The sequence below is a fragment of the Brucella sp. NBRC 14130 genome (genome assembly GCF_040371715.1).
Taxonomy (GTDB): Bacteria; Pseudomonadota; Alphaproteobacteria; order Rhizobiales; family Rhizobiaceae; genus Brucella; species Brucella intermedia.
This window is the reverse complement of sequence record NZ_BAABTE010000011.1, coordinates 1-57,671: the sequence shown is the minus strand read 5'-3', so window position 1 is coordinate 57,671 and position 57,671 is coordinate 1. Positions and strand designations below refer to the sequence as shown.

The window sequence follows — 57,671 nt, the reverse complement described above, 5'->3', positions numbered from 1 at the left end:
TATATGCCCGGCAAGAGCTACACCATTTTAAGTGCTGAAGGCGGCATTCTGGGTACGTTCGGCGAGTTGAGCCAGAACATGCCTTTCGTCGATCTTGGCCTGGCCTATGATCCCAACGCAGTCTACCTAAACATCGCACGCAACGACGTCGACTTCGCTGCTACGGCAAAGACAGGCAATCAGAAATCGGTGGCCGTGGCCGTCGAGCGTCTTGGTGCTGGTAATGCCGTCTACGATACGGTTGTCATGCAGGACAGTGAAGAGGATGCGCGTCGCGCATTCGACGCGCTTTCGGGGGAAATCCATGCTTCGACGCGAACTGCGATCATCAATGACAGCTCGATCATTCGCAATGCCGTCATGGAACGCGTAGACGCGGCGTTTGGCGGTAGTGGGCAGAGTGCTGCCTCATCATCCGTCGCAACAGACATGGCTGCATCGCAGGTTTCGGCACCGCGCGCCGCGATCTGGGGGCAGGCACTTGGCCAATGGAGTGAAACCGGGGCGGATGGAAATGCTGGCAAGCTGAAGCAATCAACCGGCGGCTTTGTTGCAGGCTATGACGCGGAAATCGTCGAGAATTGGAGGCTGGGCGCTCTGGCGGGCTATAGCCGCACCAGTTTCGATGTGAATGATCGCAACTCGTCTGGCCACAGCGACAACTATCATCTGGGAATCTATGGCGGCACCCAGTGGAGCGCGACCACGCTCAAGGCAGGTCTTGCCTATAGCTGGCACAAGATCGAAACCGATCGGCTTGTCGCTTTCCCCGGCTTTTCAGAAAGTCTTGATGCCGATTACAGCGCAGACACCTTTCAGGCATTCGGCGAACTCTCGCATCGTTTTGATGTGAACGGAACGGCGATTGAGCCATTTGCAAATGTTGCGGTGGTGCGCCTGCAAACCGGGCGGTTCGATGAACATGGCGGGAATTCCGCGCTCCGGATTGGAAAAGAAACGACGACAACCACGTTTACCACAATTGGTCTTCGTGCTTCTGCCCCAGTCGTATTCGGCAGCATGAATGCCCGGCTTAGCGGTACGGCTGGCTGGCAGCACGCCTATGGCGATACCATTCCGACGACAGCAGCCTCATTCGATGCCGGAACGGTATTTGACGTGGCCGGTGCGCCAATTGCGAAGGACACCGCGATTATCAAGGCTGGCTTTGATATTGATCTCGGCAATCAAACGACGCTGGGTCTTGAATATACAGGTCAGTATGGTTCGAGCTTCAATCAAAACGCGGGCAAGGCCCGGCTTAGCGTAAAGTTCTAAGTTTATTCAGCACTGCTTCTACCGCCAAGGACATTAACTTGGCGGTAGATGGAGTTCGGCTTCATGCAACGAGCGCATGATCGGATAGAGGAAATGCAGCATAGATTGCGGCGATCGATCTGACCTGACAGAAATTCACAAGTCCCAAGTCCAAACCGTAGCCGGTCGGGTTCAAAGCTCTGTCACATTGCTGAGAGGGGAGCCTATGCTGCCGTTGAAACCGCGATAGCGCTGGTGGCTGCGGGCGAGGTGCGCCTGCATCGCCTCCCGCGCGGCCCCCGCATTCCCGGCACTGATCGCTTCGCAGATCGCACGATGTTCAGTCACGCTATTGCGGATATAGTCGGGTGTAATCAACGAAGGATTGAGATCGCTCGAAAATGCGGGCTGCGGGAGTATCTTCAGGCTCATGACGCTGAAAAACTCGATAAAGGCCTGATTGTTCGTCGCCTCGGCAATCGAACGGTGAAAGATGTAATCCAACTCATCGAGCGCGGCCTCGTCGTCCACGGATGCCTCGAATTTTTTGAGCGCTTCCCACATATTGGCCTCCTGCGCCCAGGAGCGCCGCTGCGCGGCCAATCCCGCAGCATGAACCTCAAAGGCCATGCGCAATTCCAGCAGATCCATGAAGGGCAGCGACAACCGTGCCAAAGGTTCAAGCGGCGAAACATCGTCGCCTGAAAAACGCAGCCTTTCGAAATCGCGGATGAAAACCCCGACGCCGTGCTTCACTTCCAGCAGGCCATCAGAGCGAAGTTCTGCAATGGCTTCACGGATGACAGTACGGCTCACGCCAAGCGTCTCGCCAAGCTCCACCAGCGTAGGCAGCTTGTCCCCGGTTTTAAAATCCCCATCGCGAATGAAGGCCCTAAGATTATCAATCGTCCGTGCGGTAAGCGTCTTCAATGTCCGTCAGTTCCAGTTGGCCGATCAGGTTGTTCGTCATTGATACGATGGCCTGAACACAATTACAAGATAATATCACTCATATAGAGATATTATCTTATCGGGTTAAGACACTGAATTGTGCCCCTGGATGTAACCTCTCTCTCGCAGAATGGTATTACTAATTTTCGGCGATGAGGGTCATCGGGCGCAAATTTTCACCATGATTTTTTTGACGGATAATATGCGTATAGCACGGTCGAGTGCTGTTAAACTATTGTAAGTCCTATGTTAAATGGCAATTTCGCCGCTAGCTTCGCATCATGCCGTTCCCAAAAATATCCATCTTGACAAGTGATAATATTTTAGCAAACCTATCATCATAACAAAGGGCCAAGTCATAATATCACTTGACGAAACTCTGAGGTTGTCGGTCGGAACCGCGCGTTGGCACCAAGTGCGAGGGCCCAATCCTCCAGCCTCATGGACCGGGTGATGGGGACACGTGCTCTCAAAATGGTTTTGAACGGACGTATGCGCCCTCCGGTCATATGTGCGTTCCGGCGAGAATAAGGGGAAACAGAATGGGACTGGTTTCAGCCAGACTGAAGGAACTGGGTCTTATCCTGCCTGAAGTGGGGGCGCCGAGTGGCGCCTATGTACCATACAGGCTGAGTGGTCATACGTTGTATATCTCTGGTCAGGTGCCGCGTGTCGATGGTGTTGACTGCTATCTGGGATTGGTTGGCAGCACCATGAATGTCGAGGAAGCTTACCAGGCAGCGCGCGTCTGTGCGCTCAATCTGCTGGCGCGGGCGGCGGCCGCCCTCGATGGCGATCTCGATCGCATTTCCGCCTGTCTGCAACTGCGGGGCTTTGTGAACGCCGTGCCTGATTTCAAGGATCATCCGGCAGTGATCGATGGTGCTTCCGATCTTCTGATCGCGGTGCTTGGGGAGAAGGGGCATCATGCCCGCACAGCCCTTGGCGCAGGTTCCCTGCCGCGCGGTTTTGCCGTCGAGGTCGACGCCATCTTTGAAGTCCAGCCTTAAGCGCCAACTTCCTTTTGCAAATATAGACGAAGCGAGAATGAGATGTCTGACAAAGCCATCACGATGAATGGGGTCAACAAATGGTATGGCCAGCTCCATGTTCTCAAGGATATCAATCTGGAGGTCGACCGCGGTGAGCATATCGTGCTGTGCGGTCCATCCGGATCGGGCAAGTCGACACTGATCCGCTGCATCAATTATCTGGAAGAAATTCAGGACGGTATCATCGATGTAAATGGCACCCGTCTGGGTCATACCGGCGCCAATGTCGATCATATTCGCCGCGATGTCGGCATGGTATTCCAGCAGTTCAACTTGTTTCCGCACATGACAGTGCTGGAAAACTGCATGCTGGCGCCGCGCCGCGTGCACAAGAACTCGCTTCCCGAAGCCCGGGAAAAGGCGATGCATTTCCTGAAGCGCGTTCATATCGCCGAGCAGGCCGAAAAATACCCGGCACAACTCTCCGGCGGTCAGCAGCAACGCGTCGCCATTGCGCGGGCACTCTGCATGGGCCCGAAGATCATGCTTTTCGATGAGCCGACTTCCGCGCTCGATCCTGAAATGGTCAAGGAAGTGCTGGACACAATGATCAGTCTCGCTGACGACGGTATCACCATGATCTGTGTGACCCATGAAATGGGCTTTGCCCGCGCGGTCGCTCATCGCGTCATCTTCATGGATCGCGGCGAAATCATCGAAAGCGCGCCGCCAGCCGAATTCTTCGGCAATCCGAGACATGAGCGCGCCAAGGCGTTTCTAGGCCAGATTCTGAACCACTAAAAAACAAAGGGGAAACGGCCGCGAGCGGGAGAATAATTTGATGCAATACACATTCGACATGGGACCGGTCCTGGCAGCCTGGCCCGCGCTCCTCAACGGTGCGATCCAGACGCTGAAGATTTCATCCATTTCCATGGTCCTCGGCCTCGCGCTGGGCATCGTCTTCATGCTGATGCGGATGAGTTCGGTGCGGGTGATTTCGCTCACGGCCTTCGGCTATATCGAACTGATCCGCAACACACCGTTTCTGGTGCAATTGTTCTTCATCTTTTTCGGCATGCCTTCGCTGGGCGTGACACTTTCCGCTGAACAGGCGGCCATTCTCGCCATGACGCTCAATTGCGCGGCATATGCGGCAGAAATCGTGCGCGGCGGCGTGGAATCGATCAAGGCGGGTCAAATCGAAGCTGGCAAGGCGCTCGGGCTTCATACCTTCGACATCTACCGTTTCATCATCTTCCGCCCGGCCATACGCGCTGTATATCCCGCGCTTTGCAGCCAGTTCATCCTGATGATGCTCAATTCAAGCCTTGTCGCGTCGATCTCCGCGGAAGAACTGACCTATGTCGGACAGATGATAGATTCGGAAACCTTCCGCAGCTTTGAAATCTATTTCGTGCTCGGCGTCATCTACCTGGCCTTGTCGCAATTCTTCTCGATCGTTCTGCAAATCATCGGCAGGACCTATTTTTCCTACCCGTCGAAGTGAGGTCCCAAGATGATCCGCAGTTTTGGTTTCTCCGAATTTCTCTTCATTCTCGACGGTGCCAAATGGACCGTCATTCTCTCCCTCCTTGCCTTCACTTTCGGGGGGCTGGGCGGGCTGGTCGTAGCACTGGGTCGCACATCCGCGAAAAGATGGCTGCGCTATCTGATGGCGACCTATATCCAGATTTTTCAGGGTACACCGCTGCTGATCCAGCTGTTCTTCGTTTATTTCGGCCTGCCCATTCTGGGTATCCGGGTCGACATCTGGGTGGCCCTGATCATCGGCCTGTCGCTGCATGCCAGTGCTTTTCTGGGAGAAATCTGGCGCGGCAGCATCCAGGCTGTTTCCACCGGACAGGATGAGGCTGCCCGTGCGCTCGGTATCGGTTATTTCCATCGCATGAAGGATGTCGTGCTGCCGCAAGCCTTTCGCATTGGCCTTCCGGCGACGATCGGCTTTCTGGTCAATCTAATCAAGGGAACGGCGCTGGCAGCACTGCTCGGACTGACTGAACTCACCCGTTCAGGACAGTTGATGGCCAACATCACTTTCGAGCCGATGAAGGTCTACGGCACCGTGGGGCTCATCTATTTCATCATCTGTGTGCCACTCACTTACTACAGCGCCCGGATCGAAAAGCGGCTGAACACCACACGCTAGTCAACGATAAAACAAGCCAGAGGTAAGAACATGATCAATGCAGTTTTCAAGAGTTCCGCGATCGCACTCAGCCTTGCAACCAGCCTCGTCGCATCGGCCTTGTCCATTGGTGCGGCTGAAGCGGCAAGCCCGGAGGAAATCAAGGCTAAGGGCGTGGCCGTCATCGGCGTGCAGATGGATCAGTTTCCATGGGGCTTCATCGATGAGAATGGCAAGAATGGCGGCTTTGACATCGATGTGGCCAATCTTATTGCCGAGGAACTGGGAGTGGAGGTCAAGTTCGAGCGTGTGACAGGGCAGAACCGCATTCCGCTGCTGACCAACGGCATGGTCGATTTTCTTGTGCCCTCGATGACGATCACGCCCGAACGCGCAAAGGTTATCCAGTTCGTGCTTCCCTATTCGGCCAATGACATCACGGTCTGGGGTAAAAAGGATGCCGAAATCAATAGCAACGAGGATCTCGCCAAATACACGATCGGTGTCAATCGCGGCAGCGCTTTCGAGCCGATCCTCAAGAAGGCAGCCCCCGCGGGCACCAAAATCAAGGGCTTTGACGACGACGCCGCCACCGTGCAGGCGCTTCTGTCGGGCCAGGTTGATGCGATCCTCGGAAGTCTCACCTACGGCCTTGTGATCGAGAGCACAGGTAATGGTGACAATTATGTTCGCAAATACAAGGCAGCGGACAATATCCAGGCCATGGCAGTGCGCAAGGGCGATCAGGCCATGCTCGATTTTCTCAATGATTTCGTGACGCGCCACAATGCAGATGGTTCGCTGGATACGCTCTACAAGAAGTGGATCGGCGTCGACCGTCCAAAGCTGCCAACCACGCTTGAAGGGGTGGATTTCACCGGCAAGCAATAACGCCAGCACATAAGGTTCCCCGGTGCGGGTGAAACGCACCGGAACATCCAAAGTCTCCAGTATCCAATGACATGAACCCGCAAGGCCTTTTGCGGGAACCGGTAAACACGTGCCTGAACCAAGCCGTGACAGCACACAACGTACTCGTCCCTTTCCGGGATATCTTTCTGGGAGTTAAGCAGAAAATGACGATAGATGGCAAACTGATCAGGGTGGGTGTCGATATCGGCGGAACCTTCACCGACGTGGCAATGGAAGTGGGTTCCACCCTCCATTCAACCAAGGTGCTGACGGATTATGCATTTCCCGAAAATGCCATCATCAAAGGCATTCGGGAAGTGGCTGAAAAAGCTGGAGTGAAGCTTGATCAGATCGACACTGTCATTCACGGAACGACGCTTGCCACCAATGCACTGATTGAGCGACGCGGTGCGAAAACCGCACTGGTGACAACCAGGGGCTTTCGCGATGTGATTGAAATGCGCACGGAAAGCCGTTTCGAGCAATATGATCTCGATATCGTGCTGCCGGCGCCGCTTGTTGCGCGTAACGACCGGCTGGTTGTTAACGAACGCATCGGCGCCCGTGGCGAGGTTTTGAAGCCGCTCGATGAAAAGGAAGTCGATGCGCTTTGCGACCGCATCATCGCGGAAGGCTACGAAAGTGTGGCCGTCGGTTTCATCCATTCCTATCTCAATGGTGAGCATGAGCGCCGTTTCCGCGAACGTCTTCTCGCCAGAAAGCCCGGTCTTTCCGTATCGATTTCCTCCGAAGTCTCGCCGCAGATGCGCGAATTCCAGCGTTTCAACACTGTCTGCGCCAATGCCTACGTCAAGCCGCTGATGGCATCTTATCTCAACCGTCTTGTCGGTCGTCTTCGCGAAGAGGGCCTTGTTGCGCCTGTCTTCATGATTCATTCGGGCGGCGGTATCATCAGCATTGAAAGCGCCATCGAATTTCCTGTTCGCCTGCTTGAATCCGGCCCTGCCGGTGGCGCGATCTTCGCGGCCCACATTGCCGCCAATCACAAGCTCGATCAGGTCGTCTCCTATGATATGGGCGGCACGACCGCAAAAATCTGCCTCATTGAGCAGCAGATGCCCAAAACCTCCAAAACCTTTGAAGTGGCGCGTACCTATCGCTTCAAGAAGGGAAGCGGCATGCCGATCTCCATTCCGGTGATCGAAATGGTGGAGATCGGTGCGGGCGGGGGCTCGATTGCAACGGTCGATTCCATGCGTCAGATCCGCGTCGGACCGCATAGTGCGGGATCGGAACCCGGCCCTGCCTGCTATGATCGCGGCGGCACCCATCCAACCGTTACGGACGCCGATGTCATTCTGGGCCGCCTCGACCCCGATACATTTGCGGGCGGCACGATGCAACTCTCACGCTCCGCATCGGAAAAAGCCATGGATGCCGATATCGGCTCCAAGCTTGGTTCCGACATTGCCACTTCCGCCTATGGTCTGAGCGAAGTGGTAGATGAGAACATGAGCAACGCCGCACGCATGCATGCGGTTGAAAACGGCAAGGAACTGTCGGAATTCACCATGATCGCCTTCGGCGGTGCCGCTCCAGTTCACGCAGCGCGCCTGTGTGAAAAACTCGGCGTGACCGATCTTCTCATTCCCCCCGGAGCCGGTGTTGGTTCGGCCATCGGTTTCCTGCGTGCGCCCTTCGGCTTTGAATCGGTACGAAGTGCATACAGCCGCCTTAGCCGCTTTGAAGGCAAGGCCATCAATGCGGTCATCAAGGAACTGGTGGAGGAAGCAACCTCCTTCGTTCGATCAGGCGCGCCTGACGCCGACCCGACGCTCGAATGCACCGCTTACATGCGCTATGCCGGACAAGGCTGGGAAGTGCCGGTTACGATTGAAGTCCGCGATTACAGCGATGCGGATGCGGTACTGTTCCGCACGCTTTTTGACGAATGCTACGAGCGGTTCTTCGGTCGCGTGATCGATGATCTCGATGTCGAGATCGTCAGCTGGTCCTTGCGCGCAAGCGCAGACGCTGCTGCCTCGACCCCCGCAAAGCCGGTCCAGAAACAGGAGCAAGCCGCCATATCCGCCACGCGTCAGGTGTTCGACGTTCTCGAAGAACGCTTCCTGGAAGCCTCGATCGTCGAGCGCGAAACCATGAAGCCGGGCGAGTGGATTGCCGGCCCCGCCATCATCACGGAACGCGAAACCTCGACCGTTGTAACCTCCAGCCGCGAAGCGATCATGCAGGCCGATGGATGCCTGCTGCTACGCGCCAAGGCTGCCTAGAGCGGTTCCTGTTCTGACAGAATCCCCGGAACCGCTCTAACTATTTGTTTTATCGCATTATCCAACGCAAAACCGTTTCACGCTTTTGCTGGAAATGCTCCAAGGAGCCGTCTCACATGACAAAGAAACCCATTTCCGATGTTCATATGCAGATCATGTGGAACCGCCTGATTTCCGTTGTCGAGGAACAGGCCGTCACTCTGATCCGTACCGCCTTCAGCACCAGCGTGCGTGAATCCGGCGACCTTTCTGCAGGTGTCTTCAACCGCGCAGGCCTCATGATCGCGCAGGCTGTGACCGGTACGCCCGGCCACGTCAATGCCATGGCGGAAGCTGTCGGCCACTTCATCAACGATATAGGTCGCGAAAACATCTACGAGGGCGATGTCTATATCACCAACGACCCATGGAAAGGCACGGGCCATCTGCATGACTTCACGGTCGTGTCGCCGAGCTTCCGCAAGGGTGAGTTGACTGGCTTCTTTGCCTGTACGGCCCATGTGGTCGATGTTGGCGGACGCGGCTTCGGCCCGGATGCGAACGAAGTTTATGAAGAAGGCATTTTCGTGCCGATCATGAAGTTTGCCGAGCGCGGTGTGGTCAACAAGGACCTCGTCAATATACTGCGAAACAATGTGCGCGAAAGCCATCAGGTCGTCGGCGACGTCTACTCGCTCGCAGCCTGCAATGAAATCGGTCATCGCCGCCTGATGGACATGATGGATGAATTCCAGCTCGATGATCTGGAAGGACTGGCCGATTTCATCTTCAAGCGCAGCTATGATGCAACGCTGGAACGCCTGGCCAGCCTGCCGCACGGCACCTATTCCAACGTGATGCGCGTGGATGGTTACGGCGATCCAATCGACATTGCCGTGCGGATAGACGTGCATGCCGATCATATCCTTGCCGATTTCGCCGGTACATCGGCACCGAGCCCCAAGGGCATCAACTGTCCGTTGATCTATTCTGCCGCCTATGCCTGCTATGGCCTGAAATGCTCGCTCGCACCGGAAATTCCCAACAACCATGCCTCATTGCTGCCGTTCAAGGTGACAGCGCCGAAAGACTGCATCCTGAATGCGCAGCGTCCGGCTCCCGTTTCAGTGCGCCACGTGTTGGGCCATCTGGTACCCGATGCGGTGCTCGGTGCCGTCCACAAGATGCTGCCGGGAAAAGTGCCCGCCGAAGGTTCCGGCGCGCTTTGGAACCTGCATGTCAGCGCACGTCCGCTCACCGGCAAGGATGCGCCGAGGGACGGCGGCCACCGTGCGGAAGTGCTGTTGTTCAACAGCGGGGGCACCGGCGCGCGGTCGCATCTGGACGGGTTGAACGCCACGGCCTTTCCAAGCGGCGTGCATTCGATGTCGATTGAAGCAACCGAGCATGTCGGGCCGGTCATTTTCTGGCGCAAGGAACTGCGCGATGGTTCGGGTGGTGCCGGTCAGTTCCGCGGTGGCCTCGGTCAGGTGGTGGAAATCGCTCCAACCGAAGGACACGAGATTTACTTCAACGCAATGTTCGACCGCATCAAGCACCCACCGCGCGGCCGCGAAGGGGGAGAGAACGGAGCCGCTGGGGCGGTCCTTCTCGACGATGGCACGGTGTTGAACGCCAAGGGACGCCAGCATGTTCCTGCCGGTCGCAGGCTCATCCTTCAGCTGCCCGGAGGTGGCGGATATGGCCCCCACGACAAGCGTGATGCGGAAGCCGTCAAACGCGACCGGGATTTTGATTATGTGGTGAATGGATAGTCCTGAACGTCATCGGAAGCCGCCCCAAGAGGGCGGCTTCTTTCATCTGACCAATAAAAGAGTATTCCCATGCAGTATGAAAATCGCCGATCATCGGGCATCAAGGCGTCCCCCAGCATGGCCATCTCCATGGCCGCCCGGAAACTGCGCGCCGAGGGCCGGGACATTGTTGATCTTTCTCTGGGTGAACCTGATTTTGAACCGCCCACCCATGTTCTGGATGCCGTCCATGCGGCGGTGAAAGCCGGCGGCGTGCGTTATGGTGCTGCTGCTGGCACGGAATCGCTTCGCAAGGCCATCATTGCCAAGTTCAGCCGCGACAACCAGCTTGAATTCAGCATCGATGAACTGACCGTGGCCAACGGCGCCAAGCAGATATTGTTCGACACGTTTCTGGCAACGCTGGAAGAAGGGGATGAAGTGATCATCCCCACGCCATGCTGGGTATCCTATGCTGATATTGTCGCGTTGCATGGCGGCAAGCCGGTCTTCGTGCCTTGCGGACCGGACACTGGTTTCAAACTGACCGCGAGCCGGCTTGCAGCGGTAATCACGCCTAAATCCCGCTGGCTGATGCTCAATTCCCCATCCAATCCGACAGGCGCCATTTATAGCGAAGATGAATATGCGCAACTGGCCAATATTCTCGAAAAGCACGAGCGCATTCTCATTCTCTCCGATGAAATCTATGAGCATGTCCTGTTGAGTGAGGTGCCTTTCATCTCTTTCGGGACCGCATGTCCGCAGCTTCGCGAACGCACGCTCATTGTCAACGGTGTCTCCAAAACCTATGCCATGACGGGCTGGCGCGTCGGCTATGCCGCAGGTCCCAAAGCACTTGTTGCCGCGATCAACAAGATGCAATCGCAAAGCGTGACCTCCGTATGCTCTATCGCGCAGGCGGCGGCACAGGCAGCCCTCGACGGTGATCAGGCCTTTGTTGCGCAGGCTGCAGAAATCTTCAGCCGCCGCGCCGATCTGGTGACCGGCCATCTGGCGCAGATTGCGGATATTGATTTCCTCAAGCCCGACGGCGCCTTTTACGCTTTCATCGGCGTTGAAAGGCTTTTTGGTCGCAAAACCGGTGCGGGCAATGTTCTTCAAACCGATACGGACGTAGCGAAATATCTCCTTGAGGAATTTGGCGTTTCCAGTGTGCCCGGTATTGCCTTTGGAGCCCCCGGCTTCATCCGCCTGTCGATTGCGGCTTCGGAAGCAGAACTGGTCAAAGCCTGCACGCGTCTCAGGGAAATGGTCGCTTCCCTGATGTGAGGCATCAAAAAGCCGCAGCCAAGAGCTGCGGCTTCTGTCTTCAAGTCAAGGTTTCAGGCGGCCTGCTTGCGGGCATGATTGCCGATCAGAGCTTCAAGCATGCCTTCTTCTTCCCTGGTCAGGTCGGAAAGGGGAGCACGAACCGGACCGGCAGCAAAGCCCTGCAACCGAACACCGGCCTTGACTGCGGCAACAGCATAGCCCTTACGGCGGCTGCGGATTGCCATAAACGGGTAGAAGAACTCATTGAGGATGCGCTCGCAGCTTGCGCGTTCGCCTGCTCGCAACGCCTTGTAGAATTCCACCGCCAGGCCCGGAACAAAGTTGAAAACCGCCGAGGAATACGTGGTGAAGCCCGCGCCGAGATAAGCTTCGGCGAAGAGTTCCGCCGTTGGCATACCGCCGAGATAGGTCAGCCGGTCGCCCATCTTTGCCGTAATCTGGCGAACCAGACCGATGTCGCCGACGCCATCCTTGAAACCGACGAGGTTAGGGCAGGCATCGCAAAGGCGGGCCAGCGTGTCAGCCTGAAGAACCGAATTGTCACGGTTATAGACCATGACGCCGATACCGATTGACTGACAGACGCGCCTGACATGCTCATAGAGCCCTTCCTGCGGGGCATCGATCAGATAATGGGGCAGAAGCAGGATTCCGTCAGCCCCGGCTTTTTCTGCTGATTTCGCAATCTCGATGGCTAGCTCGGTGCCATAGCCGCAACCAGAAACGATGGCCGTATTGCTGCCGCCCGCAGCCTCTTTGGCGGCTGAGACGATTGCTGGAATTTCGTCGGGTCTCAAGGAGAAAAACTCACCCGTACCTCCTGCTGCAAACAGCACGGGCGCGTCGAAACCCGAAAGCCATTCGACATGCGCCTTATAGCTTTCAGGCGCAAAATTCCCCTCCACATCAAAATGCGTGACCGGAAACGAGAGCAGGCCAGCGCCCAGTTTCTGTTTGATTAGTTGCGGTTCCATGTGTCGATCCCTTCTGGAAAACTACACATAGGACCTACCCGACTCAGATGATAAGTGTCAACAACTTATATTATAAGTTATGGCGCTCTCTGCAGAATGGCCCGATAGCGGGTCTGGCTGCCCTTCAAATGCCGGCGCATGGCATCGCGCGCACCGTTCTCATCACCGTTGAATATGGCCTCTATGATCTGCGCGTGTTCCCTATGCAAATGGGCGATATAATCACCGGGACTGGTGTCTGCGCCCGACTGAAGTGCTGCACGGGGAATGACGCCACTGCCGATCATTGCCAGAAACTCGCGGAAGCGGGGATTGTTGGCGGCATCTGCAATGGCAAGATGCAGGGCAAAATCTGCCTCGCTCGTGGATTGCCCGGATTCGAGGCAGGCCAGAACCTGCCTGTGACAATTGATGATGGCTTCTTCCTGTTGGGGCGAACGACGCAAGGCGGCAAGGCCCGCTGCCTCGACTTCCACGCCGGTGCGCAGTTCCAGGAGTTCTATGACGGAAGACACGCGCTCATAATCCAGGTTTTGGAAGGGAACTGCTTCCGGCGGCTGCGGCTCGAGCACAAAGACACCCGCGCCTTGCCTTGCTTCCACCAGCCGGTCAGCCCGCAAGGCTGCGATTGCTTCGCGAATGACCGTGCGACTGACGCCAAAGGATTCAGTAAGCCGTGCTTCGCTCGGCAACTTCGTCCCGGGCGTTATTTCTCCCGCCTGTATGGATCGCCGCAGCTGTTCACTCACTTTGGCGACAAGATTTCCAGCTGAACGGGATATGTCCTTGTCTTTGTTCGTCACCGCAAACTTTCCTTAGTTGTGCTTCAATCGTGTAGCAATTCTGATTATGCAGAACAAGACTGCATATGAAAGTCGTATGACGTATTGACCATCATCTTCAAATACATATTATGGTTTCATTAATTCATCAGAAATGGAAATGACAATGATTTTCAAGCCGCACGGATGCCATCTGATCGCCGGTGAATGGGTGGCAGGGGAGGCGACATTCGCCTCGACACCTGCGACGGGTCCATCGCATGAATTTGCGATCGGTACGCCTGCTCTTGTGGCGCGGGCCTGCGAAGCGGCGGAAGATGCTTTCTGGACTTATGGTTACACAAGCCGCGAAGAGCGCGCTCAGTTCCTTGAAGCCATCGCCGACGAAATCGAAGCGCGCGCTGCCGCCATCACCGAAATCGGCACGCAGGAAACCGGCCTGCCGGCGGGCCGACTTGAAGGCGAGCGTGGACGCACCACCGGCCAGCTCCGACTTTTTGCCACCCATATCCGCAAGGGTGACTATCTGGATCGCCGCGTTGACGAGGCCCTGCCGGACCGGAAGCCGGCGCCACGCCCGGAAATCCGGCTGATGCAGCGTCCGATTGGCCCGGTTGCCGTTTTCGGCGCATCCAATTTTCCCCTCGCTTTCTCCACCGCTGGCGGTGACACGGCAGCCGCCCTTGCCGCAGGCTGCCCGGTCGTCGTGAAAGGTCATTCCGCCCATCCCGGCACCGGCGAGATCATTGCCGAGGCCATTCATGCCGCCATCATCAAGACCGGCATGCCCAAGGGCGTGTTCAGCCTCATTCAGGGTGGCGACCGCAAGGTCGGCGAAGCGCTGGTCACGCATCCGCTGATCAAGGCTGTCGGCTTTACCGGCTCGCTTGGCGGTGGCCGCGCTCTGTTCAATCTTTGCGCACAGCGCCCGGAACCGATTCCTTTCTTCGGCGAGCTTGGCTCGGTCAACCCGATGTTCCTGCTGCCGGAAGCCATGAAGACCCGCGCGCCATCGCTCGGCGAAGGCTGGGCCGCGTCCTTGACCATGGGTGCCGGTCAGTTCTGCACCAATCCAGGCATCGCCGTGGTTATCGACGGATCGGACGCCGACAGCTTTGTGCAGTCCACCCGCAACGCTTTGGAAAAGGTCGCGCCGCAGGTCATGCTGACCGATGGCATTGCCAAGGCCTATCAGGATGGCAAGGCGCATTTCGACAGCCGCAACTCCGTCAAGCCAGTGCTGACCACCGAAAGCAAGGGCTGCGAAGCCTCGCCCAATCTCTATGAGACGACGGGGGACGCCTTCCTCGGCGATCACACGATCGGCGAGGAAGTGTTCGGTCCGCTCGGGGTTGTGGTCCGTGTCAATTCGGTCGACGACATGGTGCATCTGGCCAAGGGTTTTGAAGGCCAGCTGACGGCGACATTGCATATGGACAAGGACGATGCCGCTGCAGCCCGCAAGCTTCTGCCGGTTCTGGAACGCAAGGCCGGACGCGTTCTGGCCAACGGTTTCCCGACCGGCGTGGAAGTGGTCGATTCGATGGTGCATGGCGGGCCTTATCCGGCCAGCACCAATTTCGGCGCAACCAGCGTTGGAACCATGTCCATCCGCCGCTTCCTGCGCCCCGTCAGCTATCAGAACATCCCCGCGGATGTGCTGCCGGCAGATTTCGAGTGAAGCTTCCTTATTATTGTTGAAACCACATGCATCAGGCCGTATCGGCCTGATGCTTCCTCTTGTGGAATTATTCGCGGCCGGAACCGAGGGCGTATATGGAAAGAATATCGAACTTCGTTTCGCATCGATCCGGTTTCCAACGCTCTTCAGCCGATGGCTGGCGAGATTTTCAGTGCTCGAAGCGCATTGAGAATGACAGCGACATCGATCACCTCCTGTAGCAACGCACCTTGAACGGGTGACAGATAGCCGAACGCTGCTGCAATCATGGCGATCACCGAAAGGCCGATACCTGCCACGACGCTTTCGACGGCGATGCGCCTTGATCGCTTCGCGATCTCTATACCGGTCCGCAGCCTGCCTATTCTGTCGACGAGAAGAACGATGTCGGCTGCTTCGGCAGAGGCAGCCGCTCCCCTTGCACCCATCGCAACGCCGACATCTGCCGCGGCGAGCGCGGGTGCGTCGTTGACGCCGTCCCCGACCATCATCACGGGGCCATACTTGCGCTCGCTGAGAACGGTCAGCACCTTTTGATCGGGTGAAAGTTCGCAGTAGATGGCATCGAGCCCCAAACCTTTGGTGATGCGTCTGGCCACCGCAGCGCGATCGCCCGTCGCCAGCACAATTCGCCTTACACCGTCCTTGCGTAAACCTTTTAGTGTAGAGGCCACATCGCCGCGCAAAGGATCGGCCATGACTATATAGCCCGCAATAGTGCCGTCTATTGCGACTGCCACCAGCGCTGCTCCAGCTTCAGTGCCCGGCATTTCGATCAGCTTTGCGTCGGCTTGTCTTGCAACGAAGCTGTGCCCGCCGACGATGACACTTCTGCCATCGACCCTGCCGGCCACGCCGTCCCCTGCCAGTTCGCTAACGTCGGTCGGCAAGACAAGATCTATACCGCGTTCCTGAGCGGCCAGTACAAGCGCCTGTGCCATCGGGTGTTTGGACACCTGGTCAAGGGAAGCAGCGAGCCGCAATATCTCGTCTTCACTGAAACCCGGCTGAAGGTGGATCGAGGTGATTTGCGGACGGCCATCGGTCAGCGTTCCGGTCTTGTCCAGCACCAGCGTAACGATGCGAGCCATATTCTCCAGTGGACCAGCACCCTTCACCAGCACACCGAAATGAGCGGAACGTGATAGCCCCGCAACAAGAGCGACGGGCACCGCCAGGATGAGAGGGCATGGGGTGGCAACGACGAGAACGGCGACCGACCTTATCGGATCGCCCGTGAACCACCACGCTGCGAAGGCGATTACAACGGTCACGATTAGAAAACCGACAGACCACTGATCCGCCAGTCTCGACATTGGGGCTTTGGAAGCCTGTGCCTCTTCCACGAGGCGCACGATGCCTGCATAGGTGCTGTCCTTCGCCTCGTGTCTGGCAACGATATCGAAGGCATCGCCGGCATTGACCGATCCGCTCAGCACATCGGCTCCCTGGGCTAGCGAGATCGGAAGTGCTTCTCCCGTCAGTGCCGAGGTGTTTACGAAGGCCCTGTTGGAAGCGATACGCCCGTCGACGGGGATAACATCTCCCTGACGGATCAGGAGCCGGTCGCCCGGACGAACCGTGTCAACGGCAACCTCCTCGAGACGATCATCAATATAACGCATTGTGGTTCGCGGCGCGCGGGACAGCAAAGCATGCATCTCACGGCGTGCCCGCCCTTCGGCAAAGCTCTCAAGGAAAGCTCCGCCGGTATACATGAGCGCGACAATCGAGGCCGCCAGCATTTCCCCAAATGCCAGAGCGGCCGACATGGACATCGCCGCGACGATATCCAGCCCGAACTCCCCTCGCCATAAACTCCTGAGAATTTCGACGAGCAAAGTCGCCAGTACAGGCAGGGTGGCGATAGCCCAGATCAGCCGTGCACCGTAGGAGTAACCCGAAAAGTGAAAGCCCAGCCCGAGAACAAGTCCGCAGACGGCAAAGACCAGAAGGATTGTCTTCGATCGATCTTTCCCTGAAAACCGCATCTCCAAAGTCTCCCCAAGGACAGAAGAGACCGATTGTAAAGCATTTTGGCAGTCTTGACGCTGACTATGATCAATTCTGTTCTTACACTCGCAGCAGCTTGACAGGGATCATCAGGCCATAGCCAAGCTGTTCGCTGGCCGATGCTATCGTGATGCCCTCGCTCCGTCCCAACTCAGTATCTGAATGCCGTCAGACAATCTGAAGGCCCATGATCCCCCTTGTGGGACGGTATGCGTCGCCTGAGCCGCCTAGCTTAAGCCCACGTCCCCTGCGCTCGCGAGCAATATTTCTCTATCACGACGCGATTGAATTCTTCTCCATTTCGGCAGGAAAGACGCTTCGCGCTACCGTCGATGTCCTTGGCATTTCTCGGTGCTCGCGGCATAGCTGCGCCCAGAGTTGGGGTGCGCTTCAAGCCGGATGAATTGTTGCAACGGTTGTCCAGGATGGTCATGTTGTGTTGACCGGGCGAAATGACGATGTTTATTATCGGAAAATTTGAACGCACAATAAGAGACGATAATGAAGATTTTCATCGCCGGCCTGGATACCGAAACGAACACTTTTTCGCCAATGCAGACAGGTTTCCAAGCTTTCACTGAAAACCTGATTGCTTATGGCGATGCCACTTCGAAGCCACTCAATTGCTGCTCATCGCAATTGTCTGTCTGGCGCGATGCCTCAGAAGAGAAAGGGTGGAGTGTCGTCGAAAGTCTTTGCGCAGTGGCCGAGCCTGGCGGCAGAACCACCCGCGCCGTTTACGAACATTTCCGCAAAACAATTCTTGATGATCTTCAGGCGGCAATGCCGGTGGACGCAGTCATGCTTGCGCTTCATGGAGCCTGCGTTGCGGACGGTTATGATGACGTCGAAGGAGATCTCATCTCCCATATACGTGGCCTTGTGGGCGCTCACGTTCCGATAGCTGTCGAGCTGGACCTGCATTGTCATATTACTGAGCGCATGATCGACAATGCAACGATGATCGTAACTTACAAGGAATATCCGCACACCGATATTGAGATCGTAGCCCGTCAGCTTTTTGCAATACTGGAACGAACGCTCACGGGTGAAATCGAACCTGTCATGGCGGTCTATGACTGCCGCCTCATAAGCACCTTTCATCCGCACCGGCAACCGTTGCGCGGGATTGTGGACCGGATGAAGGCGATGGAAGGGAACGACGGCATACTGGCTGTCTCCTTCGGCCATGGTTTTCCATGGGGTGACGTTGCGGATGTCGGCGCGAAGATGCTCGTTGTCACCGACCGGGATCGGCAGAAGGCTGCTCGTATTGCCGAAAGCTTCGGTCGAGAGATATACGGTGCACGGGAGCAAATGCGTGGCGCATACTTGTCCGTCGATGAGGCGCTGGACCGTGCATTGGAGGCGAAAAATGCCCCCGTTGTATTGGCAGACGTTTCAGACAATGCTGGCGGGGGCGCACCGGGCGATTCCACTTTTATTCTGCGGCGTATTATTGAACGCGGAATTGAAGACGTCGCCTCTTGTCTTTACTGGGACCCGATCGCCGTGCGGATGTGCCGGGAAGCGGGAGAAGGCGCCACTCTCGCGTTGAGGATTGGGGGCAAGGTCGGCGAAGTGTCGGGTGCGCCGCTGGATCTCACGGTCACGGTCCGGCGGATTGCTTCGGACATTAAGCAACGGTTTGGCCCGACGCCACTTGGTATCGGCGATGCCGTCTGGGTCAGCGCGGGGAGTATCGATATCGTGTTGAATACCATCCGCACGCAGACATTTCACCCCGAATGCATGACAGGGCTCGGACTTGATCCCTCGAAAAAGAAGATTGTCGTGGTGAAATCGAGCAACCATTTCCGGGCTGGTTTCGAACCTATTGCGGGCGAGATACTCTATGTTGGCGCTCCCGGTGCGCTACAACCACGTTTCGAAGATTTGCCTTTCACAAAACTGGAAAAACCATACTGGCCGAGAGTTGCGGATCCGCTGGCTCAGTAGGGCATCATGTTGCTTTACGGCGAGATGTAAATTACGCGCTCATGTCAGTGACGCGATATACCTCTTGAAAACAGAGTTGATCGGGATGCCACTCGAATTTGAGATCAAGCGAATGGAAAACTTCGGATGAATGATGCGAAATCCAGCCTCGGCGACATCCTGAGAGACATCCGAAGCCGCAACCATTGGACCCTGGCTGAAGTAAGCGCGATGACCGGGCTTGCAGTATCGACCCTTTCGAAGGTTGAGAACAACCAGATGCAGCTTACATATGACCGGCTTATCCAGCTTGCTCAGGGCATTGGTGTCGATATTGCAGAGCTTTTTGGCGCTGTGGCCACCCCGGATGAACTTTCAAATGTGATGGGCCGGCGTACATTCACAAAGTCCGGCGACGGCCGTTCGATCATCACGCAGAACTACGACTATCTCTATATTTGCACGGAGATCTACAAGAAGGCGATGGTCCCGATCCTCGCTGTGGCGCACGCTCGAACACTTGAGGAATTTGGGCCGCTCATCCGGCACAAGGGCGAGGAATTCATCTATGTGCTTGAGGGTGAACTGGAACTCCACTCAGAAATTTATGCACCTCTTCGTCTCAAGAAAGGCGATTCCGCCTATTTTGATGCGATGACTGGACACGGTTATCTAAGCGTGAGCGAAGAGCCCGCCCAGATCCTGTGTGTCTGTTCAACGCCGGAAACGGAACTGGTTTCTACGCTGGTCAATACGCAAACCATCAAATTCAAAGCGGATTGACGTCTTCGATAAGGCTTGAATCTCATCGGCATCTTAGGGAAATTATTTTCTTATAAGAAAATAATTTGATTGCCTCTCCGGGCTGTGCAAATCTGGTTCCATGACTTTCGGGTACAGTGGAACAAACTGGCAGGCACGGGGCTTGCAGTCAGATTGCCGGAGATAACTTTGACTGAACCAGCAGTGGCAATTGAAACATTCAACCGTCCTTATCCCGTCGACATTCAGACACCTTACGTGGAAATCGACGAAGACCGGCTGATACGCAACCTGAAGGAGATGCAGCAAAAGGCGGACAAAGCCGGGGTGCGGCTGCGGCCTCACATCAAGACCCACAAGAGCCTCATGATTGCCAACCGCCAGCTTCAGCTTGGCGCAATTGGCGTCACTGCTTCCAAGCCGGATGAAGCGCTGGTCTTTGTCGAGGGCGGCATTCCCTCCGTAACCCTCGCTTATCCCATCGTGAGACCGGATTCGATCGGTCGCCTGATACGCAGTGCGCAGATTCGAGATACCGAGCTTATGTTTATCGCCGCTCACGAGATCGGCATTCAGGCGATTGGGGCTGCCGCAGAAGCACATGATGTAAAGCTTGGCGTTTTTCTGAAAGTCGATGTCGGTCTCGGGCGCGTCGGCGTCAAGCCGCAGGACCCCGCCGCCGTTGTGCTGGCTCAAAAGATAGCACAACACCCTTATCTTGCATTCGCAGGCCTTTTTTCCCATGCAGGCCATGCCTATGGCAGCAAGTCCGCCGAAGAACTGGCAAATATTGCCAATGCGGAAGCGCAGGCCCTCCTCCACCTCGCAGAACAGTTGAAGGAGGTGGGCGTCGAAGTCCCCGCAATATCCGTGGGGTCGACACCGACTTGCCTCGGCGCGCCTATTCCGTCCGGGATAACGGAGATACGGCCGGGAAACTACGCCTTCCTTGACCGGACTGCGCTTCGCCTTGGCATAGCATCGGGTGATAACATCGCGCTTTCCATCATTGCCACCGTTGTTGCCCACAACGACCATCATTTCATTATCGATGCAGGTTCCAAATCCCTTTCATCCGACCTTGGTGCACACGGCTCTGGTGGCGGCGGCTTTGGGCTGGCCGTCAGTGTGTGGGGTGACACGTCAGAGATGTGGGAAATTGAACGCCTTTCTGAAGAACATGGGTTCGTTCGTTTCAGTGACACCCCGCCCCCTGTCGGCAGTCGTGTTCGCATATTTCCCAATCATTCCTGTGCAGTTATCGCCCAATTCGACCAGGTCGCCCTGCGACAACCGGACGGAAGAACACGAACCTTGTCGACCGAGGCCCGAGGCCATCAGACCTGATGCGGTGACGCCTGCGCTTTGGCTTTATCTGGAATTAAGGAAAGAGGACTGAACATGACGAAAGAAGTTGAATGGGCACGTATGACCGCACCGGACCTGCGCGAGATTGCAGGCAAGCCGGGTGCCCTTGCTATTCTGCCTGTGGGATCGCTTGAGCAGCACGGCCCTCATCTGCCGGTCATTACTGACACGACGAGCGCTTCGGCAGCCGCCATCCGCGCCGCGCGTCTCGTAGCTGAGGAGATTCCCGTCGCTGTCCTCCCCGGCCAATGGCTTGGCATGAGCGAACACCACCTGCCGTTTGGCGGCACTATCACGCTTGATTACGATACTTTCAGCCGTGTCATCCGATGCATAGCCAGATCATTGAAAACACTTGGGTTTTCACGTCTCCTGATTGTCAATGGACATGGCGGCAATATCGATCCGCTTTCGGTCGCTGTCCGCGAACTGGCTGTTGAATTTGCGATGCCAATCGTGGCCACCACACCGTGGATGCTGGCAGGCGACGAAGCACGAAAAATCTTCGAGGTAGATAATGGACCCCATCATGCCTGTGAGGGGGAAGCTTCCGTCATGCTTGCCATTGTCGGTGATGCCGTGAGGACGGACAAGTTCGGACAGGCATTCGGCAATCAGCAGCATCCTGTCGACGTACCGGCAGACGTTTCGCGCTTCTATTCCTTTGCCGAGCGTGCGCCGGTTACCGGAACATGGGGAGATCCGCGCAGCGCCACGGCCGAAAAGGGAGAGCGTTTCCTCGATCTTCATGCAAGGGAACTCGTGAAACTGATCCGTAATGATGTGCTCTGGACCAAACCGGATTCCGTTTGGACACCTGGACGCGGCCTCGCGACAACAGAAGGGCGAGCCGACTAACTTGCTGGGCAAACGGCAACTCGAAAAGAAAACACGATTGTGGGAACAAAAATGAAAATGAAGTCGAAAACAACACGCAAAACTCTGCTGTCACTGTTGGCGGCGGCAGCATTGTCCAGCGTAGCGCTAGCCCCGGCAATGGCAAAGACGCTGGTCTATTGTTCCGAGGGCGCACCGGAAGGCTTCGATGCCGCGCTCTACACGACAAACAGCACATGGGACGCTTCTGCCGAAACGATCTACGACCGGCTGACTGAGTTCGAAAGCGGCACGACCAACGTCGTTCCCGGCCTCGCAGAAAGCTGGACCATCTCTGACGACAATCTCGAATATACGTTGAAGTTGCGGCAGGGGGTGAAGTTCCATTCGACCGACAGCTTCACGCCAACCCGTGAATTCAACGCGGACGACGTTCTGTTCACCTATAATCGCCAGCTCGACAAGCAGCACCCGTGGAACAATTATTTCGTCGGCGCAGGTTGGGAAATGTTCAACGCCATGGACATGCCGGTGATTATAAAGAAAGTGGTCAAAGTCGATGACCATACCGTCAAGTTCGTTCTCAACCAGCCGGATGCATCCCTTCTGGCGAAGCTCGCCCTTAACTTCGGCTCGATCATGTCGGCAGAATATGCCGAGCAATTGGCGAAGGCCGGGCAGCGCGAGGATCTCGACCGCAAGCCGGTGGGCACTGGTCCGTTTCGTTTTGTGGATTATCAGACCAATGCAGCAATCCGTTTTGCTGCCAATGCAGACTATTGGGGCGGTGCGCCCAAAGTTGACAACCTGATCTTCGTGATCACGACGGACCCCGCCACCCGTATGCAGAAGCTTCAGGCAGGTGAGTGCCATATCGCAGCCTATCCCGCGCCGGCGGATGTCGCACGGCTGAAAGCCGATCCAAACCTTACTGTTATGGAACAGCCGGGACTGAACGTGGCTTATCTCGCCATGAACACGCTGGACGCTCCATTCGACAAGGTGGAAGTACGCCGCGCCCTGAACATGGCCATTGACAGAAAGGCAATTGTGGAAGCTGTCTATCAGGGCATGGGACAGGTTGCTCAAAGCGTCCTGCCACCCAGTATGTGGGGCTATAATGGTGATATAAAGGGGTATAGCTACGACCCTGATGGAGCAAAGAAGCTTCTCGACGATGCGGGCGTCAAAGACCTCAAGATGAAAATCTGGGCGATGCCGGTCAGCCGGCCTTATATGCCAAATGCGCGGCGTGCGGCTGAGCTTATGCAGGCGGATCTCGCCAAGATCGGCGTCGGTGTGGAGATCGTCTCCTACGAATGGGGTGAATATCTCAAGAAGGCTCGTGACAAGGATCGTGACGGGGCGGTGGTGCTCGGAGGCACCAGCGATAATGGTGACCCTGACAATCTGCTCAGCTATTTCTTCAGTTGCTCCGGCGTCGGTGGAAGCAACAACGCCAATTGGTGCTACAAGCCGCTGGAAGATATTCTGCAGAAGGCGAGAGTGAGCTCTAACAAGGATGAGCGAACCAGGCTCTATCAGGAGGCACAGGCAATCGCCATCTATCAAGCCCCATGGGTTCCACTTGCGCATTCAACGGTCGTATTGCCGATGTCCAAGAACGTGAAGAATTACGTTATGGAGCCACTCGGGTCGCACCGCTTCGAGAAGGTCGACATCGCGGAATAAACAATGCACCACTTGCCGACGCTGGCTTTACAGCGTCGGCAACAATTGGATTCTGCTATTTATTGGCTGCGCAGACGTTCAAGCATGCAGGCGATCACTCGGTTTGCACAAAAAGCACAGTTCTGTATGCACGGGTGCCGTTGTTCCGGCAAAAAGCACTGCTCCTGAATATGGCATCACAATGTCGCTGCCGTCGGCGCGTTTCCCGATGACTTCCCCTTTTTCAACTTTTTCGCCAGCCGCAAACTGCTTCAGCAAGTGATCATCTTCGTGATCGGCCAGAATAGCATCGCTGATTTCAAGCACCGATGACGGGTGCACCATGGCTGGCTGTGCGGAGATCAGGCCGAGCGACGCCATTCCGTTGACGACACAATCATAACCGACTTGTGGTCCGTTGGGATCGAGATGCTGACCGCATTCGACAGTCACGCCGTAGCCCCCCGCAAACCGCATATATTCAGTGGTGCCGATGGCATGCAGGGACGACAGTCCTTCGGTGACGCCCGCTTCACGTTTCTGCTCAAGTGCCTTTTCGTGCGCTGGAAGCCAACCATGGATAATGATTGGAAGGCCAAGCGCCTTGACGAGCTTTTCTTCCGCCTCCTGATGCGCGAAAGGTTCGAGCGTTCCGTTGTTGTTGCGTGGCCCCATGAGAGCAAGCGGTGGACCTTCTGAACTGAAGGAATGAAGATCGATCAGCACGTCGTGGGCGCGCAGCAACGGACAGATGACATTGGCCACGCGGTCTTCGTTATCCTGGGGGATAGCGGCTTCGGAAAGATTGCGGTTGAAATTGCGATCGCCGAAGCGGGTATCGTTACGAAAGGCAAGTCCATTCACAACCGGCACAAAGGTCACCGTGCCGCATTCCAGGCCCCTTTGTCCGGTGCGGAACTCGTGGATCAGGCGTGTGATGGCGTGGGGGCCGCATGGTTCGTTACCATGGACAGAACCGGTCACAATAAGGCGCGGACCGGGCTTCAGGCCATGGAATGTAACTGTCTCTATAGCGGTGGGCGGGGTTGTCACCCGGGGTTCGAGGGTCATTTGCGCCCCGTCGACCGATGCGATATCGATAACCATTCCGGGGCGCACCCGGCGCGCCAGTTCCGTCAGATGTTCGTGGGCAACGACGACACAGCCAGATGTACCGCTGAAATCGGGGCGGGCCGCATGTATGAAAATTGCAGAACCGCCGCGTGCATCGGGCAGGGCATCATTCCATCCGACAGGGATAATCAGATCGAAGAGCCGCTCACCCCGACGGGAGGCTTGGGTTTCATCAGTTTCAAAAACCAGCTGGTTGTAAAAGGGACTGTCTGGATCTTCCACCCAGCGGTAGTTTTCGGGCTTGGGCAAAAAGGGGAAATCGAAACTGCGTGGTTCATCACCAAAAACCGCAGGATCGTAAAAGCCATAACGCAAAGGATAGCGACCGCGGGGTGTTTTTCCATCACCTTCGCGCTTCAGGTGCGGCTCCACCAACCCATTGCGGCCTACCGCGCATTTGACAGTCCACTCGTCAATGGTAAGCAGGCCGATATGCGGGTTCTGCTGGTCTTGGCCGGTACGAACGACAATTGTAGGCTGTTCAAGCGTTCCGACCAAAAATGGATTCTGACTCATGATCTTAGCCTTGTTTTAACAAGTGACAACGGGCTCGGTGGAAGGAACTGCCGGCGAGTTGGTGAAAACGGGAATATCGCCAGAGCGGCAAAAGAATGGCAATGGACAACGAGGATGGAAGGCACAACCTTGCGGAGGGTCGACAGGCGAGGGAGCCTCGCATCTCATGCGGTGCTTGCTGACAGTTGGAGCCAGAAGATCAGGTATCGAAGCGATCAATGGTTGAGTGCGTCAACTGTTCCTGTCGCCAACAGCCCTTCAGCCCATCCGGAAAGGCCTGATCTTCTCTGAAGACAAGAGAATTCATCCAGTTTGCGGATGACTGCCTTATCATAGCCAACCTGTTTCAAGAATGCTGCGCAGCGGCGTTTACGAAGGCGTCAAATAGCCGGCTGCCGGGATGCTCGGCAGTACCAAATAATTCAGGATGCCACTGTACTCCCATCGCAAATGATTGTGAGGGAATTTCAATCGCTTCGATTACGCCGTCGGATCCGCGAGCGGTGACAGTTACCTCCTTGGAAATATCAACAAGTGCTTCGCGATGGAACGTATTCACGTTAAATTTGTCCACCTGCAATATTCCAGCCATTTTTGTTCCCGCCGAAACAGCAACTTCATGCAGAAGATCAGCTTGATCGTGATTGATTGCATTCGGCAGGCTCGCGTGGACGTCCGAAACCATCCGACAGCCGTTCAGACAACCCAGCATCTGCATCCCATTACAGATGCCCAGTACAGGCTTATCCCTGGCAAGAAATCCCTTCATCAGGGCGACTTCCACTTCAAGACGATCAGAAAATGGGAAAGCAGACCGATCCCCTTCCACGTACCAGGCGTCGGGAAATTTTATTCGAGCACCGATGCTTAAGAAGCCGTCGAATTCCTGGGTAACCCGATCCACTATATCTGAGAGGTAGGGTATGCCGTATGGAACGCCGCCAGCCCGGTGTATGGCTGCAAAATAATGTTTCGAAATGTCGTACCGATCTCCACCGGCACTGGTGTTTTCTCCCATTATTACTGCAATGGCGGGCTTGGGATTCCCGCTTTTACGTTGATTGTTCAATTTCAGCACCATCATGTTGTTATCGGGATTAAAGCCGCGCAAACTTTATATTGCCTTCGCGGTAGTCGGGGATGCCAAGTTAGGACATTCTCTCTGATAGAGCTCGGTTGTTTTCTGTCTTGTCCGGATCAAACGGGATGCTGGGCCATCCAACAGATATTCGGCCGCCTGTGGGCGGCTATTGTAATTGGAGGACATCGATGCTCCGTAAGCTCCTGCGTCGTGAAACACCAGATAGTCACCGACATGAGCCGGTGGCAATTCTCTCATTTCCACGGTGCCATCTTGTTGTTGTGTAAAAACATCTCCTGATTCACACAGGGGCCCGGCAATGACAGTCGGGCGCGAAGCTTCAGTCTTCCGGGCCCTACTATTAGCCGACAAAACTGAAATATGGTGATAACTGCCGTAGAGAGCCGGACGCATCAGGTCGTTGAAGCCCGCATCGACCAGAGTGAAATGATTGTCGCCCATCTGTTTGGTGGCACGCACCTCCGCCACGAGAACCGCCGACTGTGCTACCAGAAAACGACCGGGCTCAATCTCAAGACGCACCGAATGGCCTAGTTTTTTCTCTGCCTGCCGGCGGGTCTGGTCCCAAAGATTGAAATAGTGTGCGACGTCGATGTCCTGGTCCCCATTCTTGTAGGGCACAGAAAGACCCCCACCAGCAGATATCGCCTCAAAATCGTGGTCCACCGATGAAATTATATCGGTCATGGCTTGGCAGACGCGCTCAAGGTGGCGATAGTCGACGCCTGAACCGATATGAAGGTGGAAGCCTACCAGATGGAGACGGTAACGCTCTAACAAGGTAATCGCTTGGGCAAGTTGTCCATGCCAGATGCCGTGTTTGCTGTTTTCTCCGCCGGTGTTGGTCTTCTTGCTGTGACCGTGCCCGAAGCCTGGATTGATACGCAGCCACACACGATGACCAGGTGATCTTTCGCCCAATTGGTGCAGCATGTCCAAAGAGCCTGCATTGACTTCAATCTTCTCCCGCACAACATAATCGAGGGTATCACGGTCAAAAAGATCGGCAGTGAAAACGATGCCCGCGGCGCCGGTGGCTGTAGCGGCTGCTGAAAATCCCGCCTGTTGCGCTCGTTTTATTTCACCGTGAGATACCGCATCAACGTGCACGCCAGCCTCGCGCATGAGCGACAGAATATTGACGTTGGAACATGCCTTCTGCGCAAATCTGACAATATCGAAAGGGGCAAGACGATCAATCTGCCGACGAATTACATCAGCATTATAGATCCATAACGGCGTCGCATATTGGGCAGCCAGCTCGCACAACGTGTCTTGAGGGAATTCACTCTTCATTTTATCACTTTCAGATGGAATATCAGATACGGTCGGTGAGAGTGACCGAGTGAGACAGCGCTTTTCGCTCGCCTTCACCGATGGAGGTTGGATGCGATGTACCCGTCGAAGGTTACGTCTACCGGGCCCGTCAGCATGAAAGTCTCGCCATCAAAAACTTCGACTTCAAGCTGACCACCGGGCGCATAGACTGTAACCCTGTCGCTCGATATGAGACCGGCCCGTCTTGCGGCGAGGACAGCGGCACACGCGCCGCTGCCGCAGGCTTGCGTGAGGATGCCTGGACGTTCATAGACGACGAGCCGGATCGAATCTGGGCCGGTAACTTCGGCCACGCCGATATTTGCCTGCTCGGGAAGATAGCCACTTTTTTGAACGGGATCGGCAAGCGCGGCAATGTCGAGCCCACCCAGGTTTTGAACAAAATAAACGAGGTGGGGATTGCCAATATTGATTGCGATTGGGCTAACCAGCGGTCCGCTCTCCAATTGGGCACCCGCAGATTCGAGGGAACCCGCCAGAGGAATTTCGGGCCAGTCCCATTTGGCGTTACCAATACTGAGGCTAACCTTGTGATCGCCGGCCCGTTTCGCCCGGATCGGCCCACCGAGTGTCTCGATGACAGCTTCGTCTCGCTCTGTCTCTTCCATAATCAACCAGGCTGCGCAACGGGTAGCGTTCAGACATGTTTCCGCTTCTTGTCCATCAATATTGTAGATGCGAAGCCGAACGGAAGCCTCAGGTGATTCAGGCGCTTCGAAAACCAGTAGCTGATCGCCGCCGATACCGACGTGGCGGTTGCAGACCCACTGGATATAGTCGGAAGATTTCCGAAATGGGGTACTGCGACCGTCAATGACGACGAAGTCGTTGCCAAGCCCGTTGCATTTGATGAAGTATTGTTTGCCTTCGTCTGACCGTGGAATAGCGAGCCGGAACGACGTCATTGTATCTACTTCACTCTTTCCATTTATTGGAGGAACGATCCGTCGTCTTCTTGACCACCGACAGGTTGTTTTGCGACCGTCCAGTGTCCCCATTTTTCGGTAAGGCTAACAGAGCATGACATGCCGTCAAATTCCTATTAATCATGATAATAGTCATTTATGATATGTTGTGAAAATCGTCGTGGAGGGGGACCATGCAACTGACGCACCGGCAGTTGGAAATATTTCAGTCATTGATGCAGACTCTCAATGTGACCGAAACTGCCAAGCAATTGAACTCGTCCCAGCCAACAATCAGCCGTGAGTTGAAAGCGCTCGAAGCTGACCTTGGTTTTACGCTTTTTCAACGCGAAAAACGTCGTCTTGAGATGACGCCACAGGCGGTAGCGCTCAATGTGATTGTGCAACGCTCATTTGTCAGCCTCGCCGAGATTGCCCGGACAGCACGTGCCATCCGCGGCGAAAGGCTCCAACGCGTGACTGTGGCGTGTCTGCCAGCATTCGCCCACGCGCTTATGCCACAGGTGGTTCACAACTTTCGCAGCATCTATCCCGATGCTTCTCTCAAAATTCATTCGCTGGAGGAAACCGCATTAACACGTGATCTCCTCAGCAAGTTTTTCGATCTTGGAGTCGTCGAAGGTAACGTCGCAGGCAACACGAACTCCATTATCAATTTCTACGCAGGGGATTTGCTGTGCATCATGCCGCGCAATCACACCCTGGCACAACACGACGTGCTTGAGATGGCTCATTTCGATCGTCATGATCTCATCTATTATTCCGAAGAAGATTCCTATCGCCGCCAGATCGACGCGCAGTTCGATGCAGCAGGCATTGCGCGTAATCTGGTCGTAGAAACAACGACGGCAACCTCGATCGGCACAATGGTTGCCGCCGGAATTGGGGTCTCGATTATTAATCCACTAAGTGCGCTGGCTTTCGAAAGCGCGGGGGTTGTTCTCCGGCCGCTCGCCCAACCCATCCCTTATTACCTGAATATATGGCAACCGGACCCTTTGCGTAGAAGCCAGCTAGGAGAGCGTTTCATCGAGACCATCGTTAACACGATGAATTCAACTGTTGACGCCCTTATCGCGCGAAATCTGTGCGCTCCACGGTCGAATTGAACAACAGCGGAAAACATATCCTGCTTGAATGAAACTATCATCAAACGATATTTTCCAAGTTTTGTTCATGAAGATATAGTCTACACCCGGCTTGCATCTTATAGGAGACCTGTATCTAAGATGAAAATTGGAATAGGTGGCTTTCAGCACGAGACCAATACTTTCGCACCCGGTACAACAGGTTGGGCCGAGTTCAACACGCCCGGAGGGTGGCCTCCACTGACATTGGGAGCCGCTATCCCCGAAGTCACGAGGGGACGCAATCTGCCTATTGCGGGCATGATAGACGAGGCAATTTCACAGAACGTCGAATTCCACCCGCTTGTCTGGTGTCAGGCCGAGCCGGGTGGAACCGTCGAGCGGCTGGCATATGAGCAAGTGGTCGCCCTTTTTCTTGATGCGATTGCATCGAAAGGGCCTTTCGACGGACTATTACTGGATCTCCATGGAGCGATCGTCGTCGAAGACATAGGAGATGGAGAAGGCGACTTCTTGCGTCGTATCCGCGAGGCTGTCGGGCCTGAAGCCCCTATCGCCTGTAGTCTCGACCTTCACGCCAATATCAGCCCGGAAATGGTAGGCCACAGTGATTTCATGTCCGCCTACCGCACTTATCCTCACGTCGACATGAGAGAAACAGGACGGCGGACAGCACAGGTTTTATTCAACATGTGCAGAAGTGGCACGCGTTTTGCCAAGGCGCTGGTTCAAACGCCCTACCTCATTCCCATTCCATCTCAATGTACATTGGCTGAGCCGACATCCTCGATTTATACCCGGCTGGAGCAAATCGAGCGCGAGCATCGTTTGCATCTCAGTTTTGCGCCTGGGTTTCCGCCCTCCGATACCTTGGATTGCGGTCCGGCGATAGTTGGATACGGCAGGGAAGAAGCCCCCGATCTCGACCGGCATATGCAGTCGCTTGCCGATTGCATCCTGAAGGCAGAAACAGACTACGCCAGAGACCGCGTATTCAATGAAGGAGAAGGTGTCAGTCTGGCGCTGGAAGTGGCGCGTTCAACGACAAGGCCGGTAATTCTCGTCGATACACAAGACAATCCCGGCGCCGGTGGTACGGGTGACAGCACCGGCCTGATCCGCCAACTCTTGGAGCAGAGGGCAGGAGATGCAATCCTCGCTTTTGTTTTCGATCCCCAAGCCGCAGAGATTGCACACCGGCAGGGGACTGGTGCCCGGTTCAAGACGGAAATTGGCGGGCGTTCAGGGCCGGATGGCATTACGCCACTCAAAGCAGAGTTCGAGGTCCTTGCTCTGGGAAACGGAAAATTCAATGGAACTGGTGAATTCTATGCGGGGAGCGCAATTGACATTGGTTTGACGGCTTTGCTCCGAATTTCCGGTACCGGTGTTTCTGTAATCGTGGGCAGCAGGCGGTCGCAGGCAGGAACACAGGCCATATTCTTTCATCTCGGCATAGATCCAAAAAGGGTAGGAATCATCCCCCTTAAAAGCTCGGTACACTTCAGGGCAGACTTCCAGTCGATAGCCGAGCGAATTATTGTGATAAAGAGTGCGGGATTTAATACGGCCGATCCATCTGAACTACCGTATCGTAAAATCCGGCCCGACCGGCGTCTTTGTCCCGAACCATCGTCCATAATCTCAACACCGTAAGGATTAATCCATAACACCTGAAATGAACCAGTTCTCGGTGTTATGAAAATCGATCAGTTCCGGTTAAATCGGAATCGCGGAAATGCTCTTGCGGTGAAATTTGCATTCACCGAACCACATATTTTGCCAAGTTATCGTATCGCCGTCTTGAGACAGCACAAGCTGAGCTACCTTATCGTCTTTGCCCCACCAGCGTTCCGGAGCCTTCAGCGAACGCAAGGGATATGTACCGGCAGTATCGGCTTCCATGAGGCAATATTGGTAGTCCGGCAAGCGCTCAAGCGAAGTCGTCAAACAGCCGTTGCGGGCTTCGATCCGCAAAGCACCCATCGGTCCGCCTTCAAAAACGCCGGCAATGGAAGCATCAACTGGAGCCGGCTTCATATTGCGCCAAATGGATTTGCGATATTGTGATTGCCTTCCCGCCAAGGAAGAAACCGCTTGCCCATAAATTGTCGCAACCGCTTCTGCCTCACCACGATCGAGCGCCACGGCAAGATCGGCAGCTGCATTGCGGAAATCTTCAATCTCTGTGCCGCTTGCATTGATGGAAATGAAGATTCCGAACCCGCTATCGGGCACCAGACGAGTGAGAGAAAGTACACCGCCAATAGCGCCGGTATGATCCACAACAGTTAAATCGTTACCGCTGCCTATGCGCCAACCGAGGCCGTAGCCAAGGAAAGTGTTCTCCGGGGTGGTTCGGGAATGAATGCGCTTTAGTTCTGCAAGCCTGGCCGCTGGCAGAACCGCGGCGCCATTTGGATGAGCGTTCAGATTGAACAACAACCACTGGGCGGCGTCATTGGGGCTTTGTGAAACCGACCCCGCTCCGATGAGGTTGGAAAGCTTTTCCAAGGCGACAGGTAGCATTGCATCGCCATTTCGCACATGCGGTCGAGCGAAACGCGGATCGGTTTCCAGATCGGGCCGATCAGCGGATGCCGTGGTCATTCCAAGGGGCTCGAATATATATGCCGCTGACGCATCGGCAAATGTCTTGTCGCTCACCCGGTTACATACTTCGGCAGCGACGGTGAAATGGAGATTTGAATAGGAATATCGATCGCGAAAAGGGGCGATCATTGGAACACCCCCAGCGCCGTTGACCACTTCTTCAAAAGACAGGATGGAGCCGTACTCTACAGCGGTTGCCTGGCCTATGCCCGTCCGATTGGAACACAGGTCCCGCAACGTTACCTGTTCGGAAATAACCTGGGGACCAAATGCAAATTTCGGCCATATCTCCTGGATCGGCCGATCCCAGTCCAGCTTTCCTTGTTCCGACAGGACCGCGCATAAAGTGGTCGTAAAAGCCTTTGAACAGGATGCAACGGCAAACAGGCTATCCGCCGTGACGTTGCGCTCGGTGCCCGCCTCCAGAACGCCGATGCCGCCCGTATAGAGAACCTTTCCCTGGCGAACGATGGACAGTCCTATGCCGGGAATACTAAGCGGCCCGCTTTGTTCGCGCAAAAACGTTAGCAGGCGATCAACGAGAGTATCATCGGAGATGCGGGTCATAGGTATCCAATCCGTTCAAAGCCGATCGAAGCTCGATCATGTTTTTAAATGGCCAGTGAAGCTGCGGCGCAGTGCAAAATCTTTCCAGTCTTGAAGCTCGTCAAGCTTCCGCGGGCACTTCGCTAAGCTTGACGCCTGGAAAATGGCAAGCGGCATGATGCAGACCGACATCCCCGGAAAGTACTGGTTCGTCGGTTCGGCAAATATCCCGTGCGCAGGGGCATCGAGTGTTGAAACGGCAGCCCTTGGGCAGGTTCATCGGGCTGGGTATTTCACCCTTCAAAAGCGGGCGGGCCCTGTTGCGCTGGTGCGGATCAGCACGGGGCACGGCGGAAATCAGGAACTGCGTATAAGGGTGCTGCGGATTGTTGAAGATTTCTTCCGTCGTACCCACTTCAACCAGACGCCCAAGAAACATGACACCGACACGGTCGGCGAATTGTCGTACGACACTCAGGTCATGCGTAATAAATAAGTATGTAAGCTGTAGTTGTTCTTGCAAGTCTCGAAGGAGATTAAGAACCTGGGCCTGGATCGAGACATCCAAGGCAGAAACAGCTTCATCGCAGACAATGAATTCCGGATTGTTGGCGAGCGCACGTGCAATACCGATGCGTTGGCGCTGCCCCCCGCTGAACTGGTGCGGATAGTGATTGATCAGATGCGGACGCAGACCGACCATATTGAGGAGCTCTTTACAACGCGTCTCAATTTGCTGGCTGGTACCGAAATTGTGCGCGCGCAACGGCTCGGCCAGAATATCCCTCACCCGCATTCGCGGGTTCAATGATGCGTAAGGGTCCTGAAACACAATCTGGATCTGTTTGCGCAGTTCGCGCATTCGTGCTTCGTCAAGCGCATAAATATCCTGGCCTTTAAAGCTTACCGTACCGCTACTGCGCTCCAGAAGCCGCAAGATGACGCGTCCAAGAGTAGACTTGCCGCAACCGGATTCTCCGACCAGTGCGAAGGTCTCCCGCTCATAGATTTCCAGCGAAACGTCATCGACTGCGCGAACCACTTTCTCGTCAAACGAAAACAATCCCTTGCCGAGCCGGAAGTGCTTGCTCAGTTTTTCGGTGGAAATGAGAACCTTGTTCATAGAGAGGCTCCTGCTTTGTCATGCAGCCAGCAGCGTGCTTTGTGCCCATTCTCCAATAGGTTCAGATCAGGCGCCTTAAAGCTGCAAACGGACATGGCATCACTGCAACGGGGATTGAAACGGCAGCCACCAGGAAGTCTGGCCAGATTGGGCACCATACCGTTGATGCTCTTCAGACGCGTACCGTCCGGCTTCTCGTTGGCCTTCGGTATCGAGGCCAGCAGGCCACGGGTGTAAGGATGAGATGCACGATCGAAAACATCGTATACATTGGCCTGCTCGATGATCTGACCCGCATACATCACATTCACTTCGTCACACATTTCGGCGATGATGCCCAGATCATGAGTGATCATGATGATGGCAGTGCCGACGCGGTCGCGCAGTTCCATGATGAGACGCAGTATCTGCGCCTGCGTCGTGACGTCCAACGCTGTTGTCGGCTCATCAGCAATCAGCAATTTGGGTTCACAGATCAATCCCATGGCTATCATTGCCCGCTGGCGTAGGCCGCCCGATAATTCATGCGGGTAGGCGTCCAGGCGGGCTTTCGCTTCGGGAATGCCAACCATCTCAAACATTTGCCGGACTTTGTCGCGAACGTCGCGTTTAGAAAAATTGCCATGAATCTGCAGCGGTTCACCCACTTGCTGCGCCATGGTTATGACCGGGTTGAACGAAGTCATCGGCTCTTGGAAGACCATCGACATGTCGCGGCCTCGTTTCGAGCGGAGTTGATCTTTGGTGAGGGTTGTCAATTCCACGCCATCCAGCATGATACTGTCAGCGCTAACGGTCGCGGGGGGTGATGGAACCAGCCCCATCAGGGACAAAGCCGTCATGCTTTTGCCGGAGCCGGACTCTCCCACCAAACCGACAATCCGGCCCTGCCCGACATCAAAAGATACATTGTCGAGGATGCGGACTGTTCCGCGATGTGACTTGAATTCAGTGCGCAGGTTGCGCACTCTCAACAGAGGCCTTTGATCGGTCATATCAGCCGCCTTAATCTTTCATGTAAGGATCGAGAGCGTCACGCATCCCATCGCCGATGAAGTTGAATGCCAGCACCGTGATCAAAATTGCCACGCCGGGCATGATGGCAACGAGAGGAGCAGCAAAGAGATATTCCTTTCCCTTGGCAACGAGCAGGCCCCAACTTGCTTCAGGGGGCTGCACACCAACGCCAAGGAAACTGAGACTCGATTCCCACATGATCGCTTCAGGAATGCTGAGCGAGAACAGAACGATCAGCGTAGGCACTACATTGGGAAACAGATGCCGGAACATGATCGTTGTCTTCTTCGATCCGTTGGCGCGAGCGGCCTCGATAAACTCCTTTTCTTTCAATGCCAGCGTCTGGGAACGTACAACTCGGGCTACACTTGCCCAGCCGACCAGGCTGAGAGCTATGAAGATGTTGAACAAATTCGCGCCAAGTGTGTACATCACCACCATTGCCAGCAATAGCGACGGAAAGGCGATCATCATGTCGGCAAGGCGCATGATCGTAAAATCGATCCGTCCGCCATAATAGCCGCTGACGATGCCCATGATGGCGCCGATTATCAACGATATGAAGCTCGGAACGATGCCGACCACAAGCGAAATGCGCGCACCGTAAAGTATGCGTGTTAAAACGTCCCGTCCAAAATTATCAGTGCCGAGCCAGTGTGTGAGCGATGGCGACAGGAATTGCTCGTTCATATCGACGCGATATGGATCATGAGGACTTATATAAGGTGCAAATACTGCCGTCAGCACCAGAACGACGATAATAATCAAGCCCGTCATTGCCATTCGATTGCGACGAAATATTCGAACTGTGTCGCGCAGAAAGCTGGCGCTCTCCGTTTCTTCGACATAGGCGTCGTTTGCCTGAGCGAGTTCGGTCATTTCGCCCCTCCCTTCATCTGATGGCGAATACGGGGGTCAAGAACGGAATAAAGTATGTCAGCAACCAGATTGCCGATCAGTACCAGTACAGTGGCAAACAGAACCGACCCCTGAAGTAGAGGCATATCGCGCGCCTGAATTGCGTTAACTGATATGCGGCCAATACCCGGAATGCCGAAAATCGCTTCCGTAATGACTGCGCCAGACAACAGTCCGGCAACTTGGATTGCCATGATTGTCACAACGGGAATAAGAGCATTTTTAACGGCATGGCGAAGGATGACGAAAATCTCGCGCAGGCCCTTTGCGCGCGCTGTTCTCACATAGTCGTTTCGCATGACTTCCAGCAGGCTTGACCGCGTCAAACGCGCGATAACGCCTGCCGAACTCCAGCCCAGCACAATAGCTGGCAGAATGACATATTTGAAGCCGTAGAAGCCCGATACCGGAAGCCATTTCAACTGCATGGCAAAAATATACTGCAACAGGAGCGCGGACCAGAAAACCGGCATCGAAACGCCCAGCAGCGAGAAACCCATGAAAAAATGATCGAGCGCTGAATCGCGCTTTACGGCTGACAGGATGCCGACCGGAATGCCAATCATCCATGATACGAGGGCCGCACAGGCCGCCAGATAAAGCGTGTTGGGAAACGCTTGAAGGATCAGGGTCGTGACATCGCGATTGAGCTTTATGGAAACACCCAGGTCGCCTTGAACCGCAGCGAACAGAAACCGGAAGTAACGAGTGATCAGTGGATCATCAAGATGCATCTGAGCTCGCACGCGCTCTATAACTTCAGCGCTGGCATGCTCTTTCATCAGCAAGGCGATTGGATCGCCTGGAATGATATTCATCATGATGAAGAGCAGTACGGTCACGCCGATCAAGACGGGAATGGAGACCGCAATACGCTTAATCAGAAAGGTCAGCATTGCGTGGAGGCTTTCATCTGTATGGCTAAGATAACGCCGCACGAGCATTATCTTCGGCTGACATGAATTGACGAGCTGGAGCTGGCTCATCAATTCATGCTGGGATGGAGCTGTAAGAATGGAAGTACGACCGAGGAGTAGGCATGACTCCTCGGCCAGTATGATTAGTCTTCAACTTCCATCTTATAGTAGCTCATGCTTGTCCATCCGTTCCATGGGACCACAAAATTCTTCACCCGCGGCTGTACGACAAACAGATGGTTGAGACTATACATTGGAACCCACGCAGCATCCGTCTGGACAATACGCTCGGCGAGCTTTGCATACAGTTCGCAGCGCTCGTCGGGGTTGGTCATGCTCCGGGCTTTTTCGATGCCGTCGAAAACTTCTTGATCTTCGTTATTGAAACCACGCACCGAAGTGCCGGTCTTGCTAAAGAAGGTGTAGAAGAAGTTATCCGGATCATTGAAATCGGCAGACCAGACCTGGGAATAATTGTTGATGGTGCCGCCTTTGCGCATGGCGAAATATGCCGATTCATCAACGACTTTGATTTCAGTGTTAAAACCGGCTTCTTTCAACTGCGCCTGAACGAGCTGATTCAGGTCAACCCACTTTGACGACCAGCTGCTCACTTGAGAAAAGGCAATGTCCACCCCGTCTGGATAACCTGCTTCGGCCAGCAGTTCCTTGGCCTTTTTGGGGTTATATTCAATCGGCGTGGCCGGCTTGTAACAGGTGAGACCGCTTGGAAGAACACCATTCTCGAGCTGTCCTTCACCATAGAACATCTTGTCTAGTATTTCCTGACGGTTAATACCCATCTGGAAAGCTTTTCTCACCCGCACATCGTCAAAGGGCTTAATCTTCTGGTTGATGTGGTAATAATCCAAGCCGGCAATCGGACCCTTTCGAATCTGGTCCTTCCATTTTTCGTTCTTCATAAAATATGGAACTTGCGTGATAGCTGAGTCCGTATCGAAAACGTCTATCTCGCCAGATTCGAACAACATACGCATGGTTTCCGCGTCGGGAACAACACGGATGAGAACGCCATCCAACTTGGAACGGCCTTTGAAATAATTCTCATTGGCTTCCATCATCTGGCTGTCGTTCAGATTATACTCTTTCAAAATGAACGGGCCGGTACCGTTAACAGTCTCAGGCGACAGACCATATTTGTCACCGAGTGGCTCGGTAAATTTGCGATTATAGATTGATGCCTGTGGACTGGCGAGCAGTGCAATGAAAGCCGAATAAGGTTGGACCAGAACAATCTTGACTGTATATTTATCAACAGCCTGCAAACCTGAGACGGACTGCGCTGAGCCATCAAGCCGTTCTTTCGCCCCTTCGACGAAGTCCAGGATATCGGTGTTCAACGCTTTGGTTGCAGGATTCAGCATGCGGTCATAGGTGAACACGACATCGTCGGCTGTCAGTTCCTCGCCATTATGGAACATAACGCCTTTGCGCAAATGCAAAGTGTAGGTTTTCCCGTCTTCAGAGACTTCCCAGCTTTCAGCAAGCGATGGAACGATTTCCGACTGCCCGGGAGCTACCGTTTCTGCTTCCACCAGCCGGTCATATACATTCAGCGGAATTGTATAGTCATTCGTCGTCATCTGGACGTCTATGGTCCGAGGATCGTCAGAATTCGCCAAACGTAGTATCTGATCAGCGAGTGCTGGTGACATCAAAGTCAAATTGACCAATCCGGTGGCCACTAGCAATCCAGCTCTTGTAAGCATTCTATCCCCTTTTATACATTCAACCCGAATATTCGGTTGTGTTTTGTTTTTCAGGCTTTGTGGTTCATTTCCAATGTAGACTTAAATATATTGGAAAAAATAATCATAATATCCAATAATATTTGAGTTTATTTAATTCTCCTGCGTCGAATTTACTTCATTTGCAATTGAAGGCGCGACGTCGCCGACCGAAGATAGATCGATGGCCACAAATTGAAGCAACCCTTGCATCTCCTTGAGAGCACATGGCGTTGAATACAGCTGCCCTGTGCTCCGGTTTACGTAGCCAGGTATCGCTAATCACTGGTCGCAACTCTCATTTCCCCATTTTTAGTGAAAAGCATGCGGTAGGTGGGTACAAATGTAAAATCCCAAATGGGTATGGTGTTATTCAAACCTGATATGAATCTACTAACTAAGAGACGGCCTATCTCCAAGAAAGATATGTTAGAAACAGCAGTGGATGGTTAGCCTTAAGCATTCTGTTCTCAGGCTCAGCGGACCCCGTTAAATTACAGAGTATCCGCGAGCCGTTCGAGCAGGAATGAGGGAGTTCAATCCCTGAGGAAAAACTCTTCGCGCTCAATAAGGGTTCAATATGAAGCATGACGATCGGCGTTCCCACTGTGGAAGTCGCGCCTGATATCGGCTGGCGCTGCAAGTCTTACATTGCGTTGATTGGCAACCTTATGAAACAGCCGGCGGAGTACAGCCCGCTTGGCAGGCTGAGGGTAGCAGCGCCGCCAAGCTTGCACTTAAGATTGGCGCACGTAATGCGTTGGACTGATCTGGTTCATTGGTAGATGAATTGGCACAAAATCCGGCGCCCTTACGGCACTCGGAATTTCATCCGACATAGGTTCGCGGCCGATTGGACGCCGTGCGGGGTCGGCAACAGGAACGGTCGAAAGCAGCTTCTTGGTATACGGGTGCTGAGGATTGTTAAAGACCGAGCGGCGATCTCCGATTTCCACGATCTCGCCCAGATACATGACTGCAACCCGATGTGCGATGCGTTCGACGACAGCCATATCATGGCTGATAAACAAGATTGCGATACCGATATCCCGTTGAAGGTCCATCAGCAGATTGATGACTTGCGCCTGAATTGTCACGTCAAGTGAAGCAACAGCTTCGTCCGCGATGATCAGGCGCGGATTGAGCGCCAGTGCGCGAGCAATACAGATACGCTGGCGCTGACCACCGGAAAAGGCGTGCGGGTAGCGGTCAAGGTGGTCAGCCGGGAGGTTGACCCTGGCGAGCAGATCAACAGCCCGTTCCCGCAGTTGTTTTGTTCGTCCTGCCCGATGGACACGCATGGGATCAATCAAGGCCTGTTCTATAGTCATGCGCGGGTTGAGCGATGAGAACGGATCCTGAAATACCATCTGTGCTTCGCGACGAAATCGTGTGAGCGCCGCTTTGGATGCGCCGATGAGTTCGGTTCCATCATACCGGATCGAACCGGACTGCGGTTTGTCCAGTTGCATGATGCTCCGTGCCACCGTGGACTTGCCGCAACCGGATTCGCCCACCAGCGCCAAGGTTTCGCCGGGGAAGATATCAAAGGAAACACTCTCGACCGCATGGACACGGCCGGTAGTACGTCCCAAAAGGCCGCCCTTGAGCTCAAAGCGTGTAATGAGGTTACGAACTTCAACAAGAGGAGCTTTAGCAATATTTTGCATGGCAGCATCATTCATTGCGCCACCTCCGTCAGAACCAGATCTGGCTCGTAAACAAGGAGAGGAAATTTTTCAGGTCCGTCCTTATCTGCCATGCTGCCAAGCCGCGGGACAGCCGAGATCAATGCTTGTGTATACCGATGCCGCGGATTGTTGAATATCTCGTCGACAGGTCCGGTCTCAACTATCTCCCCCTTGAGCATCACACACACGCGATCCGCGATTTCTGCAACAACGCCCATGTCGTGGGTGATGAACAGAACTGCCATACCGATTTCCCGTTGCAGCGCTCGCACCAGATCCAGTATTTGAGCCTGGATAGTAACGTCCAGCGCCGTCGTGGGCTCGTCGAGGATCATCAACGACGGCCGACATGCCAGAGCCATCGCGATCATCACCCGTTGGCGCATACCGCCAGAAAGTTGATGCGGATATTGGTCCAGCCGCCGCTCGGCATCGGGCACACGGACAAGTTTTAGAACATTTAGCGCTATCTGCCTTGCATCATTTGGCGTTTTTTTCTGGTGCCTGATAACGGCTTCCGCAATCTGATCCCCGACGGTGAAGACGGGGTTCAGGCTAGACATAGGATCCTGAAAGACGATTGAGAGTTCAAAGCCGCGCAGCCCCTCGACACGCCTTTCGGAAAGTTTTACCAGATCTGCAATCGAACCGTCCTTCAGCCGCATCAGGATTTGGCCATCAGTAATCCTCGCACCATCAAATTCAGTCAGGCGCATTACCGTCATCGCCGTCACGGATTTCCCCGAGCCGGATTCTCCCACCAGCGCGAGGGTTTCTCCATGCCCGATCTGAAACGATACTTTGCGCACGGCGCGCACGGGCTTTGCAGCGTTCGGGGCGAAACACACTTCGAGATTTTCAACGGACAGGATGATGTTGTCGGGAAGGGCTAAACTACTTGTCGATATCCTGGTCAAACTGGTTCCCCTTGCGATTGGCCCGCTTTTTGGGAACATCTAATGCTTTGTCCAAAGCTCGTGTCAACATACCGTCTTCGTAACAAATGGCTTGCCGCGGGGACAAACAGCTGGCGGGAAGAGACCAACCATGCCTATTCAATCAAAAAATCCGGCCGAGAGTGCTTCTGAAAAAGGTTATGCAAACTTTGCATTACCCTCTCTGTTTTCGCATGGACACTCTCAGCGCAGCTTAAGTGCGGGATCGATAAGGCTGCGCGCGCGGCTCTGGTTTTCTGCGAGATATTTCCAGAATGCCTCTGCATCCCGGTCTTTCGCGCCAGCGCGCCGGAAGATTCGAATTTCTATCTCCAAGGACATTTGCTGGCCGCCGATTTGAGTCAATTCGTTCTGGCTGATCGATTTCTGCACACATATCTGGGGCAACCACGCGATCCCTTGACCGGCGATAGCCATTTGTTTGAGGCCCTCCGCAAGCGAGGATTGATACACGGTGCTGAGGTTGAGCGGACGTCGCCAGCGTGACTGGATGAGAGAAATGAGCTTTCCCAGATAGCCGTCATTCCATGAATAGGAAAGGTAAGGAATTCTTTCGCCCTCAACCGTGTCCAGATCGTAAAGAGGTTTGCCTGCTGCATCAGTTCCCGAGACGAGGATGAGACGATCTTTTCCAATCTGCAAAGATTCGAACGGCCCCGCTTCGAGAACGGGTGGCCCATCAGGGTGGTCATAAGTAATCGCGAAGTTACATTTTCCAGAAGACAGGTGTTCAATACATTCGAGAAAATCACCCGTGTGCATACTGCAGCGAACAGGGGAACTCGGAAATCCGGAACCGCTGATCCAGTTCGGGAAGAAGTAGATCGCCAGTGTGTGCAGGGCGGCGAATGTAAGAAGCTGCGAATTGGCGCCCGCAACATTGTGGCAATCGGTGCGAAGACGGTACATGTCTCTAACGAGTTCCTGACAGCGCGGTACGAACATGTTACCAGCACTTGTCAAATGCACCGGATAGGTACTTCGATCAAGAAGATCTGCGCCGACCCATGACTCCAGCGACCTGATGCGCCGACTGAACGCTGGCTGCGAAATATTTCGCGATGCAGCAGCCGTGGAGAAATTCCGCGTCGCAACAATTTCCAGGAAGTCCTCGAGCCAAGCTAGCTCCATAACGACCTCATGCGTTATTTGCATAATTCATTCTAACTACGCATTGGACACCGATGCAAGTGTGCTCCTAGCTTAAATTCAAAAGAAGACTGCAAGACCAAATAGGGGAACATATCCATGAAACGTGCTTTGGCTCTGGCCCTTTCCTGTGGCCTTGGCCTGGCGGTGGCGCCTGCTGTCGCGCAGACCAAGAATCCAGGAACATTTGTCTTTCTTTGGACTGACGATATTCAGTCCTTCGATCCGGCCTATATTGCAAATACGCCCAGTTCCTACGGCGTGCTGAACGTCTATAGTCGCCTTCTCAATTATAACGGTTCACAGATTTCGGAATTTGTGCCCGCCCTTTCCAGCGAGGTGCCGACGCTGGAAAACGGACTTATAAAACAGGGCAGTGACGGATCGATCAGCTATACGTTTCCCATCCGCAAGGACGTCCACGCTCACAAAGTAGGGATTAAGGGTAGCGACGGTAAGATAACCTGGCAAAACTACGACGGTTTGGCGGGTGACCAGAAGGCGAAGATAGAACCTGGATATGGCCAGATCACACCTGAAGACGTGCGATACTCGCTGTTGCGGGCTATTCTCATGGGTCAATCATGGATGTCGAACGCCATCACCGAGGTGGTAACAGCCGGGAAATATCCGGATGTCACGAAGTGGGTCGAGACCGAGGCAAATGTCAAGGATATCAAAGACGCCGATCCTCAAGCCCTCCGCAATGTTTATGACCAGCTTGCATCACAAATTACCGTCGAAGGGGACAATGTCGTCCTGAAACTTCCGAAATCCTTCCCGGCTACGCTCGGTGTTCTGGCTCTCCCTTTCGGTGCTTCCATTGTTGACAAGGAATGGGTTGCTTCGGTCGGCGGGTGGGATGGCAATGGTGATACGTGGATAAAATATTATCGTCCCGAGCTTGGCGACGACCCGTTGTTTGCCCAGGAAAACGGTACCGGGCCTTTCATGCTCGAAGAATGGGATCGTACTGATCGCCGCATCACGCTCAAGCGGTTCGATAATTACTTCATGGGACCAGCAAAGCTCGAGCGCGTGGTCATGCGCACGGTGCCGGAATGGACGACACGACGCCTGCAACTCCTTTCGGGGGACGCCGATTTCGTCACGGCTCCCGTTGAATTTCTTGATGAACTCGGCAAGACCGAGGGTGTCAAGGTTGTTGACGGACTGCCTAAGGTTTTCAGTCGCGGACTTTATTTTGCGTGGCCTTTGGATGACGCGGACAATCCCGCACTCGGCAGCGGCAAGCTTGACGGAAACGGTATTCCGCCGGATTTCTTCGCCGACATTGATGTGCGCAAAGGTTTCAACTACGCACAGAACTATGATGCGCTTATCAAACAGGTTCTTCTGAACAAGACCGTCCAGTCGCGTGGCCCGACCGTGCGCGGCATCATGGGCTATCGTGACGATTCTCCTATCTATAGCTACGATCCGAAGAAGGCCGCAGAACATTTCAAGAAGGCTTTCGGCGGCAAGCTCTGGGAAACAGGCTTTACCTTCACGGCCTATGTACAGGAAGGCACGCCGCAGGGTACAGCCGCATTGTCTGCACTGCAGCAGGGTTTGCAGCGCATCAATCCCAAGTTCAAGATGAAGATCCAGTCGCTGCCTTGGGCATCGATTTCGGACAAGCTCAATAATCGCGAAAAGCCGGCGTCTCCGCTGACCTATATGGGCTGGGGCCCAGACTATTCCGATCCAGGTGGTCCGCTCGGTGCAGCAACTTACTATCTTTCACCAACAGGTCTCGTTGGCGGCATGCTCGGCGATGGTTATCGGGGGCTGATGGCCGAAAAATTCAAACCCTTGCTGGACGAGGCTTGGGCTTCCTCTGACCCTGCCGTTCGCGAACCAATCTATGCAAAACTGCAGACGATGTCTCACGACTACGCAACCACCCAGTTCCTCTGGGAAGATTTCGGCTACATCGTTACCCGGAGTAATATCGACGGTTACGTACATAACATGATCCTCTACGGTGCCTGGGATTTTTACCCGGTGACCAAGGCTGACTGAGCCCTTGCTGAAACGTGCCGGGCGATACGATCGCCCGGCTCTTTTCCCCAACTCCAAGCGAAACGGATTCTGGTGTGCTGAATTACGCTTTGAGGCGGTTGCTGACGCTTCCCGTCGTCCTTTTTGCCTTGTCATTGATGCTCTTCGCGCTGCAGATGTCGCTATCGCCAACACAACGGCTGGCGGCTTACGCTCCTTCGCCTGACTTTCTCAAAGGGGGACAGGAGAGCATCCGGCGCATGATCGAACAATACGGGCTTAACGATCCCTTCCACGTTCAATACGGCAGATGGATCGGTAATATCATGACCGGCAATCTCGGTTGGTCCGAGACTGCACGTCAACCTGTATCCCATGCGCTGACGTCTCTTTTGCCTGCAACACTGGAGCTGGTTCTACTGGCCTTCATTCCAAGTTTTCTGCTTGCGATCTATCTGGGCTCGCGTGCGGGCATTTATCTCAACAAATGGCCGGATCACCTTATCCGTATATTCACCATTCTGGGGTGGTCGTTTCCTGTCTACGTCTTTGGACTGTTGATGCTGCTGATTTTTTATTCCGCGCTTGACTGGTTTCCGCCGGGAAGGCTCAGCCAATGGGCGCAAGCGACTGTCATGTCCCCGGATTTCACCAGATATACCGGCGCCAATACCATTGATGCGATCCTCAATGGCAATCTTCAGATATTCTGGGATTCCCTTCGTCACCTTGCAGCCCCTGTCATTACGTTGACCTATGTCAATCTCGCCAGCATGACCCGTGTGATGCGAACCTCGATGCTGGAGACCCTCCGTCAGGATTATGTGCGTACTGCACGAGCCAAGGGTATGCCTAAACGCGTTGTGGAACTGCGCCATGCCCGCCGCAATGCGCTTCTACCCGTTACCACAATTGCTGGCATGGAGCTGGCGACGATGATGGGCGGCGTCGTTATCACGGAAACCATCTTCGATTATGCCGGGCTTGGTCAGTTCGCCGCCAAGTCTGCCGCCAATCTGGATTTTCCGGCAATTCTCGGCTTCAGCCTCTATTTCGCGATCGTGCTTGTACTAATGAACCTGATCGTTGACCTGATTTATCCGTTACTCGATCCAAGGGTGAAGACACGATGAAATTGCTGCGATATCTGCTGCGTAATCCTGTCTCGCTCATTGGAGTCCTGATTTTGCTGGCCTTTGTGCTGGTGGCGATATTCGCGCCGGTACTGGCGCCGCCGCAGGAATTCCAGATGTCGGTCTATGACACGCCGCGAGCCGGCTTTCTGGCGACACCGCAACCGCCCTCCGCCGAAGCGATCTTCGGGACCACGGAAGGTCAGTATGACATCTATTATGCAGTCATATGGGGCACCCGTACGGCCTTCAAGATCGGCCTCGGTGTGGTCGCCATTTCCGTGTTGATCGGAACATTGATCGGTTCTGTCGCCGCCTATTACGGCGGTGCAGTCGATGAGATTCTGATGCGCATTGTCGACGTATTCATGGCTGTTCCATTCCTGATTGCAGCCATGGTCCTGACCGCCCTTCTTGGAAAGGGCATCGGTCCGATTACGATCGCGCTGACAACTTTTGGCTGGATGGGATACGCCCGCGTCATCCGCAGCGAAATCCTGCGTATTCGTGAGATGGATTATGTCCATGCCGCCCGAAGCTATGGAGCCGGAGATCTTCGTCTTATTGCGTTGCACATTCTGCCCAACGCCTTTTTTCCCGTCCTTGTTCTGGCCACCATGGCGACGGGCTCAATGGTACTTTCGGCTTCAGCGCTCAGTTTCCTTGGTGTCGGCACTGAGGAAGGCTATGCAGACTGGGGGCAATTCATCGCGTATTCGCGAAACTGGATCGTGGGTCAGCCGGGAAACCCTTTCCAATACTGGTACACGCTGGTCTTTCCCGGCGCTGCAATCTTTCTCTTTGTTTTGTCATGGAACCTTGTCGGCGACGCGCTGCGAGATGTTCTTGATCCTCGCCACTCAAGCTGAACCTCGGGAGTATTGTTGTGTCCAAGCTTTCAAATCAATCAATTGAACTCTTCGAAAGCCTTATCCGCCATGAGGTGGAAGACAAGACCATACCTTCAATTTCCTATGCACTTGTTGATCGGGACGGATTGCTGGCGGAAGGGCATATTCAGCATCCCGAACGACATTTCGAGATGAATGCTCGAACATGTTTCCGTATCGGTTCGATTACCAAAGCCTTCACTTCGGTCGCGATTATGCAATTGGTCGAGAAGGGCCTTTTAGACCTCGACGTGGATGTTTCTGAATATCTTCCAGGTTTTCAGCCTATCAATCCGTTCGTCGGTCGTGAAAGTGGGCCTTTCGGCTCCCATATCAGCCTTCGCAAGTTGATGAGTCATACCGCCGGTATCGTCCGGGAACCCAAAAGCGGCCATTATCTTGACGCCCATCGCCCTCCGCTTGCAGATACAGTGGCCGAGCTTGCAACTTCAACACTCAAACAGGACCCCAGCGCCGGAACCATGCATTATTCCAACGCCGGAATTGCGGTAGTTGGACTGGTTATCGAGAAGGTAACACGCAAGAGCTATGCAGACTATATAACTGACAATATCCTCAAGCCTCTCGGTATGTATGACACCTCCTCGGGTATGGCAGAGGGTATTCGCGAACGTCTCGCGCCTGCTGAGATGTGGACTATAGACGGGGATAGTCCCGCGCCGGTCTTCAGCCTCGGTGGTTCTCCTGCTGGAAACATTTTCTCAACTAACCGTGACATGGCAAGCTACGCGAGATGTCTTCTGCGCGGTGGTTTTACGCCCAATGGTCATTCCGTTATCAGCCCTGCTTCATTGCGGGAGATGTGGACGCCGATTGGAAGGCGACCAACCGGCCACGACCGAACCCAGAACGGCTATGGACTGTGTTTTGGTGTTGGCGACATGGATGGCTGGACTTCAGTTGGACATGGCGGAGCGGTTTATGGTTATGCATCCCAGATGACCTTGCTCCCCCGTGCTGGATTTGGCGTTCTTATCTTTGCCACACTGGATTTTGCCAATCAGATTGCCTCGCGCCTGGCTGGCGATGGTTTGCGTATTGCATTGTCGGAAAATGGTATGGGCAAGCGCCCGCACGGCGTCCAGGTGCCGCCCGCTATAACTGACGAGCAGTTTGCCACCCTTCCAGGCCTTTACCGTCAGGTTGAAAGTGGTGAAGTTATCGAGGTAAAGGAAAAGGCAGGCAAACTCTATCTCATGGGAGAGGGTGTGCCTCTGCAAATTCGTCCGAAGTCCAAGAACCATTTTGTCATTGACGGTCGCATCTACGGTCGTGGAGCAGATTATCCTCATATGGATGTCTCGTTTCCCGAACCCGGCAAACTCGATTGGAAAGGTCAGGAGTGGCTGAAAGCCGATAGCCTTCCTACAGAGCAAGTTCCAACGGAAATAGCCTCTCATCTGGGCAGATACGGGCCAGACTTTAACATCACATACCTGACTTATAGCCACGGCCAACTCAAATGCCTGATCGAGTATTTCTGCACGCATACTTGCGAACCTGTCGATGGCAACCGGTACCGCATGCGCGGGTTGCTTTATGAAGAAGAAATACTGGAGCTGGGCGCAACTGACGAGGCCGGGCGAACCGGTATACGGGTCGGACCGATGTTTCTGGAACGTCGGGAAGCCGGAAAGGCCGCCTGAAAGAGGGCTCGCGGCCAGCCAAGTTAGTCTCAGAATATTAACGCACCTTCGGGCGCACGTATGCGGATAAGGAGCGAAGTCATGAAAATATTCATAAGCGCGGATATCGAAGGTACGGCTGGTATCACCAACTGGGACGAGGCGCGAAAAGGGCATGCTGACTACGAAGAGTTTCGCGAATATATGACAGACGAACTGGTCGCCGCCTGCGAGGGTGCACGGGCAGCAGGTGCGAAGGAGATCGTGGTAAAAGATGCACACTCTACCGCGCGTAATCTGATCCTCTCGAAACTTCCCGACTATGTTCGCATCGTCCGGGGCTGGAGCGGGCACCCCGACGCCATGATGTTTGGTATTGACCGCAGTTTCAGTGCGGCGCTGTACACCGGTTATCACAACAAGGCTGGCACCGATACCAATCCGCTAGCTCACACGTTGACTGGCACTGTTTCGCGAATGCTGATCAACGGCGAAGTTGCTTCTGAATTCACGCTGAACGCCCTCTGTGCGGCACGCTATGGCGTACCTTCGACGTTTCTTTCGGGGGATTCGGGAATGTGTAGCGAAGCGCATGAATTCGTGTCTGGTATTCGCACGGTCGCCACCAGCGAAGGACATGGCCCCGCAACCTCCTCTTTGTCACCGCAGGCTGCCGTTAAAGCAATTCGCGACGGCGTTGAGCGGTCGTTATCGCGCGACCTGTCCAAATGCCTTCCAAAACTCGCAAACACGTTCGAGCTCATTGTGGAATACACAAACCCAATCGAAGCCTATCGAGGCAGTTGGTATCCGGGGATCGAACATCCGGCCCCCCGCACACTGCTTTTCAGAGCTAATGACTTTTTCGATATTCAGCGTGCAATTCGATTTGTCGTCTGATTATGCTGAAATTTTGCAACTGTGTCTGAGTTGGGCTTTGATGCGTCGATTTATTGAGGTTCGTGTTTGAGATTGTAACGAGCGTCGCACATGGTCTTGACTGTAAAGAATTATGGTACTCGCAATCGAGCGCCATAATTCGATCTATCAGGACCAACAGGGAAGGCGAACGACACAGTGACTGCCACATTGTGTGATCTTGCCCGCTGAAAAATGCCAAGCTGAAGCGTTTCGCTGCGATTTTACGAGAGGCCCACTAAAACTCATTATACCAGATTGAGGCTTTTCATCACTTTGCGCAGGGTTGAAACGCTTTGATAGCCCGCTTCCACGCTCGCCATGGCCAATGGGACACCTTCGGCCTGACGACGCATCACATGGGAAGCACGCAGGCGCTGACGCCATTCAATAAAGCTCATCCCAGTTTCCTGGCGAAACTTGCGCGTCATCGTCCGGCGGCTCATGCCCACCTCTTCAGCCCAGTCATCAATGGTAAGGTCCAGACCCGGATTTCCAAGAAGATTCCGGCACAGCTTTCGGAGCTGTTTTTCTGTCGGAAGCGGTACCGTCAAAGGCTGCCTGCCCGCGCAGCGGATTTCGTCCAGAATGAGAGCGGAAAGATGCCTCCCACGTCCGTTTTCGTCATAAAGCAGGGGCTCCTTGGCAAGCGCCTGTATGCTGGCGTCGAGCAAGGCGGAAACTTTGAGGACCCGCGTCTCCTCCCATAAGTCGCGTGAAATGTTCTCTTCAACATAGACCGAATACATTTCCGTTTCGCCGAACGTTTCCACCGCATGCGGCAGATCTGGTCTCAATAACACCGCATAACCGCTTGGAAGCATGAACGCGCCCTCTTCGGTCAGCGCCGTCATGTAACCGGTATTCCCGTAGAGCAATTGACCGCGCTGATGACTATGCCAGCCAAAATTCATGCCGGTTTTATATTCACGCCGCATGACAGCCAGAGGCCGCGGTAAATTCTGATAGTCGATGGCGTGTTTCGGTCGCATGCAGATTTCCGTTTGGCCCAAATTGACTGAAATTGTCATATTTAACGGAAATTGCAGAATTTTGACCCAATTGCAACGGAGTTTGGCCTGACTCCATCAAGGTTGCTGAAATATATTCAGCTGCGTAACGCGTTCATTGATAAGCACAAATTAGAATTATTCTGAAATTCGAGTTTGCGCAACGCCAAAATCATCGCATAGCCCGCAGCCATGATCAGCCAGCGGGAGAAAGTGCCGTCGGCTGGCCGGCGGCAAGGAGAGTCGAATTGAATACGAGTGGTGCTGCGCGCAAACAGGGCACAAAGAACCCACGCAGGACGAGCGTCAAGTCTCTGCTGGAAACCGTAATTTTGGGTGGTGCGGCTTCCATCGCAATCGCATCGCCATCCGCAGCGCAGGAGACCGGAATCCTCAAGCTCGACACGATCGAGATACAGACGTCGGATGGGAAAGGCCCGCGTGCTCCTGTGGAAGGTTATATTGCCGAGCATAGCCGTGCCGCAACCAAAAGTAACGTGCCGATCCGGGAAGTTCCCCAGTCAATTTCGGTTGTGACCCGTGACAACATGAACGACCGCGCGGTGCAGTCGGTCAGCGAAGCGATGCTCTATAGCGCCAATGTGAACGCACAGCGTTATGGTGCCGATGTTCGTTCGGACTATTTTACGGTGCGCGGCTTTCCAGCCGATCTTTATCTGGATGGCCTGCGCATTCCCCAGATTGCCAGCCAATCTGGCGGCTATTCCGGCTTCGTCGTCGAACCTTATTCTCTGGAAAGCGTGGAAATCCTGCGCGGCCCGAGTTCCGCCCTGTTCGGTCAGAGCAATGTGGGCGGCATCGTCAATATGGTCAGCAAGCAGCCGCAGGCCGAAGCTTCGCACGAGATTTATCTGCGCGGCGGAAGCTTTGAACGTAAGGAATTCGGTGCCGATATTACAGGGCCTATCAACAACGACCCGCGCTTCACCTATCGTCTGAACGGAATTTTCCGCGATAGCAACACATCCTATGATCTGGGCAAGAATGATCGTATTGCGATCAATCCCAGTTTCGCCTGGCGGCCGGATGCCGATACCAGCCTCGTGGTTTCCGGCGGTTATCTGAAGGACGATATGGGACAGGCCGGCGTCATAATCCCGGCCTATGGCAGCGTGTTGCCAAACCCGACTGGACAGACGATCTCACGCGAGTTTTCCGATGGAGATCCGCGCAATTCGATCTACAAGAAAGAGATCGGTTATGCGGGCTACGATTTCGAGCACCGTTTCAACGACACGTTCACTCTGCGCCAGAATTTTCGCTACTCGCATATGAAGACGGATTATCGCAATCTGTTTACCGGCGTCATCCCGACAAAGGGCTGGGACGGGCATACGATTCCCCGCACCAACTATCTGGCCCAGCCCGAACTGGATGCGATTGCCTTCGATACGCAATTGGAGTCGCGTTTCGATACGGGACCGGTGGCTCATACGCTTCTTGTGGGCTTCGATCAGCAATGGCAACGTCTCGACAATTATACTGCCTCGGCAAGCGGCCCCACGCAGGATCTTTTCAACCCGACCTATGGCCAGCCTCTCGCCGAGCTGTCGCCGACAACGCGGCTTTTGCAGAAGCAGTACCAGACCGGCATTTATGTTCAGGACCAGATCGAAGCCGGCAAGCTGCGTGTCACGCTGGGCGGCCGCAAGGATTTCGTCAGCATCCGTTCCGCACAGACCGCACTCGCATCAGGGAAGACGACGGATTACGAACAGGATCCAGACAAGTTCACAGGCCGCGTGGGGGTGGCTTACCTGTTCGATTCAGGCCTCGTTCCATATGCCTTGTACTCGACTTCGTTCCTCCCGACATTGACACTCGCCGATACGCCGCTCAAACCTACTACCGGCACCTTGAAGGAAGTGGGCGTGAAATATGCACCGGAGGGAGAGGATTACACCGTCACACTTTCGGCTTTCGAGGCTGAGCAGCAGAATGTCGTGAACCGTATCTCCGGCGTTTATTACCAGACTGACGAAGTGCGGGTTCGCGGGATCGAGCTTGAAGGAACTGCACGTCTTTGGGACAGGCTGAACCTCACCGCTGCATTGAGCTTCCAGGACCCCGAAGTCAGCGAAAGCCAGAATCCTGACCAGATCGGCAAATTGCCTTATACCGTGCCGAAGAACCAGCAATCCGTGTTCCTGAGCTACGACATGCCGTTGCCGGGCAATATCGAAGGCAACCTTGTCGTCGGTGGGGGTGTGCGTCGCATCGGAAAGACGGCGGGCGACACGCTCAACACCTTCTATGTGCCGTCCTATACACTGGTGGATGCGTTTCTGCGTTACGACATCGGCAGCTATCGTTTGCAGGTCAATGCTTTCAATCTCGGCGACAAGAAATATGTGGCCGGCTGCAATTCCACCAGCCAGTGCTATTATGGTCAGGGTCGTTCCATCGTCGCGACGACGAGCGTTCGATGGTAACAGTTTTTTCGCGGCGTGATATTCTTGTAGGGGCGGCCTTGGCTGCCCTTACATCTATTGCCCGCGCGGAGCCCTCGAAAATTGTAACGCTGGAATGGGCGGCAACTGAAACTCTTCTTTCGCTCGGCATTGTTCCTGTCGGGGTTGCCGATCTGGCTGGGTATCGCCAGTGGGTGAACATCGGGAACGATAAGCTTTCCAGTGCGGTCGAGGTCGGCGGGCGTCAGCAGCCGAGCCTTGAGGCCTTGATGCGTCTCAAGCCCGATCTCATTGTCACATCCGCATTGCGCCATGGCGCCATTGCGGCTCGACTGACCGAAATTTCGCCAACCTTGCTGCTCGACGAAGGTTCCGAAAAGTCCGACTTCTACGACAACATCAAAGCCGGGCTTCTGGCTTCGGGCAAAGCGGTCGGGCGAGAGCCGGAAGCACGTGAGGAATGGGTCTCTTTTGAAGAGCGTCTTTCCTCAGCGCGGGCGAAGCGCTTGCCACAGGAAGCGAGGATTGTCATTGCACAGCCATTGCCGGGCGTCGCCCGTCTGCGCATCTTTACATCCAATTCCGCCGCGATGACGACGCTGTCAAAAGCCGGATTTTCCACGGCTGTCGATCTTGGCAGCCAGTCCTTCGGTTTCACCACGCTGCGGCTGGAAGATCTCGCCGTGCTCGATGCCGACACGCATCTCTGTCTTCTTGGGGATGAGCCTCCGCGGGAACTGACGGAAAGCGACCTTTGGCCGGTCCTGCCAATGGTCGCGAGCAATCAGGTGCACGCAATAGGTCCCGATATCTGGCCCTTCGGTTCCACACGGTCGATGTTGCGTCTGCTGGACCGCGTGGAAAGCGTGCTCCCCGCCTGACCCAAACGCGATGAGCATTATTCTACGCAAAACCATTCTTGCGGGAAATGGTCCGGCATTCCGGGCCGGATACAAGCAGGAGTTATCGCGATTGACGGCGCATCAGCAGAATGAATAACGGCGCTCCGATGAACGCGGTGACAATCCCTGCGGGAATTTCCCGCGGCGCTATCAGGGTTCTTCCAAACATATCCGCGAAGGCGGTGAGGATCGCTCCAATAAGCGCCGTAACGGGCACGAGCTGGCGATAGCGGGCGCCGCTGCACAACCGCGCGGCATGCGGAGCGATCAATCCCACGAAGCCTATTGCGCCAACCGTCGCCACAGCACCCGCCACCGCGAGCGAGGCCAAAAGCATCGTCCATATCCGGGCGGACATTGTGTTGAGACCGATGGATTCCGCTTCGTCCCGCCCCATTGCCAGAATATCGAACCGCCTTGCGAGTATCATCATCAAGGGGATGACGACGAGCCAGGGAGCAAGTGCTGTGACATCCTGCCAGTTGCGGCCATGCGTGGACCCCGCCAGCCAGGAAAGCGCCTCGGCGACCTGCAATTTGGCTTCAATGACGATGATTGTGCTGACCGCCGCGAGACTGGCGGCAACCGCAATGCCGGTCAGCGCGGTGCGCTCGGGCGACATCCGGATCGAAAGAAGCGAAATGCACAGGACGACCAGACCTGCGCCGAGCAAGGCGAGAAGCGCGAATAACGGACTGCCGGGCACGACCCCGATCAAAAGTCCGGCAAGACCGGCAAGCGCAGCCCCTTGCGACAGGCCCAAGGTTTCCGGACCCGAAAGCGGATTGCGAGTGACGAGTTGAAGCAGCAAGCCAGCGCATGCAAGCAGCGCTCCCGCCCCCATGGCGATCAACACGCGCGGCATGCGCAGGGCATAGACGGTATTCCAATCGGTTTGCCAACCGGCCACTCCGTCACCGGAGATCAGCCCGAGCAGGAAAGCCGCCACCATCAATCCGACGAGAACGGGGTAGAGCACTGTTTTCCGCTGAAACAAAACCTTTTGCGAAACGACGTTTGCGCGCGTGCGCGTCTCTCCTTTGAGCCTGCGAAGAACCAGAATCAGGACGGGGGCAGCGAAACAGGCGGCGAAAACTCCAGCAGGGATGATCGTGCCATGGCTGCTCAACAGCTGTGCCGCAACATCGGCGGCGAGAAGTGCGACAGCCCCCAAAAGCGCGGCTGCCGGCAAAAGAAGACCGTGTTTGTGAAAACCAATTGCCCGCAGGAAATTCGGGACGGCGAGGCCAATGAAGCTGATCGGTCCCGCGATGGAAACCGCCGCGCCGGAAAGGACGACCGTAGCCAGCAAACCGATGATGGCCGGCGCTTTCCCCAGTCCGAGACCCGAGGCCATGTCATTACCGAGCGCCATGACATCGAATTGTCGCCCCAGGAGGGCAAGCAGCAATATTCCGGCCAGTATTGCTGGCGCCAGCGAAGCAACCCTGGTCCAGCCGGATTGCTCCAGAAGACCGGAAGACCACAAAAGAATGCCCGATGCCCGATCGTCGGCCATAAGCACAATCGCTGATGAAAGAGCCGAGAAGGCGAGGGAGATTGCCACCCCTGCAAGCGCAAGCCGAACCGGCTGCGCACGCAATCCGCCCCCCACCAGAAGACAGAGACCTCCGCCGATGGCTCCGCCGAGGATCGTTGCGAGAAAGCCCGGAAAAGCGAATGGAAGCAATAGACTGGCAATAATGAGGGCCAGTTGGGCACCGCTGGTGACAGCCAGTATGTCGGGTGCGGCCAATGGGTTGCGCAGCACCGTCTGCATGACAGCGCCCGCAGCTGCAAGGGCGGCGCCGACAAGAACAGCGGCAAGAGCCCGGGGCAGGCGGATGGTTTCAATGATGATCTGCGCCAGCGACTGGGGCCGCGACGGCGCCTGCAAAACGTCGGACAGCGTGACGTTACCACTGCCGACAAGGAGTTCGGCGATAATCAGCCCCAGCAGTAGCACCGACGCCAGTAAAAACAGGCCGAACACATGGGTTCGGGGCTTGGCAGCTTCCGCGACGGCGTCCCGTGACCTCATCTCGCGGCCTGATTTTGATCATCGACAATCCAGCGCGGCAGACAGAAGGAGATCGGCAGCACAGGGTGGGCGATAACGTCCATGTCGAACTCAAAGGCTTCCTTGAGATGCTGTCTCGTCAGGACGCTTTGCGGGTCGCCGGAAGCCATAAGCCGCCCCTTGCGCATTAGAATGACATCGTCAGCCAGCTCAATTACCTGATTGAGATCGTGGAGTACGGCTATGATGGTGAGGTTACGCTCTCGGTTGAGCTTTTTCAGAAGAGTAAGAAGCTCGGACTGATGCCGTATATCGAGAAAGTTCGTCGGCTCATCAAGGAAGAGTACGGAGGGGTTCTGCGCCAGAGCAAGCGCAACCCAGGCTCGCTGCCGTTCGCCGCCCGACAAGGAAGCGACCTGCCGGTGCCGAAGATTTTCCAGTCCGACCTGTGTAATCGATTGTGCGATGATGGCCCGGTCCGCCTGCCCCAGACGCGAGAGCAATCCCCGATGAGGATGGCGACCATTTTCAACGAGTTCCTCGACCGTAAGGCCTGCCGGAACTTCAGGCATCTGCCCAAGTACCGCGACCTTTCTGGCAAGTTCGTTGCGGCGCATGCCGCTGATGTTCCGTCCCTCGAAAAGCACGGTGCCCTGCGAGGCTTTTTGCAGGCGGGCCATGCAACGCAACAATGTGCTTTTGCCGGAACCGTTGGCGCCGCATATCGCAGTTATACGACCGGCGCTGACAGAGACATTAATGGATGTCAGCGCAGGCGAACCGTCATAGTCGACGGATAAATCGTTGACTTGAATGACTGCCGGCTTCGTCTCCATTCTCGAATTCTGTTCCGGCAAGGTTCACGCGGCTTTCATTGAAACTAGGACGATCTGAAATAATAATAATTCCGGGCTGAGGCAAGCGACTTCGCAGCTCTACTGCACCCAAAAACAAAGTCGCTTTGAGGCTACTGGAACTTTTGTGACGGAGCCTTTCACTTGCCAGCCTCTCTCGAGGAGATGGTTTACTGGCTGATGAATTTACGGAAGCGTTCCGACTTTGAGTTGGCGAAGACGTCTTCGGGCTTTCCGTCTTCTTCCACCAGGCCCTGATGGAAAAACACGACGCGGTTGGAGACGTCACGGGCAAAGCCCATTTCATGGGTCACGACCAGCATGGTGCGGCCCTCTTCTGCGAGGCCACGCATGACGCGCAGCACTTCACCGACCAGTTCCGGATCAAGGGCTGAGGTCGGCTCGTCGAACAGCATGACCTTCGGCTTCATCGCCAGCCCGCGCGCAATCGCGGCGCGCTGCTGCTGTCCGCCCGAAAGGTGCGCCGGATAGAAGTCACGCTTGTCGGCAATGCCGACCTTTGCCAGCAGCGCTTCTGCTTCCGCCACGCATTCCGCGCGCGGACGCCCCTGCACATAGATCGGCGCTTCGATGATGTTTTCCAGAATGGTCTTGTGCGACCACAGATTGAAGCTCTGGAACACCATGCCCAGTTCCGAACGGATGCGCGAAACCTGCTTCTTGTCGGTCGGATAGGCTTCGCCCTTCGCATTCTTCGCCATGCGGATGGTTTCGCCCGAAACCGTCACCGTGCCCGAGGATGGGGTTTCCAGAAGATTGATGCAGCGCAGGAAGGTCGACTTGCCGGAGCCGGACGAACCGAGGATCGAAATGACCTCGCCTTCGCGCGCTTCGAGCGAAATGCCCTTCAGCACCTCATTGGCGCCAAAGCTCTTGCGCAGGTTTTCGACTTTCAGAGCCACCGGTGCATTGGGAGAGACGATTTTGCTCACGATGTTTGTCCTTCGGATGAGAGCTTGACGACGGGCTGGCGCAGATAAGGGGTGAGCCTGTATTCTGCAAACATCAGCACACGGGTCAGGACGAAGTTGATGGCAAGGTAGATCGCACCGGCGATCACGAAGATTTCGATCGCCCGATAGCTCTCGGCGATCAGCTTTGCCGCGATACCGGTCACTTCCATGAGCGTGATGATCGATGCAAGCGAGGTTGCCTTGATCATCGAGATCATCTCATTGCCATAACCAGGCAGCGCCTGGCGGATGGCAAGCGGCATGACGATGCGGCGGAAGCAGGTGAAGGACGACATGCCGCAAGCTTTCGCCGCTTCGATCTGGCCATGCGGCACCGAGAGCAGGCCGCCGCGGATGATCTCGCTGGCATAGGCCGCATTGTTCAAGGTCAGGGCGATGATCGCACACCAATAGGGCTCGCGCAGGATGGGCCACAGGAAGGAATAGCGGATGGCCGGAAACTGGCTGAGGCCGTAATAGATGATGAATATCTGGACCAGAAGCGGCGTTCCACGGAACACGAAGACGTAAAGGCGGG

General features: G+C 55.0%; 45 protein-coding genes and 1 pseudogene (1 of these 46 running past the window's edge). 24 read left to right on the top strand and 22 right to left on the bottom strand.

Going from position 1 to position 57,671, the window contains the following annotated elements; genetic code table 11:
• Positions 1-1,278, top strand: the 3' portion of a protein-coding gene (locus ABWW28_RS19980) for an autotransporter family protein (protein ID WP_353391846.1). Its footprint begins 1,113 nt before the window's first position; 1,278 of the gene's 2,391 nt are visible here — the last part of the coding sequence; its start codon lies off the left edge, out of view; its stop codon occupies positions 1,276-1,278.
• A gap of 171 nt (positions 1,279-1,449) precedes the next feature.
• Here ABWW28_RS19980 and ABWW28_RS19975 read toward each other — a convergent pair whose 3' ends face one another.
• Positions 1,450-2,187, bottom strand: coding sequence for a FadR/GntR family transcriptional regulator (locus ABWW28_RS19975; RefSeq protein ID WP_113342416.1), 738 nt, complete (start codon positions 2,185-2,187; stop codon positions 1,450-1,452).
• 563 nt (positions 2,188-2,750) lie between these two features.
• On the opposite strand from ABWW28_RS19975, the gene ABWW28_RS19970 reads away from it, so the two are divergent.
• From ABWW28_RS19970 to ABWW28_RS19935, 8 genes are all read left to right on the top strand, one after another.
• The gene (locus ABWW28_RS19970) at positions 2,751-3,218 is read left to right on the top strand and encodes a RidA family protein (RefSeq protein WP_039853397.1); all 468 of its coding nucleotides are present in this window, start codon (positions 2,751-2,753) and stop codon (positions 3,216-3,218) included.
• Positions 3,219-3,260: 42 nt separating this feature from the next.
• Positions 3,261-4,001 (top strand): amino acid ABC transporter ATP-binding protein, encoded by a 741-nt coding sequence (locus ABWW28_RS19965; protein ID WP_006469603.1) that lies wholly within the window; start codon positions 3,261-3,263, stop codon positions 3,999-4,001.
• Positions 4,002-4,041: 40 nt separating this feature from the next.
• Positions 4,042-4,710, top strand: a complete 669-nt coding sequence (locus tag ABWW28_RS19960) for an amino acid ABC transporter permease (RefSeq protein ID WP_006470770.1) — start codon at positions 4,042-4,044, stop codon at positions 4,708-4,710.
• Positions 4,711-4,719: 9 nt separating this feature from the next.
• Complete coding sequence (locus ABWW28_RS19955) at positions 4,720-5,370, top strand: amino acid ABC transporter permease (protein WP_113342417.1); 651 nt, start codon at positions 4,720-4,722, stop codon at positions 5,368-5,370.
• 30 nt (positions 5,371-5,400) lie between these two features.
• Complete coding sequence (locus tag ABWW28_RS19950; RefSeq protein WP_113342418.1) at positions 5,401-6,240, top strand: transporter substrate-binding domain-containing protein; 840 nt, start codon at positions 5,401-5,403, stop codon at positions 6,238-6,240.
• A gap of 185 nt (positions 6,241-6,425) precedes the next feature.
• On the top strand, positions 6,426-8,513 hold the full coding sequence (locus tag ABWW28_RS19945; protein WP_113342419.1) for a hydantoinase/oxoprolinase family protein: 2,088 nt from the start codon (positions 6,426-6,428) through the stop codon (positions 8,511-8,513).
• 116 nt (positions 8,514-8,629) lie between these two features.
• Positions 8,630-10,267 carry a hydantoinase B/oxoprolinase family protein gene (locus ABWW28_RS19940; protein ID WP_112584929.1) on the top strand — a complete coding sequence of 546 codons (1,638 nt, stop codon included), beginning with the start codon at positions 8,630-8,632 and terminating at the stop codon, positions 10,265-10,267.
• 69 nt (positions 10,268-10,336) lie between these two features.
• Complete coding sequence (locus ABWW28_RS19935) at positions 10,337-11,539, top strand: pyridoxal phosphate-dependent aminotransferase (RefSeq protein ID WP_113342420.1); 1,203 nt, start codon at positions 10,337-10,339, stop codon at positions 11,537-11,539.
• A gap of 53 nt (positions 11,540-11,592) precedes the next feature.
• Here ABWW28_RS19935 and kdgD read toward each other — a convergent pair whose 3' ends face one another.
• Positions 11,593-12,516, bottom strand: a complete 924-nt coding sequence (kdgD, locus tag ABWW28_RS19930; protein ID WP_021588320.1) for a 5-dehydro-4-deoxyglucarate dehydratase — start codon at positions 12,514-12,516, stop codon at positions 11,593-11,595.
• Between the two features lie 77 nt (positions 12,517-12,593).
• Positions 12,594-13,319 (bottom strand): FadR/GntR family transcriptional regulator, encoded by a 726-nt coding sequence (locus ABWW28_RS19925; RefSeq protein ID WP_112670792.1) that lies wholly within the window; start codon positions 13,317-13,319, stop codon positions 12,594-12,596.
• A gap of 145 nt (positions 13,320-13,464) precedes the next feature.
• Here ABWW28_RS19925 and ABWW28_RS19920 point away from each other — a divergent pair, with 145 nt between their 5' ends.
• Positions 13,465-14,979, top strand: coding sequence for an aldehyde dehydrogenase (NADP(+)) (locus ABWW28_RS19920; protein WP_113342421.1), 1,515 nt, complete (start codon positions 13,465-13,467; stop codon positions 14,977-14,979).
• 146 nt (positions 14,980-15,125) lie between these two features.
• Here the strand turns inward: ABWW28_RS19920 and ABWW28_RS19915 are convergent, their stop codons facing one another.
• Positions 15,126-16,970 (bottom strand): heavy metal translocating P-type ATPase, encoded by a 1,845-nt coding sequence (locus ABWW28_RS19915; RefSeq protein WP_113342422.1) that lies wholly within the window; start codon positions 16,968-16,970, stop codon positions 15,126-15,128.
• 523 nt (positions 16,971-17,493) lie between these two features.
• On the opposite strand from ABWW28_RS19915, the gene ABWW28_RS19910 reads away from it, so the two are divergent.
• The 5 genes from ABWW28_RS19910 (at position 17,494) to ABWW28_RS19890 (ending at position 23,589) form a co-directional block, all read left to right on the top strand.
• Positions 17,494-18,951, top strand: coding sequence for a M81 family metallopeptidase (locus tag ABWW28_RS19910; RefSeq protein WP_112670786.1), 1,458 nt, complete (start codon positions 17,494-17,496; stop codon positions 18,949-18,951).
• A gap of 126 nt (positions 18,952-19,077) precedes the next feature.
• Entirely contained in the window at positions 19,078-19,713 is a 636-nt protein-coding gene (locus tag ABWW28_RS19905; protein WP_006469614.1) for a helix-turn-helix domain-containing protein, read from the top strand.
• A gap of 168 nt (positions 19,714-19,881) precedes the next feature.
• Complete coding sequence (locus tag ABWW28_RS19900) at positions 19,882-21,039, top strand: alanine racemase (RefSeq protein ID WP_039853400.1); 1,158 nt, start codon at positions 19,882-19,884, stop codon at positions 21,037-21,039.
• A gap of 54 nt (positions 21,040-21,093) precedes the next feature.
• Positions 21,094-21,918: a creatininase family protein gene (locus tag ABWW28_RS19895; RefSeq protein ID WP_006470762.1), complete on the top strand. Its 825-nt coding sequence runs from the start codon at positions 21,094-21,096 to the stop codon at positions 21,916-21,918.
• Between the two features lie 57 nt (positions 21,919-21,975).
• Positions 21,976-23,589 (top strand): ABC transporter substrate-binding protein, encoded by a 1,614-nt coding sequence (locus ABWW28_RS19890; RefSeq protein WP_063621279.1) that lies wholly within the window; start codon positions 21,976-21,978, stop codon positions 23,587-23,589.
• Between the two features lie 78 nt (positions 23,590-23,667).
• Here ABWW28_RS19890 and ABWW28_RS19885 read toward each other — a convergent pair whose 3' ends face one another.
• From ABWW28_RS19885 to dapF, 5 genes are all read right to left on the bottom strand, one after another.
• The gene (locus ABWW28_RS19885; protein ID WP_113342423.1) at positions 23,668-25,218 is read right to left on the bottom strand and encodes a L,D-transpeptidase family protein; all 1,551 of its coding nucleotides are present in this window, start codon (positions 25,216-25,218) and stop codon (positions 23,668-23,670) included.
• A gap of 15 nt (positions 25,219-25,233) precedes the next feature.
• Positions 25,234-25,437 (bottom strand): hypothetical protein, encoded by a 204-nt coding sequence (locus ABWW28_RS19880; RefSeq protein WP_075041748.1) that lies wholly within the window; start codon positions 25,435-25,437, stop codon positions 25,234-25,236.
• Between the two features lie 127 nt (positions 25,438-25,564).
• Positions 25,565-26,302 carry a gamma-glutamyl-gamma-aminobutyrate hydrolase family protein gene (locus tag ABWW28_RS19875; protein WP_244637695.1) on the bottom strand — a complete coding sequence of 246 codons (738 nt, stop codon included), beginning with the start codon at positions 26,300-26,302 and terminating at the stop codon, positions 25,565-25,567.
• Positions 26,303-26,332: 30 nt separating this feature from the next.
• Positions 26,333-27,616, bottom strand: a complete 1,284-nt coding sequence (gene lysA / locus ABWW28_RS19870) for a diaminopimelate decarboxylase (RefSeq protein ID WP_176588252.1) — start codon at positions 27,614-27,616, stop codon at positions 26,333-26,335.
• A gap of 74 nt (positions 27,617-27,690) precedes the next feature.
• Positions 27,691-28,563: a diaminopimelate epimerase gene (gene dapF, locus ABWW28_RS19865; RefSeq protein WP_244637696.1), complete on the bottom strand. Its 873-nt coding sequence runs from the start codon at positions 28,561-28,563 to the stop codon at positions 27,691-27,693.
• 194 nt (positions 28,564-28,757) lie between these two features.
• Between dapF and ABWW28_RS19860 the strand changes: the two genes are divergently transcribed.
• Entirely contained in the window at positions 28,758-29,693 is a 936-nt protein-coding gene (locus tag ABWW28_RS19860) for a LysR substrate-binding domain-containing protein (RefSeq protein ID WP_176588251.1), read from the top strand.
• 24 nt (positions 29,694-29,717) lie between these two features.
• Positions 29,718-31,328 carry a M81 family metallopeptidase gene (locus ABWW28_RS19855; protein WP_176588250.1) on the top strand — a complete coding sequence of 537 codons (1,611 nt, stop codon included), beginning with the start codon at positions 29,718-29,720 and terminating at the stop codon, positions 31,326-31,328.
• 63 nt (positions 31,329-31,391) lie between these two features.
• On the opposite strand, the gene ABWW28_RS19850 is transcribed toward ABWW28_RS19855, so the two are convergent.
• The 8 genes and pseudogenes from ABWW28_RS19850 to ABWW28_RS19810 form a co-directional block, all read right to left on the bottom strand.
• Positions 31,392-32,852, bottom strand: coding sequence for a serine hydrolase domain-containing protein (locus ABWW28_RS19850; RefSeq protein WP_176588249.1), 1,461 nt, complete (start codon positions 32,850-32,852; stop codon positions 31,392-31,394).
• Between the two features lie 100 nt (positions 32,853-32,952).
• A complete protein-coding gene (locus ABWW28_RS19845; RefSeq protein WP_006470757.1) occupies positions 32,953-33,954 on the bottom strand; it encodes an ABC transporter ATP-binding protein in 1,002 nt (333 codons plus the stop codon).
• A complete protein-coding gene (locus tag ABWW28_RS19840; protein WP_006469627.1) occupies positions 33,951-34,949 on the bottom strand; it encodes an ABC transporter ATP-binding protein in 999 nt (332 codons plus the stop codon). The genes ABWW28_RS19845 and ABWW28_RS19840 overlap by 4 nt, the downstream gene beginning before the upstream one ends.
• Positions 34,950-34,959: 10 nt before the next feature.
• Positions 34,960-35,850, bottom strand: coding sequence for an ABC transporter permease (locus ABWW28_RS19835; protein ID WP_006469628.1), 891 nt, complete (start codon positions 35,848-35,850; stop codon positions 34,960-34,962).
• A complete protein-coding gene (locus tag ABWW28_RS19830; RefSeq protein WP_235691686.1) occupies positions 35,847-36,875 on the bottom strand; it encodes an ABC transporter permease in 1,029 nt (342 codons plus the stop codon). The genes ABWW28_RS19835 and ABWW28_RS19830 overlap by 4 nt, the downstream gene beginning before the upstream one ends.
• 74 nt (positions 36,876-36,949) lie before the next feature.
• Positions 36,950-38,410: an ABC transporter substrate-binding protein gene (locus ABWW28_RS19825; protein WP_006470753.1), complete on the bottom strand. Its 1,461-nt coding sequence runs from the start codon at positions 38,408-38,410 to the stop codon at positions 36,950-36,952.
• An 881-nt stretch (positions 38,411-39,291) separates the two neighbouring features.
• Positions 39,292-41,201: pseudogene (locus tag ABWW28_RS27620) on the bottom strand (ABC transporter ATP-binding protein).
• A gap of 183 nt (positions 41,202-41,384) precedes the next feature.
• Positions 41,385-42,332 carry a LysR substrate-binding domain-containing protein gene (locus ABWW28_RS19810; protein ID WP_006470752.1) on the bottom strand — a complete coding sequence of 316 codons (948 nt, stop codon included), beginning with the start codon at positions 42,330-42,332 and terminating at the stop codon, positions 41,385-41,387.
• Positions 42,333-42,449: 117 nt separating this feature from the next.
• Here ABWW28_RS19810 and ABWW28_RS19805 point away from each other — a divergent pair, with 117 nt between their 5' ends.
• From ABWW28_RS19805 to ABWW28_RS19785, 5 genes are all read left to right on the top strand, one after another.
• Positions 42,450-44,375 (top strand): ABC transporter substrate-binding protein, encoded by a 1,926-nt coding sequence (locus ABWW28_RS19805; protein ID WP_006469634.1) that lies wholly within the window; start codon positions 42,450-42,452, stop codon positions 44,373-44,375.
• Positions 44,376-44,614: 239 nt separating this feature from the next.
• On the top strand, positions 44,615-45,487 hold the full coding sequence (locus ABWW28_RS19800) for an ABC transporter permease (RefSeq protein ID WP_006470751.1): 873 nt from the start codon (positions 44,615-44,617) through the stop codon (positions 45,485-45,487).
• Complete coding sequence (locus ABWW28_RS19795; protein ID WP_006469636.1) at positions 45,484-46,356, top strand: ABC transporter permease; 873 nt, start codon at positions 45,484-45,486, stop codon at positions 46,354-46,356. Before ABWW28_RS19800 ends, ABWW28_RS19795 begins: the two co-directional genes overlap by 4 nt.
• A 17-nt stretch (positions 46,357-46,373) precedes the next feature.
• Positions 46,374-48,044: a serine hydrolase domain-containing protein gene (locus ABWW28_RS19790; RefSeq protein ID WP_113342425.1), complete on the top strand. Its 1,671-nt coding sequence runs from the start codon at positions 46,374-46,376 to the stop codon at positions 48,042-48,044.
• Positions 48,045-48,125: 81 nt separating this feature from the next.
• Positions 48,126-48,923, top strand: a complete 798-nt coding sequence (locus ABWW28_RS19785) for a M55 family metallopeptidase (RefSeq protein ID WP_006470748.1) — start codon at positions 48,126-48,128, stop codon at positions 48,921-48,923.
• Positions 48,924-49,189: 266 nt separating this feature from the next.
• Here ABWW28_RS19785 and ABWW28_RS19780 read toward each other — a convergent pair whose 3' ends face one another.
• Positions 49,190-49,972 (bottom strand): AraC family transcriptional regulator, encoded by a 783-nt coding sequence (locus tag ABWW28_RS19780; RefSeq protein WP_241084685.1) that lies wholly within the window; start codon positions 49,970-49,972, stop codon positions 49,190-49,192.
• Between the two features lie 227 nt (positions 49,973-50,199).
• Between ABWW28_RS19780 and ABWW28_RS19775 the strand changes: the two genes are divergently transcribed.
• Positions 50,200-52,404, top strand: a complete 2,205-nt coding sequence (locus tag ABWW28_RS19775; protein ID WP_353391833.1) for a TonB-dependent siderophore receptor — start codon at positions 50,200-50,202, stop codon at positions 52,402-52,404.
• Positions 52,398-53,264, top strand: coding sequence for an iron-siderophore ABC transporter substrate-binding protein (locus tag ABWW28_RS19770; RefSeq protein WP_176588245.1), 867 nt, complete (start codon positions 52,398-52,400; stop codon positions 53,262-53,264). The genes ABWW28_RS19775 and ABWW28_RS19770 overlap by 7 nt, the downstream gene beginning before the upstream one ends.
• Before the next feature lie 82 nt (positions 53,265-53,346).
• Here ABWW28_RS19770 and ABWW28_RS19765 read toward each other — a convergent pair whose 3' ends face one another.
• The 4 genes from ABWW28_RS19765 to ABWW28_RS19750 form a co-directional block, all read right to left on the bottom strand.
• Entirely contained in the window at positions 53,347-55,326 is a 1,980-nt protein-coding gene (locus tag ABWW28_RS19765; RefSeq protein WP_353391831.1) for an iron ABC transporter permease, read from the bottom strand.
• On the bottom strand, positions 55,323-56,141 hold the full coding sequence (locus ABWW28_RS19760; protein ID WP_025091907.1) for an ABC transporter ATP-binding protein: 819 nt from the start codon (positions 56,139-56,141) through the stop codon (positions 55,323-55,325). Before ABWW28_RS19760 ends, ABWW28_RS19765 begins: the two co-directional genes overlap by 4 nt.
• A gap of 188 nt (positions 56,142-56,329) precedes the next feature.
• Positions 56,330-57,112 (bottom strand): ABC transporter ATP-binding protein, encoded by a 783-nt coding sequence (locus ABWW28_RS19755; RefSeq protein WP_100692351.1) that lies wholly within the window; start codon positions 57,110-57,112, stop codon positions 56,330-56,332.
• Positions 57,109-57,671, bottom strand: a 563-nt coding sequence (locus ABWW28_RS19750; protein ID WP_353391828.1) for an ABC transporter permease, incomplete at its 5' end; no start/stop codon positions are given. The genes ABWW28_RS19755 and ABWW28_RS19750, both read right to left, overlap by 4 nt.

Coding starts and splice junctions, on each gene's coding strand:
- ABWW28_RS19970 (WP_039853397.1), top strand. CDS start 2,751: ATGGGACTGGTTTCAGCCAGACTGAAGGAACTGGGTCTTATCCTGCCT.
- ABWW28_RS19965 (WP_006469603.1), top strand. CDS start 3,261: ATGTCTGACAAAGCCATCACGATGAATGGGGTCAACAAATGGTATGGC.
- ABWW28_RS19960 (WP_006470770.1), top strand. CDS start 4,042: ATGCAATACACATTCGACATGGGACCGGTCCTGGCAGCCTGGCCCGCG.
- ABWW28_RS19955 (WP_113342417.1), top strand. CDS start 4,720: ATGATCCGCAGTTTTGGTTTCTCCGAATTTCTCTTCATTCTCGACGGT.
- ABWW28_RS19950 (WP_113342418.1), top strand. CDS start 5,401: ATGATCAATGCAGTTTTCAAGAGTTCCGCGATCGCACTCAGCCTTGCA.
- ABWW28_RS19945 (WP_113342419.1), top strand. CDS start 6,426: ATGACGATAGATGGCAAACTGATCAGGGTGGGTGTCGATATCGGCGGA.
- ABWW28_RS19940 (WP_112584929.1), top strand. CDS start 8,630: ATGACAAAGAAACCCATTTCCGATGTTCATATGCAGATCATGTGGAAC.
- ABWW28_RS19935 (WP_113342420.1), top strand. CDS start 10,337: ATGCAGTATGAAAATCGCCGATCATCGGGCATCAAGGCGTCCCCCAGC.
- kdgD (WP_021588320.1), bottom strand. CDS start 12,516: ATGGAACCGCAACTAATCAAACAGAAACTGGGCGCTGGCCTGCTCTCG.
- ABWW28_RS19920 (WP_113342421.1), top strand. CDS start 13,465: ATGATTTTCAAGCCGCACGGATGCCATCTGATCGCCGGTGAATGGGTG.
- ABWW28_RS19915 (WP_113342422.1), bottom strand. CDS start 16,970: ATGCGGTTTTCAGGGAAAGATCGATCGAAGACAATCCTTCTGGTCTTT.
- ABWW28_RS19910 (WP_112670786.1), top strand. CDS start 17,494: ATGAAGATTTTCATCGCCGGCCTGGATACCGAAACGAACACTTTTTCG.
- ABWW28_RS19905 (WP_006469614.1), top strand. CDS start 19,078: ATGAATGATGCGAAATCCAGCCTCGGCGACATCCTGAGAGACATCCGA.
- ABWW28_RS19895 (WP_006470762.1), top strand. CDS start 21,094: ATGACGAAAGAAGTTGAATGGGCACGTATGACCGCACCGGACCTGCGC.
- ABWW28_RS19890 (WP_063621279.1), top strand. CDS start 21,976: ATGAAGTCGAAAACAACACGCAAAACTCTGCTGTCACTGTTGGCGGCG.
- ABWW28_RS19885 (WP_113342423.1), bottom strand. CDS start 25,218: ATGAGTCAGAATCCATTTTTGGTCGGAACGCTTGAACAGCCTACAATT.
- ABWW28_RS19875 (WP_244637695.1), bottom strand. CDS start 26,302: ATGATGGTGCTGAAATTGAACAATCAACGTAAAAGCGGGAATCCCAAG.
- lysA (WP_176588252.1), bottom strand. CDS start 27,616: ATGAAGAGTGAATTCCCTCAAGACACGTTGTGCGAGCTGGCTGCCCAA.
- dapF (WP_244637696.1), bottom strand. CDS start 28,563: ATGACGTCGTTCCGGCTCGCTATTCCACGGTCAGACGAAGGCAAACAA.
- ABWW28_RS19860 (WP_176588251.1), top strand. CDS start 28,758: ATGCAACTGACGCACCGGCAGTTGGAAATATTTCAGTCATTGATGCAG.
- ABWW28_RS19850 (WP_176588249.1), bottom strand. CDS start 32,852: ATGACCCGCATCTCCGATGATACTCTCGTTGATCGCCTGCTAACGTTT.
- ABWW28_RS19845 (WP_006470757.1), bottom strand. CDS start 33,954: ATGAACAAGGTTCTCATTTCCACCGAAAAACTGAGCAAGCACTTCCGG.
- ABWW28_RS19840 (WP_006469627.1), bottom strand. CDS start 34,949: ATGACCGATCAAAGGCCTCTGTTGAGAGTGCGCAACCTGCGCACTGAA.
- ABWW28_RS19835 (WP_006469628.1), bottom strand. CDS start 35,850: ATGACCGAACTCGCTCAGGCAAACGACGCCTATGTCGAAGAAACGGAG.
- ABWW28_RS19830 (WP_235691686.1), bottom strand. CDS start 36,875: ATGAGCCAGCTCCAGCTCGTCAATTCATGTCAGCCGAAGATAATGCTC.
- ABWW28_RS19825 (WP_006470753.1), bottom strand. CDS start 38,410: ATGACGACGAATGACTATACAATTCCGCTGAATGTATATGACCGGCTG.
- ABWW28_RS19810 (WP_006470752.1), bottom strand. CDS start 42,332: ATGGAGCTAGCTTGGCTCGAGGACTTCCTGGAAATTGTTGCGACGCGG.
- ABWW28_RS19805 (WP_006469634.1), top strand. CDS start 42,450: ATGAAACGTGCTTTGGCTCTGGCCCTTTCCTGTGGCCTTGGCCTGGCG.
- ABWW28_RS19800 (WP_006470751.1), top strand. CDS start 44,615: ATGATCGAACAATACGGGCTTAACGATCCCTTCCACGTTCAATACGGC.
- ABWW28_RS19795 (WP_006469636.1), top strand. CDS start 45,484: ATGAAATTGCTGCGATATCTGCTGCGTAATCCTGTCTCGCTCATTGGA.
- ABWW28_RS19785 (WP_006470748.1), top strand. CDS start 48,126: ATGAAAATATTCATAAGCGCGGATATCGAAGGTACGGCTGGTATCACC.
- ABWW28_RS19780 (WP_241084685.1), bottom strand. CDS start 49,972: ATGACAATTTCAGTCAATTTGGGCCAAACGGAAATCTGCATGCGACCG.
- ABWW28_RS19770 (WP_176588245.1), top strand. CDS start 52,398: ATGGTAACAGTTTTTTCGCGGCGTGATATTCTTGTAGGGGCGGCCTTG.
- ABWW28_RS19765 (WP_353391831.1), bottom strand. CDS start 55,326: ATGAGGTCACGGGACGCCGTCGCGGAAGCTGCCAAGCCCCGAACCCAT.
- ABWW28_RS19760 (WP_025091907.1), bottom strand. CDS start 56,141: ATGGAGACGAAGCCGGCAGTCATTCAAGTCAACGATTTATCCGTCGAC.